We start from the raw sequence: 57,671 nt of genomic DNA, 5'->3' as shown, positions 1-57,671 counted from the left end.
ATCGGCCGGGATCCAGGCGCGCAGCCGCCGGGCGAGGTAGATCTTCAGCGGTCCGATCGTCGGTGTGGCGCGATCGACCAGCCACGGCGGCTGCCGGGTCCCGTCCGGGTCGGTGTCCAGCATGCGCACGATCGCCTCATTGCACCAGCCCGCCCGATACAGCGGAGCGAACAGCGCGGTCAGCTCGGTCGCCTGGTCCCGAGGCCATCGAGCGTTCCCGATCAGCGTCAAGACCGCCGCGGTGATCTGCCGGTCGTTGCCCGGGACGACCTTGCCCGGCCACGAACGGAGCCGACCCGACCATCCCCCGGCGCTGCCACGCGCGGCGACCTGCAACTCGGCGGCGATGATGCCCGGCACCGGGCTGTGTTCGACGACTGGCTGACTCATCGGGCTGGCATGTGTCTTCCTGTGAGCGGACCGCAGCGTCCCTGATCGTGCCATCGCCGTCTGCCGGGATCCGGTAATACCAGCGACGTGTCGCCCGCAGCTCCACCTGCCGCCGCGGCGGCAGGCGCGATGTCCGGCCGCCGCACACACAGCCCGGCCCCGAGGGGCTGGTCATGCCGGTGCGGCCGACCTGAGATTCCACAACCCCACGCGGCGCAGTCGCTTCTCCATGCCTGGGCTGCGCAGATCACCGGCGCGGACTACTCCGACGCGGTGTCCCTTTGCCTTGTTTCCACAAGATCGTCATCCCTCTACCAACTGGTCACCCCTCAACCAGGACAACAACGTCCCCCCGGGTCGTCCAACGCCCTCGACGGGACATTGCCGTCCCAGCCCACGACACCCGATATTCCCCGGCTGCCCCCGAACTTCGACGCGAGCCTGGCGCGCCAACCCGGTGCCGGCAGAGGCCTGTGCGGCTGGACGACGCGTCACAACGCCTTCTCCCTGCGGACACTCTGGCTTCCCGCCCTCGGCCGACGTGAATAAGCACACGGGAGCTACACGTCGCTGCTGGCCACCGGGCAATCTGCGGCAGGCTGGCGTCCCGGTCGATCTCACCGCCTTGTCCCGCGAACCAGGGAATCGTCGGGGTATCCCCGCCCACCGACCCGTTCAGCTTCTTCGACCTCGGCGGGGATTCCCTGCCGGCCTTGGCACTTCCTTGCGCCATCCTGCGCAGCCTCGACATCCCGCCCCTGTACCCCCTAGCCGTGTCCAGAACCTCCTCCGAGACGGCCACGTCGCTCTACCTGGTCCACCCAATCGGAGGTGGCACACTCGTATGTCGCGACCTGGCGACCCAACTCGAGCCTTACTGGACCGTCTTCGCATTCGCCGCCCGACGCTTACGGGGAGGACAAAACGAGCCCCGCGACGACCTCATGGACATCGCACGGCTCACACCGAGGAACTACTACACCACCTGCACCAAGAGACCTACCGACTCGGCGCCGAACGGATGGAAGAGGGGGTTCTCCGCACCCAGGCCCCGCAAGGGCGAGACGCGTCCGAGTGGCGCGAGTCCGGCTGCCTGTCGATGTCCGTTCACCGCCCGGCGCGCCCAATGCCATGCAACAACAACCAGGGCAACAGGATCGTCGTCGCGGCGATCGCTTTGCCCCCTTCCCATCGTCCCAGTCACCGATGTCCATCGTCATGTAGTCACGGCCGGCGGAGCATCCCGCGGTCAGGTCGACGCAACCGAGGATGTCGCAGAATGCGGACAGCACCTGCCCTGGCGCCGGCGCGCGCGATCAGGCGGTCACCGCGCGTTCGACGTGCAGGGCCAGGAACGCGTACACCCGCCGGACCAGCTCCGGCTCCCCGCCCATCAGGTCGTAGCCGTGGTCGACGCCGAGGATGTCGTAGTGCTCCACCAGCGCACCGGCTTCCGCGAGCTTGCCGGCGTAAGTGACGGCTTCGGCGCGCAGGCGGTCGTGCTCGCAGGTGAGCACCAGCGCGGGCGCGATCCCCGCCAGGCCGTCGCCGTTGCCGCCCCACGCCGGAGACGCCAGCGGGTCGCCGCGGCGGGCGATGTCGGGGATGTAGGCGGTGTCGAAGACCTCCCCCATCCACGGCCGGATCACCACCCGCCTGCCCGGGGGCGCCGGCTTGGCCGTGGCCGGGGTGACCAGGTCGAGCGGCGGATAGTGCAGCACCTGCAGCACGATCTCAGGCCCGCCCTCGCGCAACGCGAGCCGGGACGCCGCGGCCGCGAGCGCACCACCGGCGCTCTGCCCACCGACGCACAGCCGTGCGCCCGCCCACTCGCGCCCGGGCGCGGCCACCCACTTCAGCGCGTCGTACACCTGCTCGCAGGGCACCGGGAACCGCCGGGCCGGCGCGAGCGCGTAGTCGACGTTGACCACGAACACCCTGGCGTGCTCGGCGAGGAACCGGCACAGCGGGTCGTCCCCGATCGCGCCCCCCATCACGAACCCGCCGCCGTGCGCGTTGACGTAGACACCTTTTGCCGGAGTGCCTTCCGGCGGCCGGTAGAGCGTGGCGGGCATCGGCCCGTGCCGGGTCGGGACCGTGATGTCGCTGCTACAGCCCGGAATCTCGGGAAACAGCGGACGCGGTTTGATCACTCGACCGGCGGCAGCGGCCATCAAGCGAGCCACGCCATCGGCGACGAACGGCTGGGACAGGATCGACACGAGCGACCTCACTTCACGCGGATGTGGTGGAACTCGAGTGAGACACCGGGCGGCCGGGCGCATCGATGCGAGGGGACATGACGGTGCCGCCGGTGATCGGGACGATCCGGCGGCGCCCGGCCGGGGTCACCCCGGTGTCGATCGGCTCGGCGATGAGCACTTCCAGCCGTGCCACCAATTCCATCACGAGTTCGGGGTGTGACATCGGTCCTCTTCCAGGAGTCCGCCGAGGGTGCGGAGGAGCCGGACCAGGCGGTCGGTCAGTTCCTCGGGATCGAGTGACTCTTCGTCGCCGAGCAGCCAGGCGTTGATCAGCGCACCGGCGCCACCGGTGAGGAACACCGCGAGGTCGTCGACCGTCCCGGTTCCCGCCCGGTCGCCGAAGAGCCCGAGCACCACCTGGCGGTTGGCCGGCGCCAGCAGGTCGGTGAGGGCAGTGGTCAACGTGAACGCGCACGGGCCGGTGAGCAGCGCGCGGTAGAACTCGCGATGGGCGGCGAAGTGCCGGACGGTGGCGAGGATCGCGGCGCGGCCGGACTGCGCGCCGAGCGCCAGTTCACGCTGTGCGAGATCGATCGCGGCGGCGACCAGCAGCGCGTCCCGGTCACCGAAGTGCAGGTAGACGAGCTGGCGGCTGACCCCGGCGGCCCCGGCGAGGTCCGTGACCGGAATGTTCGCGCTGCCGCGCCCGGACACCAGCTCCACGGCGGCCGCGAACAACGCCGCCCGGGAACGCACGGCCCGGAGCTCGCGTCCGTCGGTGGTGTCGATGCTCACCCGGACTTTATAGACAGCTGTCAAAGAACTGGCAATAGCCGCCGGCATTGCCTCGGTAAAGCCCCGGCTCGTTTCTCCATCGTGACGGATTGAATCGCGGATAGCGGGATACTCGGCCGCCTATTTGGCCGCGGCCCAGGAGATCAGCTTGCCCATGTTGGCCACATAGGTGCCGGTGCTGATCACCGGCGGCCGCTCCGTCGGCCGGTACGGCGGCTCCTCGGGCGGGGTGAGCGGATCGTAGGGCGAGGTGTCGTACAGGTCACCAACATGCTTGCTCATGTACGCCTTGCCTGCGTAAGGCGTGGTCGGCGAAGGACCGCGATACTGGTTGGTGATCGCGTCCGCCGGGGTCAGCCAGTAATCGTTGCCACCGAGCCCGCCGGCCAGCGCCGTCGCCTCCGCGTCGGACACGACCGGCAGCTGTGACGGCGCGCCCAGGAAGAGGTCGGTGAGCTGAGGCTCGCGCGGGGTGAAGTAGCGAGGGAGCGGGACCGGGACGCCGCTGAGCGGCGAGCGCGCCTTCAGGTCGGCGACCTGCGCCGGGGTGAGTGCGCGCAGTTGCTCGTAAGTGGCGCGCAGGGCTGCGGTGTCGATCACGCGGCCGCCGGAATAATGGCTCAGCGTCGCGCGGTGGTCGTTGTCGGAGTAGTAAGCGCCGTTGCGGACGTTCGAGCCGAAGCGGTGGACGAACCGCGCCCGGTTGGTCTCCAGATCCACGAAGGTGGGATGGGTTCGCCCGGCCAGCGACGGGTTCTCGGCGTGCTGCCGCGCGGTGAGCGGGCAGCTGTCCAGCCACGCGATGGCTTCGGGAACACGGTCGAGGAATCCGCGATCGCCGGTGAGCCTGAAATAGTGGAACAGCTGCTGCACATTGGTCTGTGTGGTGTGCGTGGCCAGGGCGCGGGGTTCGTAGGATCGCGCGCCCGCCGGAGCACCCGCGGGCCTGCCGCCCGAGGCACTGGTCAAGTGCTGCAACGCCCAGCCCGCCTGCGGGCCTGGCTGCTGCAGGCGGCGCAGGCAGCCCATCGCGCGCCGGATCGGCCCGGCCAGCCCTGGCCTGTCCAAAGTGGACATGCACATCAGCAGGAACTTGATGTTCTCGCCGAGGACGTCGTCGTTGAAGGTGACATGGCCGGTGTAGTCACCGTCCTCCATGCCGTGCCGGATGTCGGCGGGTAGCCACGGCGGCAGCACCTCGGGCCACGGCGTGTCTTTCACCGCCCCCGCGAACCGGGGGAAACGCTGCGGCCAGCCGCCGTCGGCGATCCCTCCGCGGATCTGCGCCTTCACCACGAAGCGCAGGGCGCGATCGAGGGCCGTGCCGAACCGGTGATCACCGCGTTCCAGGTAGAGGCGCAGGATGAGCTGGGCGGCGGAGGACGTGCCCGCGTCGTCGAAGGTCGCGTTGCCGTAATAGTGCTGGAACTCCTCCAGCCGCCAGCCGTTCGCGCCGACGGTGTCGTACCACTTGCGCAGCGACTTCGTACCCGCGAAGTCGTGCACGTAGTTCCAGCCGCCGACCGGCAACTGTGCCTCCGCCAAGGCGAGGCCGGTGCGCGAGGCGGCGCGGTAGAAGGATTCCTCGCCGGTGGCGTGGTAAGCGTCGAGCAGGCTGTGCCCGACCGACGGCGTTCCCGGCGGCTGCACCCAGCACATGGTGCGGTTGGCCGCCATCTCACCCCAGGTCTGGGACAGGTCGGGCAGGTAGCTCCAGACGTAGGCGCCGCGATGGGAGAGCTGTTGGTCGAAGAACGCCGCGGCCCGGCGCATGGCCGCCGGAATTCCCGGCACGGCGGCCTGAACGGTCTGGTGTCCACCCGCGAGGACGGCCACCGGCACAGCGGTGGCGAGGAGTCCGAAGCTGCGGCGCGTGAGGTTCATGATCGCATCTCGATTCACATATCTGAACGACGTCCACACTTGTAAACGCATCGTGATAGCTGGGAGCGCTCCCGTCAAGCCCGGATCGTCCACCTGGAGCAATATCGGTGAATCGCGGCGGGGCTGACCACACGATTCATCAGCGTGAACCGGGAATCGGCGATCGAGGGTTGACGTGAAGCCGGTTCGTTGGTCTCCTGTTCTCGGCACTTCGCCATCGGATCCGAATCAATCCTTTGAGGACATTTCTGTTTTCTTCATCGACCGCAAGGAGGCGGCGTGATGAATTTGCGTCCTTTTCGATTTCTTTCGATTCTGACTTTGACCGTGATCACCTCGTCCACCGTGGTGACCACCGGCGTCAATGCGGAAATCTCCGCGCAGGCGGCACCGATCGGCTGGGCGAGCCAGAACGGTGGCACCCACGGCGGCGGCGCCGCGCCGCCGATCACGGTGACCTCGGCGTCCGCGTTGAGCTCGGCGATCAGCGGAACCACGGCGGCGGTGGTGCGGGTCTCCGGCACCATTTCCTGCTCCGGCATGCTCAAGGTGGGCTCCAACAAATCCATTCTGGGCAATGCCGGCGCCACGATCGACGGCTGCGGCCTGACCTTGAGCGGATCCAAGAACGTGGTGATCCAGAACCTGTCCTTCCGGGACTGGGACGACGACGCGATCAACATCGAAAAGGCCTCGACCAACGTGGTCGTCGACCACAACACGTTCACCAACGGCTACGACGGCGCCGTCGACATCAAGCGCGCTTCGGATTACATCACGGTGTCCTGGAACCGCGTGCACGGGCACAACAAATCGATGCTGCTCGGGCACAGTGACGACAACGGGAGCCAGGATATCGGCAAATTGCGGGTGACCTATCATCACAATTACTTCGACGGCTCGGGGACACGGCATCCGCGTGTGCGGTTCGCCAATCCGGTGCACGTGTTCAACAACTACTATCGAGACAACGAATACGGTGTCGCGTCCACCTGCAAGGGTGGCGTCCTCGTCGAGAACAACCATTTCGACAACGTCGACGAACCCACGCTGGTCGGCTACGCGGGTTCACCGGCCGGCACCCTGGTGCAGCGCGGGAACCTCTTCACCGGATCCGGTTCACCTCAGGCGAGCGGAACGGTGGCCGGAATTCCGTACTCCTACAGCCTCGAGTCCGCGAGCGCGGTGAAAGGCAGTGTGACCGCCGGAGCGGGAGCGGGCAAGATCCTGCCCTGACCGGCCGCCGCCCCGGAGTCCGCAGGCGCCGGGGCGGCGCTCCGGCAGGTCCAGGACCGGGCGGCCTGTCATCGGTCAGCGTTCGAGAATGCCTCCGTCCGACCACTCGAGTGCGTGCTCCTGGGCGAATTCGGCGAAGGTGCGGGGCGGCCGGCCGGTCAGGTCCAGCACCGCGGTGCTGACCCGGTCTTCCCGGCCGGCTCTGATGCCGTCTTCCACCGCGGCGATGGCTGCGGCGAACTCGGCGGGTACGCCTGCCGCCCGGTAGTTGGCTGCCTGCTCATCGACGCCTGTCGACACCACGCGGACCGGCCGTCCGGTGCGTGCGGTGATGATCGCCGCCGCGTCGCGGTAGCTCAACGCCTTCGGCCCGGTGAGCAGGTAGTCGCGCTGGTCGCTGGGCCCGACGTCGGGTTCGGTCAGGAGGGCGGAGGCTGCGGCCGCGATGTCCCGCGCGTCGATCCAGCCCACTCGGCCGTCGGCGGCGGCGGTGCGGATCTCGCCGTGCCGCCGGATCCGCTCGCCGATCGGGTGCGGGCTCAGGAAGTTCTGCATGAACCCGGACGCGCGCAGCACGACCCACCCGGGCCGGGCTCGCACCTGCGCGGCCAGCTCCAGCGCGCTGGGAGCGTTCGGCAGCTCGATAGCGGAGCCGAGGAGTACTACCCGGCGCACGCCGAGGCGTTGCGCCTCGGCCAGGAACGGCCGGACCGGCGGCATCGGGTCCACGGTGTTCGTCGGGGGCACCAGGAAGACCCGGCCCACCCCGCGTAGCGCGGTCGGATGGGTGGCCGGGTCGTCCCAGTCGAACCGGACCGCGTCCGGGTCACCGGCGGACGGGTTGCGGCTGGCCACCCGGACCGGCACACCGTTGCCGCGCAGCAGTTCCACCAGCGCGGTCCCGGTCTTCCCGGTGCCGCCGGTCACCAGCACACCGGTCATCGGACAGTCCCCGAGCGCAGTGAGTCGAGCAGCTCGGGCAGCGTCCCGGCCGCCGCAGCGTTGGCCAGCGGGTTCCAGTAGTCCCGGAAGTGGGTGATCGAACCGTCCTGGACGGTGATCACCACGATGTAATCCATCCGATAGGGCTCTCCGGTGCGCACCGACTGTCCGTTCGCGTGGTACTCCACGACAACGGTGTCCGGCCGTTGCGTGTGGTGCACGGTGATCGGAGGGACCGCTCGCAGGTCATACACCTCTGGGAAACCTGCCAAGTAGTCGCGGATCTCTTTCCGTCCGGTCAGCCGGCGCGGCGAAGTCCCGACGGCGAACGGGAATTCGGCGGTGCCGTCTTCCGCCCACAAGTCGGCGACGGCGCCGGTGTCCTTGGCCAGCATCAGAACCAGCAGTAGGCGCATCGTTTCCTCGGGAGTGCGTGGCATGGTGTCCTCCACAGTGCATCGGGGTGTGTCCAGTTCAGACTGGACGCGGGCCCGCCGACGAGGAACAGACCGCTGAGCCCCGGACCGCCAGTCCGTGGCCAAGCCGCGCACCCCGTGCCACCATGGGTGGGGTGAGCAGAGCCGAACTGGCCGATTTCCTGCGCCGCCGGCGGGAAGCACTACGCCCGGACCAGGTGCCGGCCACGGCGACCCGCCCGTCGGGCCGACGCGCCCGGCGCACTCCCGGGCTGCGCCGCGAAGAGGTGGCCGCGCTGGCCGGGATGTCGGTCAGCTACTACGAACGGCTGGAGCAGGCGCGCGCACCGCGCCCGTCCCCGGAGGTGCTGGCAGTTCTGGGGACCGCGCTGCAGCTCACCGCCGCGGAGCGCGAGCACCTGGCGCGGCTGGCGGGGCAGGTCCCGCCCGGCACGGACGCCGATCGGAGGCCGGTGCCCGCCGAGGCCCACCAGTTGCTGGACCGGCTCGGGCCGATACCCGCCTACCTGGTCGACGAGCGGCAGGACATCGTGGCCTGGAACAGCACGGCAGCCGCGTTGATCACCGATTTCGGGCTATTGCCCGCTGAGGAGCGCAACACCGTGCGACTGGCCATCCGGCTGGGCGGCACCTTGTGCTGGGCGCCGGCAGGCGCGGAGGGCGAGTTCGCCCGGCAGCTCGCCGCCCAGCTGCGCGCGGCCAGCGTCCGCTACCCGGCCGATCGCGTCCTCGGCGAGCTGGTCAACGAGCTCGCCGCGCACAGCCCGGAATTCGCCGCCGGCTGGCGCGACCACGACGTACGGCCCATTCCGACGCTACGCAAGCACTTGCGCCACCCTGAGCTGGGCGACCTGGAGGTGATCTGCCAAACCCTGTTGCTGCCCGGCACCGACCTGCAGCTGGTGATGTACACCGCGGAGCCGGGCAGCCAGAGCGCCGACGCGCTCGCCCAGTTGGTGTGAGGACTGGTCGCAGTTTTCGAGCGGTATCACGTGGACCGAAGCGGCTACCTCGCCTTCTTCGGGCCGTTCGCCCCGTGGCTCGTCAGGTATTCGCTCAGGTGGATCGACCGGCATCCCAGCGAACCGGTCGCGCGATCAAACTCCGCCGCCCGACAGCGGGGACACGTTGAAGCTGAAGTAGTTCTTGTGGGACTCCGACCGGCTCCCGGAATTGTCCGGCGGGAAGATGGCGTCGATGAACAGGCCGCCGCCGCAATCGGGTTCGGAGAACAGGTTGAGCACCGACGACTTGGTCCGGTTCGCCAGGTAGTTGGCCTTCTCCCCGAGCAGGCCATGGACGTTGTAACAAACACGCGGTTTCAGATCGTGGATGGTGACCGGAATCGGCACCGTCGGCGCCGACCAGATCGCGCGGTCGCCGGCCGGATGCGCGGTCGCGCTCCCGGCCGTGGCGGCCAGCAATACGGCGGACACGCCCAGCGCACCCACACCGGACAGAACATGGCGGACGACCATCACGGAACCTCCCAGACCGGCTTGACCCTGCCCGGAATGCTGCCAGACACCCCCGCCTGCCGAAAGGCCACCTCCACGCGCGCCGCGGTGCCACGTAGCGCGCCCATGGATGTGATATCGCCGATGCTCCATCTGGCCCAACAGCAGCGCACCGGTTGAGTAGTTCTACCCGTGGCAGGGTCGCAGGAATACCGGCAATATCGGTCAGGACCCGCTCCGCCGAGAGCGGCTGCCACTGGGGGTTTCATGAAGTTTGCTCGTGCCATCACCACGCTCGCCATCGCCGCCGGTCTGGCCACCGCGTTAGCGCCTGCCGCGGCCGCCGAAACCGTCGCGAGCCTCGACTTCACTGCCGAACAGGGCGCCCACCCCGTCGATGGCAGAAGCGGTCACTGGACTGCCTCACCGGAGAACGAGGTCCGATTCTGGGAGAGCAGCGGAACCCTGCGGGTGGACGCCGAGACCGACCACGGATTCGACTACATCGCGCTCGACTTCACCGCGCCGTCCGGAACCCTGCAAGCTGGAACCTACAGCCACGCGGAGGGAGCGCATATCCTGGCCATCTCCAACGGACTGGGCTGCGTCGACGACTATTCGACGTTCACGATCGCCCACATCGAACGCGGCGCCGAGGGGCTCGTCGCGCTCGACGCGACGTTCGAGCAGCGCTGCGGCAGCCCCACGTCACCTGCCCTGCGGGGCGAGGTCCACTACCGGCGCTGAGCCGGATTCGCCGAAGGCTCTGCCAGGGCAACTGAAAGTCAGGCAAGGTGGCTGCCGTCCCAGCAGAGGGCGAGCTCATGGGCGAGACTTGCGGCTTCGCGGACAGCGTCGGCATAAGCCGGATACCGCGAGTTCTCGGCGGCGAGCGACAAGGCGGACTCGAGCTCGATGGCGAGTGCGAGCAGTCTCCTCCGTACGGCACCGGCGGTGGTCAAGTCGGGCGTGGTCCGGGACGAGTCGTCGTCCCGGTGATGCCGACCGTCGAAACGGAACGCTTCCGGTGCCAGCATGGTGATCTCGCCGGTGACGGCCTCCGCCCTGCCCAGTCTCCGGACGATCGTCTTGTGCACACGCCGGGCCGCGCGCGCCAGGGCGGCGCTGCCCGGATCAGCTTCGGCCAGTAGCTCTCCGACGGTTTCCATGACCGCGAACACGTGCTGCGCCGTCGGAAGAATGTCAGCCTGGTTGGCGAAATCCAGCCGTCGGACGCCGCCGTCGATCAGATCCAGCGCGGAGACCTTTGTGGACGGTGCCTCGGCAACACGAGGAGCGATTCCCATGAGCCTTGACGATACGTTCGCGGAGCGTGGCGCGAACGGACGACCGTACACTTTGGACACATCTACCCAGCCGCCGCCTGCGCCGCCTCTCCTGCCGATCCGGTAGCCCGACCGGGGAACCCGAAAGGGTTACGGCTCCACAACAAGTCACCGGCCCCATCGGATAGCCGACCCGAGCGGGTGGGCCATCCGATGGGCGAATCCCGAACGGCTCGAACCGTGGCTGGGCGCTGTCATCCACCGATGGTGACGCCGAACTCCGCTTCGATGATCTTGAACATCGGGTCCCAGGCCTTCCACTCGGTGTTGGTGTGGACGGCGATGGTGTGCCGTCCGTCGGGGGTGCCGACCGCGAAGAACCAGGTTCCCCAGAAGCTGCCGCCGACGCCGCGCAGCGTCCGGCCGCCCGTCGCCTGCTCGTCGAACTCGAACAGGCCCAGGCCGTAGCGCGTGTGCGGCATCCAGTAGCTGCCTTCGGTGGAGACCGTCGTCCACATCTGCCGGTGCTGGGCGGGCGGCAGCAGGCTGCCGGTGATCATCGCCTTGAGGAACCGGATCATGTCGGACGTGGTGGAGACGACGTTGCCCGCCGCGTAACCCAGGGAGGAGTTGAGCTCGGTGACGTCCAGTGGCGGCAGGCCGGGCTCCTCCATCAGCGACTGCCAGTTCTCCGGCGTGAGCGTGGCAGGGTCGGCGCCGTCCTTGAGGAACTGGTGGGAATAGCCTCGCGGGTGCGGATCGGGATACCCGCTGTCGGCGGTGGGACGCACGCGGGTGCGGGTCAGGCCGAGAGGCCGGGCGACCCTGCGTTCCACCTCCTCGGCGTAGCCGTTGCCGGTCACCTTCTCGATGATCGCGCCGGCGATGTAGAACCCGCCGTTGGCGTACTCGAAGCGTTCGCCTGGCGCGCCGACCGGCGGCTGGGACACCGCCACCCGAAGTAGTTCTTCGGTGGTGAAGGTGTCGAAGCGATGCTCGTCGAACCCGGAGCGGGTGGCATAGCGGTAGCTGATCTCCGGTGCCAGGCCGGTGGCGAACAACCCGCTCGTGTTGCTGAGCAGGTGCCTGATGGTGATCTTGTCGCCGTCGTAGCCGTTGACGTCCAGCACCCCGGGCAGGTGGGCGTTCACCGGGTCGTCGAGGTTCAGCCTGCCCTCGGCCTCCAGGGACAGCAGAACGGCGGCGGTGAAGGCCTTGCCGCTGCTGCCGGCGTGGAAGTACTCCCCTGCCTGGCGGGGCGCCCCGGTCCGGAGGTCGGCCACGCCCGCGGTGCCGAACCAGGTCCGGTCGCCGTCTTCGACCTCGGCCACGATGCCGGGGATACCGTACTCGGCCACAACCGACTCGAGCGCCTGCTGGACCTTGTCGTTCGTTGTCATCGCACTGCCTTTCGGACGTCATCGCTGATGTCCACAACGATGTCCGGCGGCTCTGACAGACCGCTTATAACGCCCTTACAGCCCGCGCCGGCTTGCTGTAAGCCGTCCTCAGGACATGCCCGATAGCCTGCCCACCATGCGGATCGAGGTGCTGGGACCCGTTCGGGCGTTCGCCGATGACGGTGCGCCGATCGAGCTCGGCGGCATCAGGGTTCGCGCCCTGCTGGCCAGGCTGGCGCTGGCCGGAGGCGAGGTGGTGTCGGTCGACGCGCTGCTCGATGGCCTGTGGGGCGAGCACCAGTCCGGGGACACCGTCAACGCGTTGCACGCGCTGGTCCATCGGCTGCGCCGGGCACTGGGACAGGCCGGTGCCGTGGAGACGGTGGCCGGTGGGTACCGGCTCCACGTGGATCCCGGGCACGTCAACGCGATCCGCTTCGAGGAGCTGGCGAAGCGCGGCGGCCGTGAACTGGCCGCGGGCGCCGCACGACAAGCGGCCTCGCTGCTGGACGAGGCACTCACGCTGTGGCGAGGGGAAGCGCTGGCCGACGTGCGCGACCTCCCTTTCGCCGGTGCGGCCGGCGCGCGCCTGGACGAACTGCGCGCCGGGGCCGCCGAAGACCGTTTCGAGGCGGAGCTGCTGCTCGGCCACCACGGCGAGATCCTGGCCGACGTTGAAGCGGCGGCCGCGGCCCATCCGCTGCGCGAACGGCTGGCCGGGTTGCGAATGCGGGCGCTGCACGCGATGGGCCGTCAGTCCGATGCGCTGGCCGTGTTCGAAGAGGTCCGCGAGACGCTCGCCGAGGAGCTCGGCGTCGACCCTTCCGAGACCCTGAGGAAAACGCACCTCGCCGTGCTCCGGGGTGAGCTGGAAATCCCTGAGCCGCACCAGGCCCGGCCTGAGGCGGCGCGAGGACGGCTGCCCGCCCAGCTGACCAGTTTCGTCGGCAGGGACGAGAAGCTGCGCTTGCTGGCCGGGTTGCTGGAAACCTCCAGGCTGGTCACCGTCGTGGGACCCGGCGGCGTGGGAAAGACCCGGCTGGCCGTGGAGGCGGCGAGCCGGCATCGGTCCCATCAACGCGGCCGGGTCTGGCTCGTTTCCCTGGCAGCGGCGGATACGGCCGACGACCTGGTGGAGGCGGTGCTGGGCACGCTCAGCGTCGCCGAAGCCCAGCCGACCGGCCCGCCACTGGAACGAGTGGTCAATCTGCTCGCCGGCGGTGAAGGCGTGCTGGTGCTGGACAACTGCGAACAGATCTCCGGAGCCGTCGCGGAGTTCGCCGGGCGACTGCTGGAGCGCCAGCCGTACCTGACCGTTCTCGCCACGAGCCGGGAGCCGCTGGAGGTGATGGGTGAGGCGCTGTGCCGCCTGGGTCCGCTGGATCTCCCTCTGGCGCACGCCGACGCCGCCCGCGCCCGCGAATCGACCGCGGTGCGGCTGTTCCTCGACCGGGCGGCGGCCGTACAGCCCGGTTTCGTCCTGGACGCGACCAGCACGGCCCCGGTCGTGGACATCGTGCGCCGCCTGGACGGACTGCCGCTGGCGCTGGAACTGGCCGCGGCGCGGCTGCGGACCATGACCGCCGACCGGATCGCCCGGCGGCTGGACGACCGATTCCGGTTGCTCAGCACCGGCAACCGGACCGCTCAGCCCCGGCAGCAGACCCTCCACGCGGTCATCGAATGGAGCTGGGACCTGCTCAGCGACCACGAACGCGCACTGGCCGGCCGGATCTCGATCTTTCCCGCACGATCCGGTATCGCCGCGATCGAGGCGGTCTGCGCGGACGAGACGCTTCCGCCGGGCGAGATCGTCTATCTCCTGGAATCCCTGGTCGACAAGTCCCTTGTGGAGCGCTCCGGCGACGCGTACGGGATGCTGGAAACCATCCGAGCCCACGCGAGGGAAAAGCTGCGACTCTCGGGTGAGGTCGAAGTCCGCCTTCACGCGCTCACGCGGCACTTCGCCGACCTGGCCGAGCACCACGAGCCACTGCTCCGTTCCGGCAAGCAGGCGGAGGCACTGCGGGTGTTCCAGGCCGAGTACGACAACTTCGTGTACGCGTTGCAAACGGCCATCGACGACAGCGACGCCGAGACAGCGGCCCGGATTCTCGGGCCGCTGTACTGGTACTGGGTCATGCTCCGCTACGACGCCCGGGCCGATGCCTACGTCGCCAAGGTCGCCGAGTTCGGCGACGCGCTGCCCGCGGATGCCCGGGCCGCGTTCACCGCCCTTCACCTGGTGGGTACCGAGGGCGGGCCGGTGACCGATCGCGAACGGCTGCGCGCGCTCATCGACGACTGTGCCCGCACGGGCGCGCTGCGGCGCTATCCGATGCTGTTGACGGTCGTGGTGGTGATGGCGGTGATGTTCGGGCTGGACGACGTGCTCGACCGGGAGATCGCCCGGGTCCGTGGCGGGGAGGACCGCTGGGCGATCGCCTGCACCTTCATGATCGAAGCCATCCGTTGTCGCGGACGGGGCGACCGCGACGGCACCGCGAAGGCGATGACCGCGGCGTTGCACGCGTTCGAGGAGACGGGAGATCGGTGGTGGACGGCGAAGACGCTGTACGGCCTGGCGCAGATCCACGCCGTCACCGGGGAGCACGACCAGGCGATCACCGCCTACGAGCAGAGCATCGCGATCGCCTCCGGCCTCGGGTCGCAGGACGAGGTCACCACCCGGCTCGCGCTGGCCGCGGAACGCCTGCGCGCCGGCGATCTGACCGGTGCCCGTCGCGACATCGAAACGGCCGAACGAGCGGCCTGGCGGCGTGGCCAGCCGGTGCTGGAGATCGACGTCCTCGGCTGCCTTGCCGAGTTCTACCGCCGCTCCGGAGAGGTCGGCCGCGCCGATCGAGAACTCGACCGGCTGGAAACGCTCGTCCGCGAGCTTCCGCAGTCGGCCCAGACCGCCGACGGTCGGCTCCTCCCCGCCAGGGTGGCCAACCTGATCACCACCGGGGACGCCGTACGCGCCCGCGGACTGCTGCCCCGCGCCGTCCGTGCCGCGCAGGCGCTCATGGACGCCCCCGCGGCCGCTCAGCTCCTGGCCAGGCTGTTGTTCCTGGAGGGCGATCCGGCAGGCGCCGCCACCGCACTCGGCCTGGCGGAGGCCATCCGCGGCACGTTCGACCACGGCGACACCGAACTGCGTTCCCTCACCGAAGCAGTCACGGAAGCGCTCGGCCACAGAAACTACGACACCGCCTATCAGCGGGGCGCCGGCATGACCCCGCACGAGGCGAACGACAGGCTGACCGAGCTGGCCCGCTGACACAAAGGCGGGCGGCCGCCGGAAGAATCAAACCGTCGTCGTGGAGGCGATGTCGGATTCCCGGTCGGCGCTGGGATTCGAGCCGAACCAGTCGAGGCAGACGACCATGGCGTCGTCGGCGGCCAGCCCGCCGTCGCGGCGTTCGTGCAGTTCGGCGAGGACCGCGCTCGGAACGTGAGCCGCGGGCAGATCCGCGGTCGCGAGGACGGCCTGGGTCAGTTCGCGGTCGCCGTAGAGTTCTCCGTGCGGTCCGGCCGCGTTGTACACGCCGTCGCTGACGAAGACGAACCGGTCGCCCGGCAACGCTTGCAGGGTTTCGGCGGTGTACTGGGTGTCTTCGAACGTGCCGAGGGGAAGCTGTTCGTCGAAGTGGACACGTTCGACTTTGCCGTCGCGGAGCCGCCACAAGCGGGGTGAGCCCGCGTCGACCGCGGCGATCTCGCCGGTGGCGAGGTCGAATTCCAGCAGGAGCGTGGCGACGTGTTCTTGGCCGCGATGCTGCGCGTAGATGGCTTGGTCGGCGAGTTCAGCCTGTGCGTCCAGGGGAATACCGGCGCGGCGGGCGTTGCGCAGCGCGTTGACGGCGAGGTTGGTCAGCAGGGCGGCGCTGCTGCCTTCGCCCATGCCGTTGACCAGCGTGACCGTCAAGGTGCGGGCGGAGGCCGACCAGTCGAAGCAGTCGCCGTAGATGGCGTAGGCGGGTTCCAACTGGCCGCCGAGCGCGAATTCGGGACGGCTGCACGCACGGCCGGGGAGCAACTGCCACTGCATCTCCGCGGCGAGCGTCAGCCGCGAGGAGCGGCGGGCCTGCACGTACAGGTCGGTGTCGCGGTCTGCGACGAAGACCTCGTGCCCGAGTGCCTCGGCGAACCGGCCGAGTTCGGCCCACACCGGCGGTTCCGGCTCTTCGGGCAGCGTGACGGCCAGGACGCCGAGCCGGTCGCCGCGCACGGTGACCGGGAGGTGTGCGCGGATGCCGTCGTCGGCGGGTTCGAACGTCGCCCGCTGGGTGGTGAAGGCCTCGCCCGCCGCGGTGCCTGCCACCGGCATCGGCTCGGTCGTGTACGGCAGGACGGTCACTCGGCGTAGTTCGGTGAGGCTGTAGTCGGCCATCAGCAGTTCGACGGCGCCGGCACCGAAATGCTCGCTCAACGCCGCGCGCAGCCCGTCGAGCAGCGCATGAGGCTGGACACCGCGCAGGACCCGTTCGACTGCCAAGGATCTGTCCACCGCGTTCGCCTCCTGCCCACCGGACCCGGCGCCTCGAATCGGGCACCCGGGAATGAGTCCGCACCGCTCCGTCGGACCGGTCGCAGGACGTGCCGCGGTGAGCTGAGCTGACAGTTCAGCATAAGGATGCGAGAGTGGGTCTGTGAATCGGTCCTCCGAGCCGCCCGGCACCGAGACGGTGGCGGCGGCCGTGACCGAGACGGCCGAGCTGCTCGAGATCATGTTCGAGCGGGCTCGCGAGGCGTCACCGCGTCCGCTGTCGACGTCCCAAGTACGCGCCGTCGTGGCACTCGACCACCACGACGGACTGAACCTGCGCGCCCTCGCCGAGGTGCTCGGCTCCACCCCGCCGCTGGTGAGCCGCCTGTGCGACCGGCTGGAAGCGGTCGGCTTCCTCGAACGGCTGCCCAGTTCCGCCAGCCGCCGTGAGATCACGTTGCGGCTCAGCGACAGCGGCCGCGCGTACTTGCGGGACCTCCGGGCCCGTCGGCGCGAAAGCCTGCGCGCGGTGCTGGAAAAACTCACCCCCGAAACCCGGGAGACGCTCGCCGCAGGCCTCCGGGAATTCCGTGAGGCGGCGTCCGGCTAGATCCGGATGTGACCTACCAGACTCTCTCCAGTAGGCTAACTATTGTCATATGACAACGGTTGCTGCTCCCGGATATCCAGAGGGCGGCCTGGAGCTCCTGGGAGGCCTCGGTGCAGAGGACGGACGACTCCGCCGTCCGGGACTTGCTGTCGCGGATCTTCGGCGAAGACCAAGACCAGTTGGTCGACGACTGGATCCGCTGGCAGCTGACCGGCTCTTCGGCTCAGCTCGACGAGTCCGCGCTGCGACGCGAGGCGACCGAATTGCTCGGGGCCCTGCGTGACGCGCTGGAGACAGGGGTGCCGCCGGCCCGGATCATCGAGCGCGATCAGGCGGTCCGTTCGGCCCTGCGCGGGCTTTCCGAGCGGCGTGCTCGCGCGGGTACCGCACCTGCCGTCACGGCCACGGCGATCCTGGCGCTGAAGCGCACGACCCTGAGCGCGCTCGAACGCCGCAGCGAGGACCCGGCGGTGCGCTATCAGGCGTCACTGCTGGTCAACCAGCTCCTGGACGCCGCGGGCCTGCTCACCTTCTCGGTCTACGTCGAAGGGCGCGAAGAGATCATCCGGCGCCAGCACCAGCAGATGCTGGAGCTGTCCACGCCCGTGGTGCGGCTGTGGCGCCAGGTACTGGCAGTACCCCTGATCGGCACCCTCGACAGCGCCCGCGCCCAGGTCGTGATGAACAACCTCCTGGAGGCCATCCAGACCCACGAGGCCCGCGTGGCGATCATCGACATCACCGGCGTGTCCACAGTGGACACAGCGGTGGCGCATCATCTGCTGCAAACGGTCAGCGCGGTCCGGCTCATGGGCGCCGAATGCCTGATCAGCGGTGTCCGTCCGTCGATCGCGCAGACCGTCACCCAGCTCGGCATCGACCTCTCCCACATCGTGACCCGAGGCTCGCTGGCCGACGCCCTCGCCGCCGCACTGGACCTGCTCGGCGACCGCACCCGCGCGGTGACCGGGTGAGCACACGCGCCGGCCTGCCGATCCTTCGGCTCGGAGACATCCTGATCAGCGGCTTGCTGGCCGACCTTGACGACACCACCGCGCTGCGGTTCACCGACGAACTCACCACCCGGATCTCCGACGAGGAGATCCGCGGGGTCATCCTCGACATCTCGCGGCTGGAGATCATCGACTCCTTCGTCGCCAGGGTGCTGATGGAACTCGCCGCCACCGGACGACTTCTCGGCGCCCGCATGATCGTCGCCGGAATGCGCCCCGCCGTCGCGATCACCCTGTCCGAACTGGGGTTGCGGCTCACCGGCGTGCAGACCGCGCTCAACGCCGAACAGGCCATGGAACTGCTGGGGTGGCGCCGTCCCGCCGAGGACGCCGAAGAGGCGCCTCATGCTTCCTGACGAACTCACCGACCAGGGTCCGCGCGAACACTCCGTCCGCGCCGAAAAAGATCTGCTCAGCGCCCGCCACGCGGTGCGGGCCAGTGCGGTCGCCGTGGGCTTCACCATCGTCGACCAGACCAAGATCGTCACCGCCGCCAGCGAACTGGTCCGCAACGCCTACATCCACGGTGGCGGCGGCACGATGACGATCACCGTCCTGCGAAACGGTCGTGTGGGCCTGGAATTGACGGTGCGCGACAAGGGCCCCGGCATCGCCGACGTCGATCAGGCGATGACCGACGGCTTCTCCACCGGCGCCGGGCTCGGGCACGGCCTCGGCGGAACCCGGCGGCTCGTCGACGAGTTCACCATCGACACCGCTCCCGGCCGCGGCACCACGGTCACGATCGTGCGCTGGAAACCATGACGGTCACCGTCGCGGAAACCACCCGCCAGATCCGTATCGACCACGTCAGCGCGGTCTACACGGCGGCGCGCGCCGCCCGCGAAGTCGCCGCGGAAACGGGGCTGCCCGAGGTACTGTCCGAACGGGCGGCCGTCATCGCCTCCGAACTGGCGGGCAACATCGACAAACACGCCACCGACGGCACGGTCTTCATTCAACGCTCCCTCGCCGGAGCCGGCGTGGACATCTACGCCGCGGATTCCGGGCCGGGCATGGCCGATCTGGACTACTGGCGTATCGACGGCCACACCACGACCGCGACGCTGGGCACGGGCCTCGGCGCCGTCGGCAGGCTGGCCGCCGAGTTCCGGATCCGGTCGGCGGCCGGCTCGGGCACCACCGCGGCGGCACGAACACTGGTCACCGGAACGAACGCCTCAGCCGTCGCTCACGTCCGCCTGGCGCGCGAAGGTGAAGACCGGTGTGGTGACGGCCTGGCGCTCGCCACCCTGCCCGGCGCCCGGACCATCGCCGTCGTGGACGGCCTCGGCCACGGCCCCGCGGCAGGCGACGCGGCGGTGGCCGCGATCGACGTCTTCCGCCGTAACCCGGGCCGCCCGCTCCGCGACCATCTCACCGCCATGCACCGATCGCTGCGGCAGACCCGCGGCGCCGCGGTCGCGCTGGCCCGGATTTCCGGCGGCCTGCTCGAATTCTGCGGTGTGGGGAACATCGGCGGCCTGGTGCTGACGTCAGGGCAGAGCCGGCCGCTGCTCAGCATGCCCGGCATCGTCGGCTTCACCCTGCCGGACACCCACGTCCGGACCGTGGACCTGCCGGAGCACCACGTCGTCGTCCTGCACACCGACGGAATCGGCACCGGCTGGCGCGGCGCCGCACCCCTCGGCCCGCTCCCGATCCCGGCACTGCTCGCCGCCGACCTCGCCCACCGGCACCGCGACCCGCACGACGACGCCACCCTGATCGTGGTCGGATCCGGAACGGGAACGCCATGACGCACTCCCCCATCGCCCCGCTACGCCACCGACTTCGCGAGGCCTGCGCCGCCGCGGGAGTCACCGCCGACGACCGCGCCAAGCTGGTCCTCGCGGCAACCCTGCTCGCCGTGCACGCGGGTAAGCCACCTGAGCTGTCGACCACCGCGGGTGACGGCAGGCTCGCCGTCACCCTCCGGTTTCCCGGACCGGTCGGGCAAGACCACCGCAACACTTTGCCACTGCTGCCCGACGCAGGTGACAGCGCGACCCTGACCTGGCACCTTCCCGCCGTCCACGACACGGCGACCGTTCCCGAAGACGACGAACTGGCCACCCGCGAGGAAATGCTCGCCCTCATCGCCCGCGCCGACGCCGTCACCCAGGAGCAGCGCGAGCTCAAACACGAACTCGCCGAAACCAACAGCGGCGTGCTCGCCATGTACGTCGAACTCGAGGAACGGGACGAACAACTCCGGCAAGCCCACGCGGTGATCTTCCGCGAACTCGAAGACGCGCTGCGCCCTCCGCCACCACACGTGGACGCCTTCGACCTGGCCGTGCACTACGCGCCCAGCGAGCCGGACTCCCCGACCGGCGGCGATCTCTACGACTGGTTCGTGCTGCCCGACGGGAACCTGCACATCACCCTCGTCGACGCCGTCGGCCACGGCGTCACCTCGACCCGGCACGCGCTGACCGTCACCCACGCCATCCGCACCCTGGCACTGGAAGGCCATCCCCTCCACGACCTGATCGCCCGCGCCGCCGGCGCACTGGCGACCATCGAACCCGGCTTGATGGCGACCGTGCTGATCGCCCGGCTCGACCCGGCGACCGGCGACGTCACCATCGCCAACGGCAGCCATCCCCGTCCGGTCCTCGTCACCTCCGACGGCGGCACCGAACTCCTGGTGCCCTCCCGCGTCGGAAGAGGCGTCGGCTTCCCAGACCCCGGCAACGGCAGCCTGGTCCGCCGCACCCTCGCCTCGGGCGATCTGCTCCTGCTGTACACCGACGGCTTGACCGAAAGCCGCAAGAACCATCAGGAAGGCGAAGCCCGGCTACTGGCCATAGCACCGCGCCACGCCGGAGAACCCACAGCGACAGTCCCCAGTGCACTCGCCGCCGAAATGCACGACGTGGTCTTGCACGCCGACGACACCGTCGTGATCGCGATCCGGCGCAGACCGGCATCACCGTAGTTTGCTTTTGTTCACCACGGGGTACTGAACTCAGTGCGCGATGTTTCCAAGCAAGCGTCCAAATAACGAGGCGGGTGGGACGAATGTCAACACAGCCAGGGACAACTGAGCGCAGCGAGCCCGATCCGAGCACCGTGGCCTACGACCTGGACACGACCTCCACCCGGGCCGTCCGCCATGGTGTCCGCCAGGCACTGGGCGGCTATCGGGGGCTCGCGGTGGACGACGCGGTCCTGGTGGCCGACGAACTGGTCAGCAACGCCCACCAGCACGGTGACGCGCCGCGCGCCTGCCGCCTCGAACTCACGCATCGAGGGAGCCTGCGGATCGAGGTCGACGACGCTTCGCCGCGCCAACCGCGGCGAAGGACGCCGGACGGTACCGGCGGGCGTGGCTTGTTGCTGATCGACCGGCTCGCCTCCGCCTGGGGCGTCCGGAACCACGCCGATCACAAGACCGTGTGGGTCGAACTCGCGTTGAACCGCGAGGGAAATCACGCACCGCATCTGGCCGCGGCCCGGACCTGGCACAACGAGGACTAGCCATGCTCCGCACCGAAAAAAGCGGAACCTGGACCGCCGTGAGCGAACCGTCCCAGGCCGAGCCGCCACCACCCGAGCTGGACATCGTCAGCCGCGTCGTGAGCGGCAGCACCGTGGTCACGGTGACCGGCGAAGTCGACACCGAGGCGGCGCCGGCACTGCACGCGGCGCTCACCACCGCTCTCGACGACACCGCCGGTACCTGCGTGCTGGATCTGACCACAGTGGATTTTCTCGACTCCGCGGGCTTGGCCACGCTGGTCACCGCCGACACTTACGCGGCGGAACACGGGAAATCGCTGCGCATCGCCGTGGACTCCAACAGCCCCGTGATCCGGCCGATCGAAATCACCGGCCTCGACATCGTTCTGAGGCTTTACCACACCGTGGACGAAGCGCTTGAAGCCTCGAACCGACCTCGGCTGTCCGAGCACTGACAGCGAGTTCGGACCATGATCGAACAGACGCTGCTCGGCCGAAACCCACGGCTACGCTGGGCGCGTCCGGCCAACGATTCCGCCCCCTCTCGCTGTCCATAATGGACACTCGGTTCGTTCCCGACGGCGGCACGCTGGTCACCTGAGAGAAAGGCCCTAGGCAGCGCCATGCCGTCGCCTCCTGCCACGATCGGGCTAAGCCGAGCGACCGTGCCGCTCGCGATCGCATGACAGAGCGGCTCGGCCGTTTACAGTTCCGGCCATGTCGGAGGACGAACGCGCGCGGGCGCGACGTGTGCTGGCTTTCGCTCTCGACGTGGCGATGCAGATGTTCCGTCAGGGCATCGAGACCGCGGTCGTCGTCCGCACGGTTCGCCGGCTGGCGAACGCGGGCGGCATCGACGATCTGCGGATCTCGGTCGGGGTACGGGCGGTACATCTGCAGCACTGCCCGAGCGGTGGCGGCGAGCCGGTGGTGCTGCTGGGCAGCATCGAAGCGAACGACACCCGCGACATCGGCCGGATGGGCGACCTGGAAGCACTCGCGGTCCGCGCCGGCACCGGTGCGATCTCCCCCGACGAAGCCGAACGCGCGATCGGCAAACTCGCCACGGCGGGCCCGACTTGGCCCTGGTACGTCAGTCTCCTCGGCGGATGCCTCCTCGCGGCGATGATCTGCCTGCAGGCCAACGGCACCGTCCTCGCCGCGGTGGTCGCGGCCGCGCTGTTCGTGCTCGCCAACCGCGTCGGCTGGGCGCTCGGCCTGATCGGCATCGCCGAGTTCTTCCAAGTCGCCGCCAAAGCGAGCACCGTGCTCGTCGCCGCGATCGCGCTACTGTCCCTCGGATTGCTCGACGGGCACGAGGCCGCGAGCCTCTCCGCGGCCAATCTCGTGCTGCTCCTGCCGATCCTGTCGCTGGTGTCCCTGGTCGAAGACGCCATCGGCGACTACCACCTGATGGCCGCCGCGCGCATGGTCACGGTCCTGCTGCTCACCGGCGCGATCCTCACCGGGGTCATGGTCGTGGTCTCGGTGGCCAACGACCTCGACATCCTCGGGGAAGCAGGCCGGGTCCACCTCGCCACGCTGCCGCTCGCCCTGGTGCCGGCCACGGCGGTGGTCGGTTCGCTGGGCAACGCGATCCTCATGGGCACACCCGCCCGATGGTGGCTGCTCGCCTGCGCCGCCGGGATCATCACCTCCCTGGTGAACTGGGCAGGACACTCGATACTCGGCCTGGCCACTCCCCTGTCGATCTTTCTCGCGACCACGGTGCTCGGCGCCCTGGCCGGCGCGGCCGCCCGGACCTTGCGAGTACCGACCGCCGTCGTCACCATCCCCGGGCTGACCGGCGCCGTACTGCCCGGACCCGCGCTGTATCTGAGCCTGTCGCAGGTCTTCGCCCAAGTCGACGGTTCCTGGACCGCCGTGGCCGAAGCCGTCGTCTCCACCGCCGCGATCGGCGTCGGCGTCGTACTCGGCCTCCAACTAGCCGCGCTGCACCGCACCGAAAGCCGTGGTCCCGACCTGAACTGAACGCTGGTCTCAGCCGGGCGTGGGGTAGCTGGGGAGGTCGATGGCATCTGCGGGCGGGGTGGTGAATCGGCTTGTGAGGCGGCTGATCGTGGGGTTGGTGGCGAGGCCGGCGAGGGTGGTGAGGAGCCGGATGCCGGTGCGGGTTTTCGGGGAGGCCAGCCGCGGCGCGAACCAGGAGACATTCTGGGCTTGGGTGACGTAAGGCCGCATGATGGTTTCGTAGGCACGGAAGGCGTCGCGGTGGTCGGGGTGGCGGCTGAGTTCGCCGGCCAGGACGTAGGCGCCGACGAGGGCGAGGCTGGTGCCCATGCCGCTGAGCGGGGAGGCGCAGTAGGCGGCATCGCCGACGGCGGCGATCCGGCCGCGTGACCAGTGCTCGAGACGCATTTGCCCGACGGATTCGAAGTAGAAGTCCGGTGAGTCGCCCATCGCGTCGAGGACGCGTGGGGTTTCCCAGCCGGCGTCGGCGTAGTGACGGCGCAGGAAGTCTTGCTGTGCCGGGAATCGCAGCCGGTCGAGCCCGGGTCGCGGGTACAGGAAGGACAGTGTGGCGCGGGTGGTGCCCCGGTTGTCGGGCCGCAGGATGACCACGCGGCGGCCGGTGGCGTTGTACCAGCGGGCCCAGCGTTCGTCCGATTCGCTGCGGGGAATGGTGAAGTAGGCGGTGTACAGGCCGAACGAGCGGGTGCGGGCGATGTCGGCGAAGACGAGGTCCCGGGTGCGGGACCGGAAACCGTCGGCGAGGACGACGAGTGCGAAACGCCGGTCCGCGCCGTTCCGGAAGGTGACGTCCACGCCGTCGCCGGTCTCGGTCAGCCCGGTGATCTCGTCGCCGAAGACGTAGTCGATGTCGTCGCGGGTGTGCTCGTGGAGCAGTTCGGCGAGTTCACCGCGCAGGATTTCCAGCTCGGTGACAAAACCATCGCCGTCGGCGCCGAACGACGCGCGGATCCGGTTGCGGCCCTCGACGAAACGCAGTCCCTCTTCCTGCGTGAGGCGGTCGCGGGCGGCCTGTTCGAGACCCATCCGTTCGATGACGGTCCGGCCGGCGCCGCGCAGGTCCACGGTCTGCCCGCCGAGACGTGGTTCCGGCGCGCGTTCGATCACGGTCGCGGTCATGCCGTGCCGGTGAAGCCAGTAGGCCAGTGCGGGTCCGGCGATGCCGGCGCCGGAGATCAGAATGGTGCGGGACAAGGCTTCCCCTTCATGAAGTGGTGTGGGCGCTCGCCAGGGTCGCGATGTCGGCGTCCGTGTCGTCGGGGCGGGCGCGACGAGGGAACAACGGCGAGATGAGCAGGAACAGCGCGATGACGATCGCCTGGACCACGAGGGCGTCACGGAAGCTCTCGGTGACCTGGCCGGTGAGAGCGCCGGCGAAGAACACGGTGCTGAACACCGCGACACCGACCGAACCGCCGATCGACTGGACCGCGGACAGGACACCGGAGGCGGAACCGACCTCGTCGTCGTCGACGGCGCCGAGCACCGTGTTGAACACCGCGGCGATCACGATGCCCGCGCCGATTCCGGCGACGGCGCTGCCGGGCACGATCTGCCAGATCGTGAAACCGGTGGTGTCGGCCAGGGCAAGCCACAGCCAGGCGACACCGGCGAACTGGACGACGGCCCCCGCTTGCAGCACCCTGCGACCGAGTTTGGCGGCGAGCAGTCCCCCGCTGATCCCGCCGCCGACGGCGGTGCCCAGCGCGACCGGCAGATTGCCGAGTCCGGCCTGCCCCGCGGTGAAACCCTGACCGATCTGCAGGAAGAACGTCAGCACCAGCTGGGTGCCGATCAGGCCGCCGAAGAACAACGCGACCGCGACGAGCCCGATGGTGAACGCGGGTTTGCCGAACAGGGCCGGGGTGACCAGCGGATCGCGGTCCAGGCGCACGACACGGCGCTGCCACAGCGCGAATCCGGCGTAGCCGAGCGCGGCGGCGGTCAGGGAAAGCCAGGTCCACAACGGCCATCCCGCGGCCTGCCCCTCGTTGAGCGGAAGGACCAGCAGCGCGGACGCGGCGGCGACGAGCACGGCTCCGACGACGTCCACGCGCAGCGTCCTGGTTCCGCTGCCGCGGGGCACCAGCCGCCAAGCCAACACGAGCGCGGCGAGGCCGACCGGGACGTTGACCAGGAACACCAGCCGCCAGCCGAGGCCGAACAGGTCCCAGTCGACCAGCGCACCGCCCAGCACCGGGCCCAGGACACCGCCGAGTCCCAGCACCGGTCCGAAGATCGCGAGGGCCTTGGTGAGATCACGGGGAGCCAGGTTGTCGCGCAGGATGCCGAGGCCCTGCGGCAGCATCATGGCCCCCGCCACGCCCTGGACCAGGCGGAAGGCGATCAGCAGACCGATGCTCGGCGCGATCGCGCACAGCAGCGACGCGAGGGTGAAGGCCACGAGCCCGAACAGGAACATCGGACGGCGGCCGAAGCGGTCACCGAGCCGTCCGCCGAGCACGAGGCCCGCGCCGAGCGTCAGGGCGTAGCCGCCGATGACCCACTGCAGCCCGACCGCGCTCGCTCCCAGTGACCGCTCCAGCGAAGGTCCCGCCACGTTGACGATCGTCGAATCGAGCAGATCCATCAACTCGACGACGAGCACGGTGGCCAGCAGCCACCACACCGCCCGCGGCGATGTCTTCTTCTCGGGTGCGGACATGATTTCTCTCCGGATTCTGGTGGTAGCGCCCTTTTTCGGGCGCGTTCGTACGCCGGAGGACATTCGCGCAAAAGCGAATACGCCCCCGGTGGGTATGAGCGGCTTGCCTGCCGCGGTGAAAAGTCAGCTCTGAGGGAAGGAATCCGCCGTATCCGTGTAGACCTGCACGACGCCGGACAGGAAGGCCTCCACCACATCGCGGTCGCCAGGGCTCAGCGCTTCGACGAGGCTCTCCACCCCGTGCAGCAGCGGACGCAGGTGCCCGAAGAGCCGGTCCGTCGACTCCGCGACCGGTTCGACCATCACCTTGCGGCGATCGGTGGCGTGCGGACGGCGGACGATGTGCCCGGCCTTCTCGAGCCGGTCCACGATGTGCGTGCTCGCCGCGGTCGAGACCCGCAGCCTGTCCGCGAGTTCCTTGGCGGTCAGCGGACCGTCGGTGACGAGGTGCTCCATCGCCGCCAAGTCCGTGGCGTTGATCCCCAAGGCACCGCTCAGCCGCTGCTCGATCACCCGCGTCAGCGCCCCTACCTCTTGCAGGCGCTCCATCACCGCGTCGCCCACGCCCGGGGACTCGACCTGCCACCGGCCGGTCGAGTCCTCTCCGGCACTGGCTGACGGGTCGGCGCGACGAGAACCCTGCGATGAGGAAGCCATGCAAATAGTCTACTAGATAAGTCACTAACTAAGTTAGCGAAATAGTGTGACAGGGAGCACCAGGTCGAAGCACTGGCCGGCAAGCGGCAGTTTTGGCGCGCAGGGGTCACAACCGCACCGCATTCTGTGACACTTTGACGGGCTATGTCCCGCTGTGACAGCGCGAGAAGGGAATCTGCTGTGTCCGGAATGCTCAACAGACGCAAGGCGCTCGCTCTCGGAGGTGGTGCCGCGCTCGGCGTCATGGCCGCCGGTACCGGCACGGCTTCCGCCGCGACGGGATGGTTCCGGCTGCCGATCGTCACCGCCAACGTCGGCCGCGACAACCTCGGGGCGCGCGAGGCCGCGATCGACGCCGTCCGCAACTGTGACCCCCTGGTGCGGCCTCTGGTCGGCTGGCAGGAGATCAACGAGGGCGACACCGGTGAGCCCGCGATGATCGACCACTACTTCGGGCCCTTGTACAACAACGCGTTCCTGCGGCACAGCTCGTCGTTCCGGGTCCCGATCTCGATCCCGCAGCCGTGGGAGGTGGCGAGCTCGAAGACCACGTACGTGCACGGCGGCATCACCGGGGTGACCCCGCCGCGCTGGATCAACGAGGTCGTGGTGCGTCACCAGAGCCACCCGACGCTCCAGTTCGCGCTGATCAATTCGCACTACATCGCGAACGCGTACAACGGCGACCAGCGCGCCGACCTGCGCGACGAGTGGAACGAGCACAAGAGACTCCACGCCAGCCGCGTGCTCGCGCACCACAACGTCGGGCGCCTGGTCTTCTGGACCGCGGATACCAACAACCCGAACTACTACAAGGCCACCGGCCTGGACGCGGAGCGGCGGTGCTTCGGCACCGGGATCGACCGCATCAACTGGCTGGCGGGCAACGGCGTCGTCCAGGAACAGTTCATCGACACCAAGACCGTGGACATGCGCGTGGACGGGCATGACGCCCGGGTCGCCGTCTTCCAGGTCCGCCTGGCCTGACGGGACGCACGGGCCGGGCACCGCCCCGCCCGGCCCGTGCCGTGGCCCGGCAACCGGTTCAGCTGATGAAGCCCGCCGACTTCAGCCAGTCGCGGGCGACCGTGGCGGGCTTCTGGCCGTCGACGCTGACCTTCTTGTTCAGGTCCGTGAGCGTCGCGGTGTCGAGTTTCGCGGCGATCGGCGTGAAGACCTGCTCCAGCTGCGGGTATTTCTGGGCGAGCGGAGCAGCGATCGTGATCGCGGGGTTGTACGTCGGGAAGAAGTGCTTGTCGTCCTCGAGCACGGTGAGGTGCTGCGCGGCCACGCGCCCGTCGGTGGAGGCGACCGAGCCGAAGCCGCAGGGATCCCCCTTGCCGATGCTCGGGTAGACGACGGCGTCGTTGAGCAGGTGCACCTGCGGGTCGGGCAGGGTGAACCCGTAGGTCTTCGCCAGGCCGGGGAAGCCGTCGTCCCGGCTCTTGAATTCCGGGCCCATACAGGTCGATGCCGAGACCGGGTCCCGCTTCACCAGCGCCGCGTAGTCGGACAGCGTCTTGACGCCGGTCCGGGCCAAGGTCGCCGGGTTGCCGGCGAGGGCGTAGGTGTCGTTGGCCGGCGAGCGTGCCCACCAGGTGACGCCGTTGGCGGCGTCGGCTTTCTTGACCGCTTCGTACTGCTCCTGCGGATCACTGATCGGCTTGGTCTGGTTGAGGTAGCTGATCCAGGCGGTGCCGGTGTATTCCCAGTACAGGTCGACCGCGCCGCTGGTGAGCGCCTGGCGGACGTTGCTCGAGCCGGTGATGTTGGTCTTGTCCTGCGGGCTCGCCCCGGCCGCCTGCAGTGCGACGAGGGCGATCTGGCCGAGCAGCAGCTGCTCGTCGAACTCCTTGGAGCTGACGCGGATCTGGGCGCCGTTCAGCGCGTCGATCTTCGCGATGGATCCCGCGCCGACCTGGGCGCCGGACTCGTCCTTGCCGATCGTGCAGCCGGCCGCGAGTGCGGCCGACACGACGAACGCGAGTGCGGCGGCTGTCGTGCGCTGGAGCATCCGCATGGGTTGGTCCTCCTTGACGTCGATCGAAACTACATGCCCCGTGGGTGCAGGACCTCTTCCGCGACCAGTCCGAGCCAGTCGACGAAGAGCGCCAGTGCGGCGACGATGATGCCGAAGGTCAGGCTCAAGATCGGGCGGTTCAGCCCGATCCCGGCGACAAGCCCTCCGCCGAGACCGCCGCCGTCGATGAAGGTCGCCAGCGTCGCGCTCGCGATGGTGAGCACCAGCGCGGTCCGGATCCCGGCGAGAATCACCGGGACGGCCAGCGGTAGTTCGATCCGCCAGAGGATGGCCGTCTTGCTCATGCCCATTCCGCGCGCGGCGTCGACGACGGTCGGGTCGACGCCGTCGAGCCCGACGATCGTGTTGCGCAGCACCGGCAAGGTCGCGTAGACGACGAGTGCCGCCACCGCCGTCGCGGTGCCCGTGCCGATCCAGAGCGCGAGCAGCACGACAAGCCCGATCGACGGGATCGCCTGGCCGAGGTTGCCCAGCCCCAGGCCGATGGGCCGGGCCCAGCGGGCGCCGGCGCGAGTGAGCAGGATGCCGAGCGGGAGGGCGATGGCGATGGTGCACACCGTCGAAATCAGGGTCAGCCGCAGGTGCGCGCCCAGTTCGGTGAAGATCTCGCCGGCGTTGAGAAAGCGCTGTTCGATTGAGTCGAGCGGGTGCGCGCGCACGATCAGGAAGAGCGCCAGCAAGGCGAGTGTCAGCAGGACCGGGCGCACCAGCAGCCCGAGCCGGCGCCGATGAGGCCGCACGGACACCGTCGTGTCCGGACCCGGTGGCGCAGGTGCTTCCTCCGCGTCCGAGATCGCGGGCGCGGGTGCTCCGTCGGTGGTCTGGAGCGCCGCGACGAGGCTGGGCACGTCGCACACCCCCAGCGGCTGTGCGGTGCTTTCCCCGGTGACCATGACCGCGGTGCTGCCGGTCCGCACCATCACGTCCAGCACATCCCGCAAGGTGTCGCCGGGCCGGACCGGAGGCAGGCCGTCCGGGTCGGCCGCCGACCGGAGGTCAAGGTCACCCACCCGGATGAGCGCGAGCCGCTTCAGGTTCCGCTTCGAGCCGACGAAACTCGCGACGTAGTCGTCCGCCGGCGCGGCGAGGATCGCCTGGGGCGTGTCGTACTGAGCGATCACCGACCGCGGCCGCAGCACGGCGATCCGGTCGCCGACCTTCAGCGCCTCGTCGAAGTCGTGCGTGACGAACACGATCGTCTTCCGCACTTCCCGTTGCAGGCGAAGGAATTCGTCCTGCAGCCGGGCGCGCGTGATCGGGTCGGTGGAGCCGAACGGCTCGTCCATCAGCATGACCGGCGGGTCCGCGGCCATCGCCCGCGCCACACCGACGCGCTGCTGCTGACCGCCGGAAAGCTCACGCGGATACCGGATTCCGTGCTCGCGGGACAAGCCGACGACGTCGAGCAATTCGCGTACACGGTCGGCGATGCGTCGTCGAGTCCAGCGCAGCATCCGCGGCACCACGCCGATGTTGGCGTCCACTCGCAGGTGCGGGAAAAGCCCGACCTGCTGGATGACGTAGCCGGTGTTGCGCCGGTGTTCGTCGAGGTCGAGCGCCGACACGTCGGTGCCGCCGACCGTGACGACGCCCGCGGTGGGCTCGACGAGCCGGTTGATCATCCGCATGGTCGTCGTCTTGCCGCACCCCGACGGTCCGGTCAGCACGACGATCTCACCCGCGGGGATGCCCATCGTCAGGCTTTCGACCGCCGGTGTCGCTCGCCCGGGGTAGAGCTTGCTGACGTCCCGCAACTCGATCGTCTCGCCGCCCATTCCGGCCGCTCCCCCCGACGTCGCCGAAACCGCCGCTCGGCGGACACGGGGACGCCGTCGGGTGGTCAGCTTGCCGACCACCACGAAGGCCAGGTCGAACAGCAGCGCCAGCACCATGATCCCGAGCGTTCCGGTGAGTACCTGGTTCAGCGAGTTGACCGAGCCGAACCGGCCGAGCCCGTCGAAGATCTCGTTGCCGAGGCCGGGCCCCTTGACATACGCGCCGATGGCCGCGATACCGATCGTGATCTGCGTCGAAACCCGGATGCCGGAAAGGATCACCGGCCAGGCGAGCGGCAGGCGGACGCGGAACAGCAGCCGCGCGCGACCGAATCCCATACCGCGCGCCGCGTCCACCACGGCCGGATCGACGCCACGCAGCCCGACGATCGTGTTGCGCGTGATCGGCAGAAGCGCGTAGAGCACCAGTGCGCACAGGACATTCGTCATCCCCAGCCCGAACGGGCCGATCAGGATGCCCAGCAGCGCGATCGACGGCACGGTCAGGAACGCCGCGGTCGTCGTGGTCGCCATCGCGCCGAGCCACCGGCGCCGGTAGGTGAGCAGGCCGATCGTCATTCCGATCAGCACGGCCAGTGCCATCGCCGCCAGGGTGAGATCCACATGCAGGATCGCGTCGTTCACGACGTCGATCCAGTTCTCTCGGAGGTAGTCCGACAGGCTCAGGGCGCCGCTCCTCGACATCGCAGGGCAGAAAATGGCCGACCACGCAGGTTCGGCCGGGTCTCAGCCCAACATGTCCGCGGGCCTCCTGTCCACAGCCCGACGTAAAGATTCGGCACGGCAGCGGCTCTTCCCCGCTGCTTACCAGACCTCGATCACCTTGACGTTGGTGATGGCAGCCTGGCAGGAAGAGCTGGTGTTCCCCTTGAATTTGAGGAAAAGGGTGTCGGTGTGCGCCTGGAAGGGCCGGAGCACGACCTTCCGCCAGTGCGCCTTCCCGTCCGCCGCGTGTGGTTTGATCTCGTCCGACAGCACGGTCGCCCCGTCGTCGTCGGTGAATTCGACGGTGAATTCGACGTTCTGGCCGACGCAATTACCCCACGCGTCGGGGCTGTTCTGGAAGCTGAGCCGGTACCAGGCGCCCGGGTCGGCAGTGAGGCGCTGCTGGATCCCCCCGCCGGTGAATTCGGGGCCGAGATCCACGGCCTGGTAGCCGTTGGGATGCTGGGCGAAATCCGCGCTGAGCAGGTCGTACCCAGCTCCGATGCGCTGCCACGGGGCGACAGGCCCGTTGTTGCGCCAGGTGACGCCGGCCAGCGCGGGATCGGTCTCGAAGGTTCCGTTCCGCACCAGGTTGGTTTCCGGTGCGGCGGAAGCGGGGATTGTCTGCGCGGTCAGCGGCAGAGTCAGGAACATGGCCATAACGGCGCCGATGGCGCGCCTACGGAATTTCCAGTGTTCGTTCATAGCTGAGGTGTAGGTTCACAAACCATCGACCAAACGGGTTTCGGCTGGGCTTCCCCTCTGCGTGTGAACGAGTTCGCCCATAAGGGGATCAGGGATTCGAACACACCGATCCTAACTCTTCCTGGGCGTGTCGTTCGCCTCGTCCAGCCGGCGCGCGATGCCTCCAAGGTTTTCAGTCCGGGGAGCGGCGCAGCAGCCCGCGCGCCTCCATTCTCGTCGCGTGCGGGGAGAGGCGGCTGCGTGACCAGCCCATCTTGTCCGCCTGCTCCCCCAGGCTTCTGGTGTTCCCCGGACGCTCCGAGAGCGTGCTGAGTACCTCGTAGTCGGCCTCGGAAAGACCCCGTTCAGCCAGGTCGCGGGCTGAGCCAGCGCACTGGGCCCGACAGTCACGCGGTGGTGGCTCGACACGGTCGCCGAGCGGATCACGGAGTCGGGAGTCGAACTGGTGCCGGTGGCACGCGGCGACCTCGGCCTGCCCTTTCTCGACGAGGAGGAGCACCCGTCCTCCGGGATCTACCTGCAGAAGCACACCAGGCGGTGGAGCGCGCTCGTCGATTCGGTGGACGCGATCGTCGCGGTCATGCCGGAATACAACCACGGCATGCCGGCGACGCTGAAGAACGCACTGGACTATCTGGGCGCCGAATGGGCGTGGAAGCCGATCGGGTTCGTCAGCTACGGCAACACCTCGGCGGGTACGCGGGCCGTGCAGCACGCCAAGCAGATCGTGACCACGCTGCGGCTGGTCCCCCTCGGGGCCACCGTCTCGATCCGCATCAGTGAGGCGGTGACGGCCGGGCGTCTGCGGGCGGACGCATCCCGGGACGAGGCGGGCGTCGCCCTGCTCGACGAACTCGTCCGTGTCGCCAACGCGCTGCGACCGCTGCGCGACACGACGTCCGCAGGCCCGCTCGCGGGATCCTACGCGCGACGGCTGAACTCGGACGACGCCGAAGAGGTGGCCGTTCTGCAGCAATGCTGCTGGGTGGACGAGGCCCTGCTCAACGACACTCTCGACATCCCGGCACTGCATGAGTCCCTCGACGAGGTGCGAGAGTGGCTCGCCGACTGGCATGTCACAGGCGTGTGGCTCGACGCGCGGCTGCTGGGGATGGTGCGGGCGCGCGCCGTCGACGGTGACTGGCATTTCGGCAGACTCGCCCTGGTGCCCGATCTGCGCGGCCGGGGGCTCGGCCGCTGGTTGCTGCGCGGCGCCGAGTCCGTCGCGGACGCGGACACGCGGCGGTTCCTGATGTTCACCGGCGCCAAAAGCACGCGCAACATCGATTTCCACGAAAGCGAGGACTACCGCCGGATTCCGGCGGCCGAAAAGCGACTCCGCAGGAGCGTGGGAGGGGATCACGGCGATAGGCCGGATATTCGACTGGGTATCGGTCAGCGGTGCCGAGCCGTGATTCGTGGTGAACTCAGGCCCAGGGTCGCGATCGTGCCGAGGACGGCGGCGCCGAGTGCCACGAAGATGCCCGCCGGCAGATCCGGTGTGCCGTGGCCGAGAGCGACGGTGCTGATCACCGCCGTGCCGAGCGCGGAGCCGAGTTGGGGCGCGGTGTTGAGCAGGCCGGACGCGATGCCGCGGTCCGTCTCCCCCACCACTGCCGTCCCGGCGTTCGTCGCCGCCACCGACGCCGCGCCGAGGCCGCTTCCCGAGATCGCGAGCGACACCGCGAATCCGGCCGACGAGCCGGTGCGCAGCGCGATCAGCCCGATCACCAGTGCCCCCACGACAACGCCGAACGCACCGAAGGCGACCGCCCGGCCGTTGAGCCGGTCCAGCAGCCGGGTGCCCAGCCAACTCCCGCAGACGACACCGAAACTGAAGGGGGCGAACAGGAATCCGGTCGTCCCGGCCGACAAGCCTTGCTGCTGTTGAAAGAACACGGTGCCGAGCACACTGGCGGGCGTGGTGGCGAAGGTCAGCGCGAACGCCACCGCGAGCGCGGCGTCGAACCGCAGCGTGCCGACCAGACGCGCCGGGACCAGTGGATCCGTGGTCCGCCGCTCGACCACCACGAAGCCTGCCAGCAAAGCCACGGAAGCCACCAGGGCGATCACACGGACTGCTCCGGTCGCCGCGCTGACTCCGTAGATCCCGGCGAGCAGGCCGCCGGTCACCAGCAGAGCACCGGGCAGGTCGAGCGAACCGCGCCCGGCGCGTTCGGTGTGCGCGGGTAGCAGCGAGCGCGCGAACAGCAGCACGACCAGGCAGATCGGCACGTTGAGGAGGAAGATCGAGCGCCAGCCCGCATAGTGGACCAGCAGCCCGCCGAACAGGAACCCGGCCGCGCCCCCGGCCGCCGCGGTGGCCGTCCACCAGCCGACCGCGACCACCCGCTCGCGGCCCTCTTCGGTCAACGCCAGCACCAAGGCGAACGCCGCCGGAACGACGAACGCGGCGGCCAAGCCCTGGACCGCACGGGCGGTGATCAGCACCTCGATTCCCGGTGCCAAGCCGCCCACCAGACTCGCGACCAAGAACGCTGCCATTCCCCAGACGAACGTCCGCCGGTGGCCATAGCGGTCGGCCACCCGTCCCGCCGAGACCAGGAACCCCCCGAACAGCAACGCGTAGCCGCTGACGACCCATTGCGTGGAGGTTTCCGCGCCAGGGAACCGGCGGCTGATCTCGGGCAGCCCGATCACCGCGATCGTCACCCCGAGCACGTCCACGAACTGAGCCGCACACAGCAGCAGAACCGCCGCCCGCCCACGCATCACATCACCCCATCACGCTGTCCATCCTGCGATCCCGCACCAGATCCCGCCACTCGCGCCGGACGTAGGGCAGGCCGTTGAGGTGCACCACCGGCACGCTGCCGTCACCGAGAACCGTCGCCCCCAACGCGATCCGCCGGGTACCGGCGTGCGGGCCCCACGGGGGCGCACCGGGGTCGAACCGGGCGGGGCTCCGCCAGACGCCGCCGAGATGCGGCGTGAGTCGCGCGCGTTCCTCCTGCGACCGGAGTTCGAGAGCGTCCTCGCCACCGCAGGACACGCTCAATGTCGGTGCCCCCGCGCGGACGTACTCGCCGGGCAGGTCGCGCGCGGCGACAGCGCCCTCTCGCGGATCGGTGCCGGACTCCTCGATGCGCCCCAGGCCGCCGAACAGCGATGCCATCACCTCGTACCGCCGTTCCCGCAGCTCCTCCCCACGGTTGTCCATCCACACCACGCCCCTGCCGCGTGCGGGGTCGACGATCAGCTTGGCCCACATCCCCCCGAGGAATCCTTCGTGGCCGATCTGCCGGCTGCCGCCGATTTCGGGGGTGAGGTAACAACCGAGGCCATACCGCAGGTCGATGTCCAGCCGCGGATCGGAATGTGGTGCGTGCATGGTTTCCAGCCCGCCGCGCAGGTGCAGCGCGCCGAAGCGGGCCATGTCCACCACGGTCGAATAGCACAACGAGGACGGCTCGTGTTTCGTCCCCGCCCTGGCGTCGTGTTCGACCCGCAGCCGTGCGTCTGAACGGATGTGGTGCTGAGCAAGGGAATGCGTCATCGCCACCATCGGGTCGTGCGTGCTGCGCGTCATTTCCACCGGTGCGAACAACCGCTGTCGCATCAACTCCGCGAACGGCGTACCGGTGACCTCCTGCGCGGCGAGTCCGGCCAGGCTGACGCCGAGGTTGCTGTAGCCGTAGAACTGCCCAGGTCTGGTCAGCACCGGCGTCCGCGCGTAGTCTCGATGGACTGCCTCGGCGAGACCCACCGGATCTCGGCTGAGGCCGTCGTGCGTCACGGCGTCAGGCAGGAGTCCGGAACGATGGCTCAGCAGATGCCGCAGGGTCGCGCCGCCGGTGCCCTCGCCGGTGCGGCGGCGTAGGCCGGGTACGTAGTCGTCCACCGGCCGATCGAGGTCCAGCACGCCTTCGTCGGCCAGGGTGACCAGCACGGTCGCGGTGAGCATCTTCGTGATCGAATAGATCCGGAAGACGGTGTCCGGCGTCATCGCGTGGCCGGTCTCGACGCTGGTGACCCCGTCCGCCACCGCGACATCGGGTCCGGCCGCGGTGAAGGAACAGACGGCGACGCCGGGAACGTCATGCTCGAGGCGGAAGTGACGCAGGCGGTCTCGAAGGTCCACGGTCATCACGCCACCGCCTCCACCCGCTGCCGCGACAGCGCCCGTTCGACCGCGCCGACGACGTAGTCCGCGTCGTCGAGGCCGAGTTGCGGTGAGAGCGGCAGGTTGACCAGACGGCGGAACCAGACGTCTTCCGCGACCGGCACCGAGCCGAACACGGCTTCGCGACGACGCCATTCCGGCAGAAGGTGCACCGGGAAGTACCTCAGCACCACCTCGATCCCCTCCCGCTCCAGGTCCCGTACGAGTTCGTCCCGGTCGACTCCCCTGTCTCGCAGGAGAAACGCGTACAGGTGGTGGGCGTGGGTATGGCCTTTCGGCGTCTCCAGTACTTCGACGCCGAGGTCACGCAGGCCTGTGTCGAGCCGTTCGGCCACGGCGCGGCGCCTCGCGATCAGACCGTCCAGCCGCCGCAGCTGCGACCTGCCCATGGCCGCGGCCGGATCGGCGAGTTGCGCGTTCACCCCGCCGGACCGGATCCGGGCGCAATCGTGGGTGTACGCGTTCTTCTCATGGGTGACTGGCCTGGGCACCGTTCCCGTTCCGTATCCGCCGAACTCGGCGGGCTTGGCCCGGGGGACGAACTCGGCGTCCGGGTTGATCATGCGCAGTGCCCGCAGCCGGTCGGCCACCTCGGCGTCGCGGACGGTGAGCATCCCGCCTTGGCCGAGCGTCGAGATGTTCTTCAGTGAGTGGAAGCTCCAGCAGCCGATGTCGCCCCAGGTCCCCGCGCTCCGGCCGGCCACGGACGCGCCGATGGCGTGCGCACAGTCTTCGACGAGTGCGACGCCGGCCCGCTCGGTCAGCGCTCGCAGCTTTTCGACGCCGCCGCACAGTCCGCCGTAGTGGGTGGTGAACACCGCACGGGTGCGTGGGGTGAGCGCGTCGGCCACGGACGCGGGATCCAGGCACAGCGTGGTTTCGTCGATGTCCGCGAACCGGACGATGACCTCCCTGCCCAGCAGAGGTGCCGCGGTCGCCTGGAAGGTGAGCGGTGTCGTGATGATCTCGTCGCCCGGTTCGAGTTCGAGCACGCGCGTGGCGAGTTCCAGCGCCATCGTGCAACTGGACACCGCGACGGCATGGGCCGCTCCGGTGCGCCGCGCGAACTCGTCTTCGAACCGGGCCACCTCGGTGCCGTCGGAGAGATGGCCGCCGGAGGTCAGCACCGCCGTTACGGCCGCGAGGTCTTCCTCGGTCACGCCGCTGCCCTGGCCATGCTGCGGAATTCTGTACGTCGTCATGGTTCCCCTCAGCTCGCGATCGGCCCGGCCGGTTTGAAGTACGTCGGCACGGCGGGCAGTTCCGGAGACGGCCCCAGTTCCGCGGCGAGCCGGGCGACCCCCTCTTCGAGCGGGATCTGCGGCTGGAAACCCAAGGCGCGCAAGCGATCGATATCGGGAACGTGCCGATAGGTGTCTTCGGTGACCGACATGTCCGCGACGAGGTCGACCTCGCGGCCGGTGGCCGCCGAAATGATCTCCGCGAGCCGGCGCAGGCTGCATTCGACGCCGGAGCCGAGATTGTAGGTGGCGCCCCGTTCTCCGCGCCGGGCCACCAGCTCCAGTGCGCGGACCACATCGGAGATGTGGGCGAAGTCGCGAGTCTTCCGGTCGATGTCGCCCGCCGCCTGGACGGGGAGATCGTTGAGATGCCAGCGAAGGTATTGCGAGACCTCTCCCCCGGCGGTACGGGGATCTTCACCCGGCCCGTACAGGGTGAACGCGCGGGCGATCACCGTGTCGAGACCGAATGTCTCGCCGAACGCGCGCACCACGTGCTCACCGGCCAATTTGGACGCCCCGTAGGGCAAAAACGGTTCGGTGGCGTGGGTTTCCGGCATCGGCACCACTCGCGGCCTGCCGTAGACCATCGCCGACGAGAGGTAGACCAGCCGGGAGACCCCGGCCGAGACCGCGCCCGCGCACAGATTCGCCGTGCCGAGGGCATTGATCCGGAAGTCGAGCAGCGGGTTCTCGACCGACCTCGTGCCGCTCGGGTTGCCCGCGAGGTGGAACACCTTCCGCGCCCCGGCCACGGCTGCCGCGGCCTGTTCGGGATCACGCAGATCCGCGCGCCGGTAGCCGATTCCCGGCGGCAGGACCACCGACGCCGGATCGACGATGTCGGCGACGACCACCCGGGCCCCGGCGCCGTGCAGATGCCGCACCAGATGCCCGCCGACGAAGCCGAGCCCGCCGGTGACGACGATGATTCCGTTTTCTTCGGTCGACATGTTCGTTCCCCTATCGAACGCGATGAAAGCTTTTTCGGCAGCACGGAACACGGCTGCCATGCGAAAGTCGATTCAGCTGCTGATCACCAGCGCGCCGCCGAGGCCGACGAGCGCCGTCCCGGTGACCCGGTCGAGCACCTTGCGTGGGCCGCTGCGGCGCATCAGACCCGACAACCGGGCGGTGAGCAGCACGAACAGTCCCCACCAGAGGACCCCCAGTGCGATGTCCAGCCCGCCCAGCAACAGCACCTGGGGCGCCACCGCGGCGTCCCGGTCGATGAACTGGGGCAGCACGCTCACGAAGAAGAGAGCGGCCTTCGGGTTGAGCACGTTGGAAAGGAACGCCTGACGGAAGATCCGCAGCGGGCGTCCGGCCACCGGTTCGTCCGCTTCTTCGGCGGGCTTCCCGCTCGACGGCTCACTCTTCCAGGACTTCCAGAGTGCCTGTGCCCCCAGGTAGACCAAGTACGCGGCGCCGACGAGCTTGAGCACGGTGAACGCGACCGAGCTGTGGAGGAGAGCGGTCGAAACGCCGAGGGCCGCGGCCGTCATGTGCACGGCAAGGCCGCACTGCACACCGATCGCCGCGACGAAGCCGCTGGAGCGCCGCCGCGCCGAATAGCGCAGGATCACCATCCAGTCCGGGCCGGGAACGACGTAGGCGACCATGACCACGCCGATGAACACCGCCAGCGTTCCTGCGCTCATCGTCCTCCCTTTCCCGGAACTCTCCGTACGTCTCGCCCTCCCGTGTTCCCGATCATGGGCCGGTCCAATCCCCAGGTCGGCGACCCCCGGATCGGCGTCACTCGAAAGCAGGAATCCGGCATCGGCTCACTCCTGCCGCGCGTTTTCGATGGAGAACCGGTACAGCATTTCCACTTCGTGTCCGGCGCCGAGTTCCCCGGTGCCGAACAGTTCGCTGATTTCCAGTTCCCCGTCGTATTCGGCGACGAGTTTCCGCAGCAGCATGATGATGGCTCTGTTGCCGGGGTTGACCGTCGTTTCGAAGATCCGCGCGCCTTGGGCGCGGACACGACGGGTGATCTCGTCCATCATCGCGAAGGCGAGCCCCGGTATCGGGCGGTCCTGGTCGACAGCCGACTGCCAAGCGAAGTAGACGGCCGGATCCCGCGGCGGCCGGTACCCGGTGACGAAGCCGAGGATCGCGCCGTCGTGCTCGGCCACCAGCGACGTCGACGCGAAGTCACGGCACCAGATCAGGTACGCGTATCGCGTGTTGACGTCGAGCCGTCCGGACCGGCGGACGAGATCGTGCACGGCGGCGGCGTCCGCGACCGTCGGAGACCGCAGTGTCACCTGCCGCGCGGTCGGTTCGGCGACTACGGGAGTCATCGTGCTACCTCGATTCGTTCGGTCATGGCGCGTTCCAGACAGGACGGGGCGTACTCGCTGTTCCACGTCGCGACCCGGTCCAGCCCGGCGATCAGCGCCGATTCGTGCGGCTGGTCGAGCACTCGTTTGACCTCGGCGAGCACGGACGGCGGTTTGGTCCGGACGAGGTCCGCGAACCGGCGGGCCGTGTCGCGCGCGGCGGTCATCGAGGCCGCCACGTCGTTGACCAGCCCGGCCCGCAGTGCGCGGCGCGCTTCGTATCGGCCGCCGCCGAGGGCCAGTTCGCGGACGACGCCTTCGCCTGCCAGCCGGGGCAACCGCTGCAGGCCTCCGAGATCGGCGACCACGCCCAGGTCCGCCTCGGGCATGGAGAACCAGGCGCGCTCGGTCGCGAACCGGAGGTCGCACGCGCTGACCAGTTCGAACGCCGCGCCGGCGCATTCCCCGTCGATGATCGCGACGACCGGGCGGGGACAGGAGGCCAGATCGGTGATCGCCTGCTGTAGCCGCCGGATGTCGGATGACAGCATCTCGGTGGTGTCGCCGCGCCTCGTGGCCCGCCGGAGCCGGGTGAGGTACCACCGCAGGTCCAGCCCGCGCGAGAAAAGGTCCCCAGCTCCCCGCAGGAACACGCATCCGCGTTCGTCGGCGAGCGAGGCGGTGAGGGCGGTGAGTTCGGTCCAGAAGGCGCCACCGAGCACGTTGCCCTCGCCGGTCCCTCGCACGACGACGTCGAGATCGCCCGCCTCGGTTCGCTCGACCGCCAGCGTTTCCCACTGCCGCACGGTCATCCCGCACCACCGCGGTCGACGATGGTCGCGAGGTCACCGACCCGGTGGATGTTCCCGAGGTCTTCGTCGTCGATCGTGCAGCCGAAGTGGTCTTCCACCCGGGAAAGCAGGTCGATCACCTGGGCGGAGTTCATCCGGAGATCGTTCTCCAGTAAGGAGGCCTCGGTGATCTCGCCGGGGGCCTCGTCGAGCTGTTCGCGGACGAGCGCGGCGATCGCGGGTACGGAATCGGACATGGCCGGCAGATCCTTTCTCGTCAGTCGCCGGGGCCGTCGAGCACGGCGAGCGCCCCGGCGGCGGTGCGGCTGGTCTCGTGTTCGAGGTCGGCCAGTTCGGTGAACGCGCCACGCACCAGGGACGGGCGGGCCCGGCCGCGGTGGACGGAGGCGACCGCGAACCGCAGGGTGCGCGGAAGCTTCGACCAGCGGTCGGCAGCCGCGGTGAGTGCCTTCCGCTGCCGTGCGTCGGTGGTGCGGTAGCCCATGTGCCGGGTCAGGCGCCGGTAGCGGAAGAGATGGTGCCGGGACGCGGCCCAGCAGTCGTCGACGACGTCGGGATCGCCGAGGAGCGCGTCACCGTCGGACAGGCGTTCCCCCAGGCGTTCCAGCGCGGTGGCGCTATCGGTGATCCAGCGGCCGGGCAGCACGGAGGGACGGATCCGCTGAAGCCTCCGCTGAAGCAGCAGATAGCGACGATCGCCGGGCACAGGCACTGCGAACCCGAACGCGAAAGTGTTGCGCAGCCGGTGTTTCGCGGGTTCGTCGTGATCGCGGCGCATGAGCGAGCCGAGCCCGGCGTCGTCGATCCAGCCGTCGAACGGCTCCTGCTCGGTGCCACTGCTCATCAACCCGGTGAACCGGTCGTGGACGTGCCAGCGGCCGGTCTCGTGACCGTCGACGAGCACGAAATGCGGTGCCGCCGTCCCGCCGGGGGCTGCTGACCACGGCAACTGCGAGCTGTAGCCGACGACCAGCGCGCGGCCGTACCGGTCGAGCTCGTGCCGGACCGCCGCCCGGACCGCTTCGATGTCGTCGAAGCCTTGGTAGATCAGCCTCGAGCCGTCACCGAGGCGGTTGAGGGGACGGTCGTGGTGCGACATCGCGATCAGGCCGTCAGGCCGGTCGAGGTCGACGGCGAGCCGCACGGACGCGGCGAGGAAGTCGGTGCTGCCGACCGTCTCGCCGCCTTCGAGGTAGGCCGCGAGGTTAGCGGTGTAGCAGCTGAGCCCAGGCGCCTGCTCCGTCATCGGTTCGTCCTTTCCGTGAACGCGCAGCAGACCGCGGCGGTGCTGTCGGGGTCGCGCAAATGCCGCCACCGCAAGGTGCGCCAAGTGCCCGCGTGGTCGCCGGGATGGACGGGGATGCTCCAGGGGCGTCCGGCGATCCCGTCTCCGGTCGCCTTGACACAGGCTTCCTGCGCGGCCCAGATCCGGGCGAAGTGCCGGGCGCGTTCCGATGGTGTGGCCGCGGCGAGATCCGAGGCGACGCCGGGCTCACAGCAGCGCCGCACCATGCTGGGGCTGGGCAGCCAGGCTTCCTGGACGTCGACTCCGACTTCCCGGCCCGGAGCGACCGCGACGGCCACCGTGTCGGCCGAATGGGAGAGGCTGATCCCGACGTCATGGCGACCTGGCAGCAGAGGCTTGCCGTGTGCGGTCTTCTCGACGCGTGTGCCGTCCATGTCCCAAGCGGACAACGCGTGGGCGAGCAAAGCCCGTGCCGCCGAGTACTCCTTCGCCCGCCAAGCAGGCAAGGCGCGGGCCTCCTCGACGGCCTGGCCGGGAACCGGCAGGCGGTCGAGCACGTCCGCGATCGGGCCGACGGTGACGTGCACGCCGTCCGCCGCTTCGGTCCGCGCGATCACAATACGGCCTTCAGTTCACGGCGATGCACCAGCAACGGGCTCAGCTCGTCCCGGATCTCGCTCCAGCGCGGCGCCCCGACGACCAGGACGTGGTCGGCGTACGGGATTTCGTCCGCGACGTCGCAGGTGAGCGCCGCGACGCCGCCGTCGGGGACCGGAAGCCCGTCGACCTCGCGGATCTCGGTGCGGTGAAACCGCTGTGCGGCGGGCAACGCGGAGAAGTCCGAGCACAGACCGCCCTGACCGGAGCTGAGTACGGTGATCGCGAACTTCCCCGCTCGCCGGAGGTGCCCCAGCGTCGCACTCCCGGCGCACAGGGCGAGCACGATCAGCGGCGGTGAGTCCGACAGCGACATGAGCGCGTTGACGGTGCAGCCGGCCGGGCCATCCGGTCCGGTGGTCGTGACGACCGTGACCCCGGTGGGCCACTGGGCCATCATCGACCGGAAACCCGCCTGGTCTTCGGTGAGAGAGAGGGTCATCGCCGTCTCACCAGCCCAGCGTGACGTCGCGGTCGAACAAGGCCAGCGCGCCGTTCGCGTCGAGCAGGCGGTCGTTGGCGTAGTTCAGGCTGGAGGCCCGCAGATCGCGGAAGACCCGTTCCAGCGGGATCGCCGATCCTCGCATGTACCCGTGCCGCAGGCCGGTGAGCTCGATCAGCCCGTCGACCACCGCGAGCGCGCGCTCGGCGGCGAAGACCTTCAGGCCGTTGAGCCGCAGTTGCACCGGAACGGCTTCCGGGTCGGGGGCGTTCTCGGCGTCCCGGATCGTCTGCCCCAGCAGGGCCGCCATGGCGTCCAGGTCGAGCCGCGCGGTGGCCAGCCGTCGGCGGAGCAGTTCCGACGCCGGGTCGAGCTGGCCGCGGGTGCGGGGCGCGCGGATCATCTCCAGCACCGCGCCGAGCGCGCCGCGGGCGCCGCCGAGCCAGCAGGCGGCCCACCCGATGTGCCCGGCGGGCACGAACGTCCGGATCGCGACGTCGCGGAACTCCCCCGGCTTCCCCACTACCTCGGCCGGGTCGACCTCTCCGGCCAAGGTGAGCGGAACACTGTGTGTGCCGCGCATTCCCATCGGGTTCCAGCTGCCGCGCCCGACGGTCACCTCCAGATCGGCGCGGTCGGCGTAGACCAGGGTGACGTCGTCGTATCCCGCGTCAGGCCCTTGCCGCATCGTGATGAGGAAGCCGTCGGCGACCGCGCCGCCGGTGACGATCGGGGCGTCACGGTGGATCGCGAGCCGGGAGCCGGACGGCGTGAGCGGCGCCTCCGCGGTCAGCAGGTGCCCGCCCTTGCCGCGTTCGCTGGTCACCGACGCGAGGTAGACCTCGCCCTGTGCGATGCGCGGCAGCAGGTCCTCGCGCAGCTCCCGGCCACCGTGCGCGACGACGGCGGCGACCTGCTGGCAGTGCATCGCCCAGATCATCGCGGTGGACACGCACACCCCGCCGAGTTCCACGGCCGTCGTGGCCAGGTCGGTGAGGTCTCCGCCGAGGCCACCGAATTCGCGCGGAACGAGCAGGCCCATCAGCCCGGACCGGCGCAGTGCCGCCAGTTGTTCCACCGGGAACTCGGCCGATTCGTCGATCGTGCGGGCGTACTCCCGCAACACCGGGACGACCTCCGCGGTCCGTTCGGCCAGGGTGGCCGGTTCTGTCGCGGTCGCGGTCATCAGCTGGTCACCCCCGCGTCGTGGGCCTGGCGAACCCTGTCGTACAACGCGCCCTGGGTGGCGAAGGTGCTGTCGGTCATCGCGTCGTCCGGAAGCTGCACGCCGAATTCGTCTTCGAGGTCGAAGAGCAGGTCGATGGCGCGCATCGAGTTCAGGCCGAGGTCCTTGAGCTTCGCGTCGGCCGTCAGCTCCTGGCCGGGCTCGAGGTTCGTGAGGTGCTTGCGCAGGACGAGGTTGAAGCGTTCGGTGTCCATGATTCCTCCAGTCAGAGCGGGTCCCGGCCGACGGTCAGGCGGGACGCGGATTCGAAACGGTCGCCGTCGACGACGACCTCGGCGGGCGCGGCGTGGCCGAGGAAGGCCAGCAGGCTGGCCGTCGGGCCGTAGGCACCGGTGTTGGGGATGGTGACCAGGTCGCCGACGGCCAGAGGCGGGAGCCGCGTACCGCGGGCGAGGACGTCGAGCGGGGTGCACAGCGGACCGGCCACGGTGGTGGGTTCGCCGTCGACCTCCGTCTCGCCGCCGACGCCGACCACTGACGCCGAGATGGCCGGGATCCGCCGCAGCCCGGACATCCCGCCGAGATGGTGCACCCCGGTGTCGAGCATCGCGTACCGGGTTCCCTTGGAGGACTTGACGTCCACCACGCGGCTGACCAGCGTGCCGCAGTCGCCGACGAGGTACCGCCCGGACTCGAACGAGATCGACGGCCGCCCCTCGCGCCAGCCGGACAACCGGTCGTCCAGCATCGCTTCGAGTCCGGCGGCCAGCCCGCCGAACACCGGACGTTCTCCGGTGCGGGCGAACGGCAGGCCGAAACCGCCGCCGAGGTCGACCTCGGTGAGTCCGGGGAACACTGTCGCCAGTTTCGCGGCGATGCCGATGCCGACCTCGAACTGGGCGAGGAGATCCTTCTCCTCGGTGAGGTTCGTGCCCATGTAGAGATGCAGGCCCGAGACGGCGGCGTGCGGCCTGCCACCGAACCGCGGCGTTTCCGCGAGCACCCACGAGAGGTCGGCTCCGAACTGCGACGAGGTACCGGTCATGCTCAGCCCGGCGCCCGGTACGGCGAGGTCGGCGTTGACCCGCAACGCGCACTCGGTGTGGACGCCCCGTGCGGCGGCCAGCCTGTCGACCCGCGCCAGATCCTCCGGGGAGTCCACGGAGAAGTGCCGGACACCGCGGCGCAGGGCGTGGTCGACGGTCCCTTCGGTCTTGGCCGGACCGGTCAGCAGGACGGCTTCGGGGGCGGCGCCCGCCCCGAGCGCCGCGTCGATTTCGCCGGTCGAGCTGACTTCAGCACGGCAGCCGAGCGTGTGCAGCAGCCCTATCACCCGCGGATGGGGGTTGGCCTTGACCGAGTAGTACAAAGTGGACGGACAAGGGAGCGCGGCGACAAGGTCCGCGTAGGCGCGTTCGATCGCTTCGAGGTCGTAGACGAAAGCCGGAGTGCCGAAGCGGTCGGCGACGTCGGATGGCGATGTCGGGGTCACAGCGCGCCCTCCAGCTCCCGCTTATCGATCTTCCCATTGACCCCGTGCGGGATTTCGGTGAGCACGAGCAGCCGGTCGGGCACCTTGTGCGGTTCCAGGCGCCGGTTCAGTTCGGCCCGCAGCTTCGCTTCGTCCAGCGATCCGGTGACGGCCAGCACCGCGGGGCGGCCTTCACGTGGTGGCAGTAGCGCGGCCTCGGTCACGCCGTCGACGTCGGCGGCGGCGCCTTCGACCTCGATCGCGCTGACCCGGAAGCCGTTCTGTTTGTAGATGTCGTCGTCGCGGCCATCGAAGTAGATGTGGCCTTCGTCGTCGACCCGGCACCGGTCGCCGGTGAGCAGCGTGGCGCGGCCGAATTCGTCGCGCGGGAACCTCGCGGCGGTCAGTTCCGGTGCCCGCCAGTACCCGGCCATCACGTTCGGGCCGCGCACGGCGAGCTGGCCGACTTCTCCGGCGGGCAGTTCCGCACCGTCTTCGCCGAGGATGACGACTTCGGTACCTGGCAACGGTTTCCCCACCGAACCGGGGCGGATGAGGTCGGCGTTCGGGCTCTCGATGGAGACCCGTTTGCATTCGGTCAGCCCGTACATCGGGATCACCAGCAGTCCGGGCGCGTACTCGCGGAGTTTCGCCGACGTCGATGGGGAGAGCGCCGCGCCGGTGTTGGTCGCCAACCGGAGCGTCGCGGGCAGGTGACCCGACCGTCCGGCGAGCCGCAGGAGTGTCGCGGCCAGTCCGGGTACCAGCGGAAGCACGGAGATCCGATGCGCTTCCAGGGTTCGCAGCAGTGCGGGGCCGGCGTCGCCGTCGTCACCGAGGACCAGGCAGGCGCCCGCCGCCGCGGCCAGGAAGGCCTGGTAGAGCCCGTAATCGAAGGACAGCGGTAGACAGCAGAACACCCGATCGTCCGGGCGGTAGCCGAGTCTCTCGATGATCGCGTCGACGGCGAAAAGCACCTGATGGTGTGTGGACACCACGGCCTTCGGTTTCGCGGTACTGCCCGAGGTGTAGATCAGGCTGAGGATGTCTGTGCCCGCCGGCGTGACGGCTGCGGGCTCGCCGTCGTACTCGTCGGGGAGTTCGTCCAGTTTCCGGACACGGGAGGCGAGTCCCGCCAACGCCTCCTGGGCTTCGGCCGAAGCCAGCACCAGTTTCGGTTCGCTGTCGCGCACGATGTGTTCCAGGTGGAACGGCCGGGTCTGATCGCTCACCACGACGTAGGCGGCGCCGATCCGCGACGTCGCATAGAGCAGCGCGACGGTGTCCGCGGCGTGCGGTGCGGCGATGAGGACGCGATTCCCGCGCTCGACCCCCTGCGCGGTCAGCCACGCCGCGAGCGTCCGCGTCCGCCGCGCGAGTTGGCGGTAGGTCCAGGTCAGGTCACCTCGGACGACGGCAGGTGCGTCCGGCGTGTCGGCCGCGCGGAGGTCGATCAGTTCGTGCAGCAGTCGCGCGGTCATGCCCGCCCTCCTTCCGCGCCGACAGCGCTCAGCAGGACGGCCAGGGAATCCACGGTTTCGAAGGACTCCGGGACGATGCGGTCCGCGGGGACCTCGACACGCCAGTGGTCCTCCAGGCGTTCCAGCACGCTGACGATGGCGACCGAGTCGAAACCCGGCAGGTCGAACAGGGTGCGTTCGGCGAGCACGTCGTCCTGGGTGATGCCGAGCAGGCCGGCGACGGTGTGGGTGATCGAGTCGGTCAGCGCCGCGGTGGTCGGTGAGGTGGCCGGGGTCATCGGGTCTCCGCTCCTCGGTCGAGGTCGAGCGCGCCGATCAGCGCGCGTTTGGACGTCTTGCCGGTGCCGGTGGTCGGCAGCCCGTCGAGCACGTGGACGCGCGCGGGCACCATGTAGTGCGGCAGGCGGACCCGGCAGTGCCGCACCAGGGCGGGAACCAGTGCTTCGGGGCTGACCGAGCCGCGCGGCACCACGGCCGCGTGCAGTTCGTTGGTCTGGGCCGGATCCGGCACGGCGACCACGGCGACGGAGTCGACGTCCGGATGGGCGGCGAGCTGTGCCTCGATGTCGCCGAGTTCGACGCGGTATCCACGGGTCTTGACGAGCCCGTCGTTGCGGCCGAGCAGGCGCAGTGTCCCGTCTGCGTCGCGACGGGCGAGGTCACCGGTGCGATAGAACCAGCTTTGTCCACTGTGGACTATCGCTGCCTCGGTCAGCTCGGGACGGCCGAGGTACCCCGGCGTGACGCAGGATCCCGCGACGACGAGTTCGCCTTCCGCGGCACCTTCCAGGCTGATTCGCCCATCTTCGGTACGCAGTCCGATCGTGGCGCCGTCGACCGGCGAACCGATCGGGATCCTGGTATCGGGCTCCGGTGGGGACTCGACCACGTGGCTGGTGACGACGTTGGTCTCGATCGGGCCGTAGAGATTCACCATCCGGGTGTGCGGCAACGCGCGCATGAGCTCGGCGAGCGGCGCGGCGCGGAACTCCTCGCCCGCGAACAGCACGCGGCGCAGGTCCGGCAACCCTTCTTCGCGCAGTTTCGTGCGGCGGACCAAGGCACTGAGTGCGGTCGGCACCGCGTAGAGATGAGTGATCCGGCGTTCGCGGAGGAACTGCCCGAACGCCTGAGGGAACAGCGCAGCGCGTTCGGGGACGAGGTGGAGCCCCGCTCCCGCGCCGAGGCCGACGTACAGATCGTAGACGGGCAGATCGAAATGCAACGGTGCGTGCACGGCGATTTGGTCGGACGGGCGAAGCGGGAAGGCACGCTCCGCCCAGGTCACGAACGCGGCGGCGTTCCCGTGCGTGATCACCACGCCCTTGGGAGCTCCGGTGGAGCCGGACGTGTACAGCACGTACGCCTCGTCGCCGGGCGCGGGCTCGATCCACTCCGAGGGTTCGCAGGGCGTGCCGAGCAGGATGTCGAGGTCGACGTCGTCGAGCACCAGGGTGCACGAGGCGTCCTCGACGATGAAGCGTTTGCGTTCTTCCGGGAGCGCGGCATCCACAGGGACGTAAGGGATTCCCGCGCCGAGGCAGGCTAGGAAGGCGACGACGGTACCGGCTCGCTTGCGGCTCACTACCGCGATGCGGCCACGGGTGCCGCCGATCTCGGCGGCGAGCACGCGCGCCGCGTGGGCGAGTTCTCCGTAGGTCAGGTCCCGGCCGTCGCCGTCGGTCAGCGCCGGTCGATCCGGCACTTCGGCGGCACGAACGAAGAATCGATGGTGGATGGCCGTCACTGCGTCACTCTCCGGATCCGGTCGGTGCTCAGATGGGCTCGCGCCGTCCGTGCTTCGGCGTCGAGCGCCGCCGCCAAGGCGTCGGTCACCGTGGCAGGCACCGACCGACCCGCTTCTGCGCGCCGAACGGCGACATAGGTCAGTTCTCGCAGCTTGCGCCACTTCGGGACGACGTCCTCGGCCATCGCACCGGCGAAGTCCTCCACGCCCGGCCCTTGTTCCGCGAGCCACAGCGCGTGCAGTTCCCGGTCCCGGGTGAGTAACCAGGTCTCCAGCGTCAGTTCGCGCAGTGCTTCGGCGGTCATCTCCTGATGGGCGCTGAGAAAAGCGGACACAGTGCCCTCCTGATGGGCGCCGTCGATCGCCTCGCAATTCGCCAGGACCTCGCGAACGGGGTCGATCGGCTCCGGCGCGCCGGACGACCGCAGCGCCGCCCACGAGCCCTGGTCGAGCGCGGGCCCGAGGTCCCCGAGCGAGATCTTGGTCGCGAGCGGTTCGGCCCGGCCCCACCGCGTCACGTTTTCGTAAGGATCGACCACATGTATTCGCGGTTCACGGCCACCTTCGACCCCTTCGACAACGAATCCATGAGTCATGTGTTCTTTTTCGTGATACGGAAGCCAAGGCATCCAGAACGCGTCACCGGTGACCGCGACAGCGCGACCGGAACGCAATTCTTCACGCCATTCGTCGATCGCCTCGGCGACACTTCCGATACGCCGCCACTCAGGCCAGAAGCCGGTGAAGCGCTCGACCGATTTTTCTCGGGCTCGCGGCGGCAGGTCGACCATCACACCGGTATCTACGTCCTCGATGGTGCGAAAACACCAGCTGTGCGCGAAAGGAGTGCGGACGTCGATGACACCCGCCTGCGCCAGCAACAGCGCGACAGTGTCCCAGACGCAGTCGAGGTACGATGAATCGACGTGATCGAGCAAGTGGGCACAAGGAGCAAAAGATCGCATTTCCTGCATTGATTCCCCCACGCCCGGCAAGGGCGATACAGATATCTTATTTCGGAAACTTTGCGGTGATTTATTTGTACCGCAACCGCAATACGCCTGCAACGTGACCCGTTCGGGGGAAACCGCGGAAATCAGCATCCGCTAACCGTGAGCCGGAGAAGCAAACGCGACAACGCGGCGCAATATCGATGGCGTCCAGAGCATTCGCCTTGCTCCGTTCGGCGCAGCCACTCTCTTGGTTTCGCCCGATCGGCCGCCAAGGCCCTGTCTCAACCGGCGGTACGGCCCCGCCGAGGCCGGCCAATCCGCGTGCCGGGAGCTCGACCCTGGCCAGGGCGGGTCGATGGATCAGGCGTCATCGCCAACTTCAGTCGAGGTGGAGTTGGGTGAAGCGCAGCATGTTCCCGGAAGGGTCGAGGAAGGCGCAGTCGCGGACGCCAGAGGGCTGGTCGATGGGTTCTTGTATCACCTCGGCACCCATGGCCTCGATGTGTTCGAAAGTGGCACTGGGACGGAGGGCTGACACCCACCAGTTCACCGTCCTCGTGTGCCTTGAAGCCGAGCAGGTCGCGGTAGAAGCAGAGGGCCTCGTCAAGGTCATGGACGGCGAGCGTGCAGGACATCAGCTTGAGATCCATGTCGGTCACGCTCCTTTCCCGGGACCGTCCGGCTGACCGAGCAAGACGATGTCGAGGTCACCAAGCCGGTCCGGATCGGCCTCCGGGGTGACGCCACGGCGTCAGCGCCGCGGGCCTCGGCGGTCGCACCCATCCGCACGGCCGCAGGGTCGGACACGAGCACGGCATCCGAATCGAGCAGCGAGAGCAGACCGGCGAAGTCCCCGTCCCTGGAGGCGGCCAGGAACGCGGCGACGACCTCGCGCTTCCGGGATCTGTTGCCGCACGATGGGCCGTTCGGCCGCACGGCGGTTCTGCGGGCAGATGTTTCATCTGAATTTAATCGACCCTCGATAGCTTGTGGCCGAGAGATCGATGCCTCGCCCTCGCGGATGAATGGGCTGGGCACAGAAGGAATGTACGCCCGGATGCACTAATCCGGTGACGACCAGTTGATCGATCACCTTTCCTTGCCCGCATCACCGCTCGACCCCGTGCGCTTTGCCGGGGCCTGCCAGCAGCATTCATTGATCCAGAGGGGGTCGGGGGCATGTCTGCCTTCGCATGGGCTCGTCCGGTTCGTCATCACCACAAGGCAGTGGTGGTGGCACTGATCTTGGCGTTGGTGGCGATGGTGGTCCCGGGCGCGGCTCCGCCCGCCTCGGTGCGTGGGGCAGGGCAGGCATCAGGTGCGGATGGGGCGGTGGCCCCTCCGGAACATCCGGAGGGGACGGCGTTCGATCCGAATCAGATCAAGGACATCAAAGCGGCCGATCCGGGGGCCGGGGTGAACCTGATCGCGCCACCGTCGGCGAACAGTTCCGGCGATGCGCGGATGTCCTACCCGCTCGAGGTGCCCAAGGGGCGGGCGGGTCTCGAGCCGAAGCCGGCGGTGGCGTACAGCTCCGGAGGCGCGAACGGCTGGCTGGGTGTCGGCTGGGACGTCACCATGCCGACGGTCACGGTCGACACCCGCTGGGGAGTACCGCGGTATGACGCGGCTCTGGAGACCGAGACCTATCTCCTGAACGGTGAACAGCTCACCCCGGTCGCCCATCGGGGCGAGTTGCAGAAGCGGACGGCGGAGAAGGTGTTCCACGCCCGCGTGGAGAGCCGGTTCGACCGCATCGTGCGGCACGGTGACAAACCGGTGAACTATTGGTGGGAGGTCACCGACAAGCGGGGCACGCGGACAGTGTTCGGTGGCGCGGAGAACACCACGCTGGCCGACTCGTCCGGCAACGTCGCGACCTGGGCGGTACGCGATGTCCGTGACACCAACGACAACGTCATGCGCTACCACTACGCCCGGGTGGAAGACGGCGGCACCGAGAAGTCGACGGTGCCGGGTAGCAACCTGTATCCGCGCCGGATCACCTACACCGGACACGGCGACGCCGAGGGCCGGTATTCGGTGACGTTCCTGCGCGACCGGGACCGGGGTGAGCCGCGCCGCGGCGACGTGCAGATCGACGCTCGTGGCGGGTTCAAGAAGGTGACCGCCGACCTGCTGCGGCGGGTCGAGGTCAAGCTGGACGACCAGCTGATCCGGGCCTACGAACTGAACTACCGGACCGGCGCGTTCGCGAAGACGTTGCTGGCGTCGGTGTCTCAGTTCGGTGAGGACGACAAGCTGTTCAACACCCACTCGTTCGACTATTTCGACGAGGTGCGTGACCAGGCGGGCAACTACACCGGGTTCGCCGACGCCGCCGGGTGGTCGGTCCCGGACGACGACCTGGGCGTGAACATCCGTGAAGGTGAGGCGAGTGCGATCTCGGCGAACACCTCCGTCGGGTTCGGTGCGCACCTGTTCGCCGGCTACAACGTGCAGGGGTGGCCGGTCAAGCAGGGTGGCGTCGGGCTGAAGGTCGGGTTCAACGCCGGTCAGTCCGATGGCCTGTCGGCGCTGGTGGACGTGAACGGCGACAATCTGCCGGACAAGGTGTTCCGCAAGAACAACGACGTGTATTACCGCCCGAATCTGAGCACCCCGGGGGGTGAGCCGAAGTTCGGTGACCCGCCGGTCAGGTTGCGCGACCTCCCGGGGATCTCGACCGAGCGGACGTTGTCGGGCACGATCGGTGTCGAGGCGTTCGTCCTCGCCATCGCCGCGCAGCTGGACTTCGTGGGGACCACGACCACGTCGGATCGGTTCTTCAGCGACGTCAACGGTGACGGCATCACCGACCTGGTCGACAACGGCGGCGTGTTGTTCGGCTACCTGGACGCCAACGGGCAGCCCGCCTACAGCCCGGATTCCACCCGCACCCCGGCACCGGTCGGCGGTGGCGCGGTGACCGGCGAGATCGTCGGCGACCAGACCGCGCAGTTCGACCAGCAGGTCGACAACTCGCCGCTGCTGGACTCGGTGCGCCGGTGGGTCGCGCCGTTCGACGGCACCGTCCGCGTCGACGGCCGGGTGCAACTGACCGTGGACCCCTCGCCCGCGCGCGCCGCGTACACCAAGGCCGACGGTGTGCGGGTCACCATCCAGGCCAAGGACACCGAACTCTGGGCGCAACGAATCGGCCCGGACGACCACACCGAGTTCACCCCGGCCAATGTGTCGGCGATCGCGGTGAAGAAGGGCGACGCGCTCTACTTCCGCACACAGTCCATTCTGGACGGAAAGTACGACACGGTGGCGTGGGATCCGGCGATCACCTACACCGACCAGGCGGCCGGCACGGACGTGAACGGGCTGGCGAACACCGTGTTCCGTGCGTCGGCGGACTTCACGCTCGGCGGCCGCTCGTCGCAGGTGATGGTGCCGGTGACCGGCAAACTTCAGCTGACCGGCGACGTGGTCAAGAGCAAGGCGACCTCGGACGACGTGACCGTGGTGATCACGAAGGGCAACGGGGTGCACGCTCCGGCGGAGGTGTTACGCAAGGTTCTGCCTGCTGCGTCGACGGGGACCACCAAGATCGATCTGAGCCTCCCGGTCAACCAGTTCGAGAAGATGTCATGGCACATCAAGAGCGACTCCCCGATCGACGTTTCCGCGGTGTCCTGGGTACCGAAGGCGCACTACACGGAGGCGCCCGGGGTGGAGTCGCTGGTCGACGACAAGGGGCAGCCGACCCTGGTGATCAGCCCGCCGTTCGACGTGGACATGTATCCCGCCGACACCCTCACGGCGCCGCAGCAGACCTACAAGGTGACCAAGACCGGCAAACTACGGGTCCGGCCGGGCGTGAAGCTCGACTTCGGCCTGACCGGGGCGACCAAGATCGCGTTCACCGTAAAGAAACGCGGCGGGCAGCTGCTGGGCAAGCGGGTCGTCGACATCGTCAACGGGCAGTACGGCTCACCGGGCCAGAACCTGGACGTGATCGTCCCGGTCACCGAAGGCGACGAGCTGTATTTCGACCACTCCACAACGGATCCCAACCTGTTCGGCTTGGTCGCCGAACAGTCCGCGAAGGTCACCTACGACCTCTCGTCGCCCTGGCCGGCGTTCAGCCCGGCGCCGAGCGCGGCACACGGCTCCGCTCAGCAGGGTGCGTTCCCGCAGCCCTACCGCGGCTGGGGTGTGATCGGCTACCAGGCCAACCGCGACCGCGCCACCCAGCCCATCAAACAGGCCGAACTCGCGATCGACCAGAGCTTCAAGAACGCCCTCCCCCGGGAACCCAAGGAAGCCGACATCGCGGCGTTCGCCACGAATCCCAGGATCCCCATGCCCCGGCTGGCGATCTTCGCTCCGAACCCCGCCAAAGGCGGCTGGGCCGCGCAGGACGAGTCGTCCTGGTTCACCTCCACGATGGCGACCAGTTCCCGGCTCGGCGCGGACACCATCGACGTGGTCACCGACGCCGATGTCGCCGGTGATCGCACGGCGATGCGTCGCGGGGTGACCGGTCAGGTGTCCGGCACGCTGTCGGCCGGTCCGTTCGGGGGCACGGTCGTCGGCGGGATCACCGCCGGTTCCGTGGACTACGTCGACCTCAACGGTGACCGCTTTCCCGATGTCGTCGGCGCCAAGGAGATCCAGTTCACCGATGGCAACGGCGGGCTCGGCGCTCGACGCGGCACGCTCGGCGGCAACGTCCGCGAGTCCGACACGTTGTCCGGCAACGTGTCCTACTCCGCCGGCAGTGAGTCGGCCACCCTCGCCAGCGCACAGGGCCTGGCCGCTCCGGAGGCAGCAAGCAGCAACAACACCGCCACCTCCGGCCCGGTCCAACCGGCACTGGGGATCGGTGGCAGCCTCGGCGGCGGCGAGTCCGACACCCGCGTCGACCTCATCGACATCAACGGCGACGGCCTCCCGGACAAGGTCTTCGCCAACGGCGACGCCCAGCTCAACCTCGGCTACAGCTTCGCCGCCAGGGAACCCTGGTCAGCGGGACCGATCAACGACGCCTCCACTCGCAACCTCGGCGTCAACCTCGGTTTCAACGTCGACAACTACGGCTTCGCCGGGGGTCTGTCCGCCGAACTGAGCACCTCTTTCACCAACGCGAGCATGCTCGACGTGAACGGCGACGGACTCACCGACCGCGTCTTCACCGATGGCGCCAACCCGATCAAGGTGGCCATCAACACCGGCACCGGCTTCACCGCGCCCGCTCCTTTCCGCGGCAGCTTTTCCGACATCGCCGTGGACAAGAACGCCACCCTCGGTGCGGGCGTCTACTTCACGTTCCCTGTCCCCACCCCGATCGGCACGTTCGTGTTCAACCCCGGCGTCAACGCCTCCACGAGTATCGGCCGTGCCGAGCTCGGTCTGCGTGACGTCAACGGTGACGGCCTTGCCGACCATGTCAAGTCCACCCGGGACAACGAACTGCTGGTCGCGGTCAACAAAACCGGCCGTACGAACCTGCTCCGCACGGTGACGCGGCCGTTGGGCGGGAAGGTCGATCTGGACTACACCCGTACCGGTAACACCCAGGCGATGCCCGAATCCCGCTGGGTCCTGTCCCGTACCACCGTGTCCGACGGTCATCCGGGCGACGGCGCCGACACCCAGCTCACCACCTATCGTTACGAGCAGGGCAAATACGACCGGCTCGAACGCGAGTTCCACGGCTTCGGCAAGGTGGTCACCGAACAGCGCGACCCCGGTGCGGCCGATGCCCTCTCTCGCTCGACCACCGACGAGTACCGCACCGACGGCCCGTATACCCGCGGGTTGCTGGCCCGCACCCTCTCCGCTGACGGTGCGGGACGGCCCTTCACCGAAACCGTCAACACCTATCAGACCCGCGACACCGCGCCGGGCAGCGTGTTCGTGGGTCTGTCCCGAGTGGACAAACGCTTCCACGAAGGCGCCGAGGAACCCGGCAAGTCCACGTACACCGAAATGTCGTATGACGATTTCGGCAACCTGATCCGCTCGTTCGACGCCGCGGACGAAGGCGTCGCCGACGACGTGGAGACCACCTACGGTTACACCGCGTCCGACCCGGCCTGCCGGGCGCGCAATCTCGTCGGAACGGCCAACCTGCTCGACCAGCGCGGCAGCACCGTGTCGAGACACAGTGAATCCACAGTGGACTGCGTGACCGGTGCGGTGCGGCAGGTCCGCCAATACCTCACCGACACCACCTCGGCCGACACCGACCTGGAATACCACCCGGACGGGAACCTGAAGGCAGTCACCAAGCCCGCCAACCAGAACGGCCAGCGGTATCGGCTGGAGTACGGCTACGACACCGTCGTCGGCGTCCACATCGAGTCCATTGTGGACAGCTTCGGGCTGCGGTCGGGCGCGACGCACAACCTGAAGTACGGGCAACCGGACCGGACCACCGACCAGAACGGCCGGCAGGTACTGCGCGGCTACGACAGCGTGGGGCGGTTGGACACCGTGACCGGGCCGTACGAGATCGGCTCGGGCAGGGCCACGATCGACTTCGACCATCACCCCGAAGCCACCGTTCCCTACGCCACCACCCGGCACCTCGACCGTGACGCCACCGGTGTCCGTGAGGACACCATCGACACCGTGACCTTCACCGACGGTCTCAAACGCGTCCTGCAAACGAAGAAGGACGCCACGGTCGCCGACGATCCCGATGACACGCCCGACCAGGTCATGACCGTGTCCGGCCGGATGAAGTTCGATTTCGCCGGCCGCGTGGTCGAGCGGTATCACCCCGTGACCGAGCCCAAGGGTGACGGCAACACGAGGTTCAACGCCGCCTTCGACACCGTGGCGCCGACTCGGACCTCGTTCGACGTGCTGGATCGGCCGGTCAAGACGGTGACCCCGGACGACGTCACGACCGCCATGGCCTACGGATTCGGACCCGACCGCGCCGGTGTCACCCGGTTCGAGACGACCGCCACCGATGGCAACGGCAAACAGAAGCGCAGCTACACCGACCTGCGGGAGAAGACCACCGCGGTCAAGGAGTTCAACCCGGCAGGCGGGCAGCCGGTGATCTGGACCAGCTATGGCTACGACCCGCTCGGGCAGATCACCACCGTGGTGGACGACAAGAACAACACCACCCGCTCCGAATACGACGCCCTCGGCCGCCGGACAGTGCTCGACAGCCCCGACGCGGGCCGCACCGAGACGCGCTTCGACCTGGCGGGCAACCCGACGGCGAAGATCACCGCCGGCGGCAAGCAGGTCGAATACGACTACGACCACAACCGGCTCACCGCGGTGCGCTATCCGACCTTCCCGGCCAACAACGTCACTTACGCCCATGGTGCACCCGGTGCACCGGACAACACCGCCGGACGGATCACCGAGATCCGCGACGCGGCGGGGATCCTCACCCGCGGTTATGGCCCGTTGGGTGAGACCACCCGGGAAACCCGCACGATCAAGATCGCCGGTCAGGCGGACCGCAGCTACACCACCGGGTGGCGCTTCGACGCGTTCAACCGCGTCCTGCAGATGACCTACCCGGACGGTGAGGTCCTCCGCTACGACTACGACACCGGAGGTCAGGTCACCCGCGCCACCGGGGCCAAGAACGGCAGCGACTACCTCTACCTCGGCCGCGTCGACTACGACAAGTTCGGCCAGAAAGTCCTGCAGCAGACCGGGAACGGGGTGCGCACCACCTATACCTACGACCAGGCCGACCGCAGGCTCGCCACCCTGAAGTCGAAGACACCGGGTGGCACCGAGTTCCAGAACCTGGGCTACACCTACGACGACGTCGGCAACATCACGAAGCTGACCAACACCACGGCACAGAACCCGACGATCGGTGGCCCGAGCAGTC

Annotated in this window: 51 protein-coding genes and 1 pseudogene (2 of these 52 running past the window's edge); 16 read left to right on the top strand and 36 right to left on the bottom strand. The window is 68.9% G+C overall.

Features of this window, described 5'->3' with window-relative positions; translation table 11 throughout:
- From DMH01_RS36655 to DMH01_RS36635, 5 genes are all read right to left on the bottom strand, one after another.
- Positions 1–390: the 5' portion of a hypothetical protein gene (locus DMH01_RS36655; RefSeq protein WP_125683074.1), read on the bottom strand. 564 nt of this gene lie to the left of the window's left edge; the window shows 390 of its 954 coding nt (coding positions 1–390); its start codon is at positions 388–390; its stop codon lies off the left edge, out of view.
- A gap of 1,316 nt (positions 391–1,706) precedes the next feature.
- Positions 1,707–2,612 carry an alpha/beta hydrolase fold domain-containing protein gene (locus tag DMH01_RS36650; protein WP_199745755.1) on the bottom strand — a complete coding sequence of 302 codons (906 nt, stop codon included), beginning with the start codon at positions 2,610–2,612 and terminating at the stop codon, positions 1,707–1,709.
- 13 nt (positions 2,613–2,625) lie between these two features.
- The gene (locus tag DMH01_RS36645) at positions 2,626–2,817 is read right to left on the bottom strand and encodes a DUF3237 family protein (protein ID WP_125683072.1); all 192 of its coding nucleotides are present in this window, start codon (positions 2,815–2,817) and stop codon (positions 2,626–2,628) included.
- Positions 2,796–3,389 carry a TetR/AcrR family transcriptional regulator gene (locus tag DMH01_RS36640; RefSeq protein ID WP_233621817.1) on the bottom strand — a complete coding sequence of 198 codons (594 nt, stop codon included), beginning with the start codon at positions 3,387–3,389 and terminating at the stop codon, positions 2,796–2,798. Before DMH01_RS36640 ends, DMH01_RS36645 begins: the two co-directional genes overlap by 22 nt.
- A gap of 120 nt (positions 3,390–3,509) precedes the next feature.
- Positions 3,510–5,273 (bottom strand): pectate lyase, encoded by a 1,764-nt coding sequence (locus DMH01_RS36635; protein WP_125683068.1) that lies wholly within the window; start codon positions 5,271–5,273, stop codon positions 3,510–3,512.
- A gap of 327 nt (positions 5,274–5,600) precedes the next feature.
- Between DMH01_RS36635 and DMH01_RS36630 the strand changes: the two genes are divergently transcribed.
- A complete protein-coding gene (locus DMH01_RS36630; protein WP_233621831.1) occupies positions 5,601–6,509 on the top strand; it encodes a polysaccharide lyase family 1 protein in 909 nt (302 codons plus the stop codon).
- Between the two features lie 75 nt (positions 6,510–6,584).
- Here the strand turns inward: DMH01_RS36630 and DMH01_RS36625 are convergent, their stop codons facing one another.
- Both DMH01_RS36625 and DMH01_RS36620 read right to left on the bottom strand, forming a co-directional pair.
- Entirely contained in the window at positions 6,585–7,451 is an 867-nt protein-coding gene (locus DMH01_RS36625) for an NAD(P)H-binding protein (RefSeq protein ID WP_125683064.1), read from the bottom strand.
- Positions 7,448–7,891 carry a nuclear transport factor 2 family protein gene (locus DMH01_RS36620; RefSeq protein ID WP_233621816.1) on the bottom strand — a complete coding sequence of 148 codons (444 nt, stop codon included), beginning with the start codon at positions 7,889–7,891 and terminating at the stop codon, positions 7,448–7,450. Before DMH01_RS36620 ends, DMH01_RS36625 begins: the two co-directional genes overlap by 4 nt.
- A gap of 131 nt (positions 7,892–8,022) precedes the next feature.
- On the opposite strand from DMH01_RS36620, the gene DMH01_RS36615 reads away from it, so the two are divergent.
- On the top strand, positions 8,023–8,850 hold the full coding sequence (locus DMH01_RS36615; RefSeq protein WP_125683062.1) for a helix-turn-helix transcriptional regulator: 828 nt from the start codon (positions 8,023–8,025) through the stop codon (positions 8,848–8,850).
- A 135-nt stretch (positions 8,851–8,985) separates the two neighbouring features.
- On the opposite strand, the gene DMH01_RS36610 is transcribed toward DMH01_RS36615, so the two are convergent.
- Positions 8,986–9,366, bottom strand: a complete 381-nt coding sequence (locus DMH01_RS36610; RefSeq protein WP_125683060.1) for a hypothetical protein — start codon at positions 9,364–9,366, stop codon at positions 8,986–8,988.
- 246 nt (positions 9,367–9,612) lie between these two features.
- On the opposite strand from DMH01_RS36610, the gene DMH01_RS36605 reads away from it, so the two are divergent.
- Positions 9,613–10,092 carry a hypothetical protein gene (locus tag DMH01_RS36605; protein ID WP_125683058.1) on the top strand — a complete coding sequence of 160 codons (480 nt, stop codon included), beginning with the start codon at positions 9,613–9,615 and terminating at the stop codon, positions 10,090–10,092.
- A 38-nt stretch (positions 10,093–10,130) separates the two neighbouring features.
- Here DMH01_RS36605 and DMH01_RS36600 read toward each other — a convergent pair whose 3' ends face one another.
- Positions 10,131–10,652 (bottom strand): hypothetical protein, encoded by a 522-nt coding sequence (locus tag DMH01_RS36600; RefSeq protein ID WP_125683057.1) that lies wholly within the window; start codon positions 10,650–10,652, stop codon positions 10,131–10,133.
- 233 nt (positions 10,653–10,885) lie between these two features.
- On the bottom strand, positions 10,886–12,031 hold the full coding sequence (locus DMH01_RS36595; protein WP_125683054.1) for a serine hydrolase: 1,146 nt from the start codon (positions 12,029–12,031) through the stop codon (positions 10,886–10,888).
- Positions 12,032–12,167: 136 nt separating this feature from the next.
- Between DMH01_RS36595 and DMH01_RS36590 the strand changes: the two genes are divergently transcribed.
- A complete protein-coding gene (locus DMH01_RS36590; RefSeq protein WP_125683052.1) occupies positions 12,168–15,314 on the top strand; it encodes a BTAD domain-containing putative transcriptional regulator in 3,147 nt (1,048 codons plus the stop codon).
- 27 nt (positions 15,315–15,341) lie between these two features.
- Here DMH01_RS36590 and DMH01_RS36585 read toward each other — a convergent pair whose 3' ends face one another.
- Positions 15,342–16,532 (bottom strand): PP2C family protein-serine/threonine phosphatase, encoded by a 1,191-nt coding sequence (locus DMH01_RS36585; protein ID WP_233621815.1) that lies wholly within the window; start codon positions 16,530–16,532, stop codon positions 15,342–15,344.
- Positions 16,533–16,686: 154 nt separating this feature from the next.
- On the opposite strand from DMH01_RS36585, the gene DMH01_RS36580 reads away from it, so the two are divergent.
- The 9 genes from DMH01_RS36580 to DMH01_RS36540 all read left to right on the top strand — a co-directional run bounded on the left by DMH01_RS36580 (position 16,687) and on the right by DMH01_RS36540 (position 23,606).
- On the top strand, positions 16,687–17,133 hold the full coding sequence (locus DMH01_RS36580) for a MarR family winged helix-turn-helix transcriptional regulator (RefSeq protein ID WP_233621814.1): 447 nt from the start codon (positions 16,687–16,689) through the stop codon (positions 17,131–17,133).
- A 110-nt stretch (positions 17,134–17,243) separates the two neighbouring features.
- Positions 17,244–18,107, top strand: a complete 864-nt coding sequence (locus DMH01_RS36575) for an STAS domain-containing protein (RefSeq protein ID WP_125683048.1) — start codon at positions 17,244–17,246, stop codon at positions 18,105–18,107.
- Positions 18,104–18,502, top strand: coding sequence for an STAS domain-containing protein (locus tag DMH01_RS36570; RefSeq protein WP_125683046.1), 399 nt, complete (start codon positions 18,104–18,106; stop codon positions 18,500–18,502). The genes DMH01_RS36575 and DMH01_RS36570 overlap by 4 nt, the downstream gene beginning before the upstream one ends.
- Positions 18,492–18,911 (top strand): anti-sigma regulatory factor, encoded by a 420-nt coding sequence (locus DMH01_RS36565; RefSeq protein WP_125683044.1) that lies wholly within the window; start codon positions 18,492–18,494, stop codon positions 18,909–18,911. Before DMH01_RS36570 ends, DMH01_RS36565 begins: the two co-directional genes overlap by 11 nt.
- On the top strand, positions 18,908–19,906 hold the full coding sequence (locus DMH01_RS36560; RefSeq protein ID WP_125683042.1) for an ATP-binding protein: 999 nt from the start codon (positions 18,908–18,910) through the stop codon (positions 19,904–19,906). Before DMH01_RS36565 ends, DMH01_RS36560 begins: the two co-directional genes overlap by 4 nt.
- Positions 19,903–21,090 carry a PP2C family protein-serine/threonine phosphatase gene (locus DMH01_RS36555; protein ID WP_125683040.1) on the top strand — a complete coding sequence of 396 codons (1,188 nt, stop codon included), beginning with the start codon at positions 19,903–19,905 and terminating at the stop codon, positions 21,088–21,090. The genes DMH01_RS36560 and DMH01_RS36555 overlap by 4 nt, the downstream gene beginning before the upstream one ends.
- An 83-nt stretch (positions 21,091–21,173) precedes the next feature.
- Entirely contained in the window at positions 21,174–21,632 is a 459-nt protein-coding gene (locus tag DMH01_RS36550) for an ATP-binding protein (protein ID WP_125683038.1), read from the top strand.
- Between the two features lie 2 nt (positions 21,633–21,634).
- Entirely contained in the window at positions 21,635–22,069 is a 435-nt protein-coding gene (locus tag DMH01_RS36545) for an STAS domain-containing protein (protein WP_125683036.1), read from the top strand.
- Positions 22,070–22,331: 262 nt separating this feature from the next.
- Complete coding sequence (locus DMH01_RS36540; protein WP_125683035.1) at positions 22,332–23,606, top strand: threonine/serine exporter family protein; 1,275 nt, start codon at positions 22,332–22,334, stop codon at positions 23,604–23,606.
- Positions 23,607–23,615: 9 nt separating this feature from the next.
- Here DMH01_RS36540 and DMH01_RS36535 read toward each other — a convergent pair whose 3' ends face one another.
- From DMH01_RS36535 to DMH01_RS36525, 3 genes are all read right to left on the bottom strand, one after another.
- Positions 23,616–24,800: an FAD-dependent monooxygenase gene (locus tag DMH01_RS36535; protein WP_125683033.1), complete on the bottom strand. Its 1,185-nt coding sequence runs from the start codon at positions 24,798–24,800 to the stop codon at positions 23,616–23,618.
- A gap of 10 nt (positions 24,801–24,810) precedes the next feature.
- Positions 24,811–26,271, bottom strand: a complete 1,461-nt coding sequence (locus tag DMH01_RS36530) for an MFS transporter (protein WP_125683031.1) — start codon at positions 26,269–26,271, stop codon at positions 24,811–24,813.
- A gap of 123 nt (positions 26,272–26,394) precedes the next feature.
- Entirely contained in the window at positions 26,395–26,928 is a 534-nt protein-coding gene (locus DMH01_RS36525; RefSeq protein ID WP_233621813.1) for a MarR family winged helix-turn-helix transcriptional regulator, read from the bottom strand.
- 189 nt (positions 26,929–27,117) lie between these two features.
- Between DMH01_RS36525 and DMH01_RS36520 the strand changes: the two genes are divergently transcribed.
- Complete coding sequence (locus tag DMH01_RS36520; protein WP_233621830.1) at positions 27,118–27,915, top strand: hypothetical protein; 798 nt, start codon at positions 27,118–27,120, stop codon at positions 27,913–27,915.
- A 58-nt stretch (positions 27,916–27,973) separates the two neighbouring features.
- Here DMH01_RS36520 and DMH01_RS36515 read toward each other — a convergent pair whose 3' ends face one another.
- The 3 genes from DMH01_RS36515 to DMH01_RS36505 all read right to left on the bottom strand — a co-directional run bounded on the left by DMH01_RS36515 (position 27,974) and on the right by DMH01_RS36505 (position 32,124).
- Complete coding sequence (locus DMH01_RS36515) at positions 27,974–28,948, bottom strand: glycine betaine ABC transporter substrate-binding protein (protein WP_125683027.1); 975 nt, start codon at positions 28,946–28,948, stop codon at positions 27,974–27,976.
- Between the two features lie 29 nt (positions 28,949–28,977).
- Complete coding sequence (locus tag DMH01_RS43755; RefSeq protein ID WP_125683025.1) at positions 28,978–31,449, bottom strand: ABC transporter permease subunit; 2,472 nt, start codon at positions 31,447–31,449, stop codon at positions 28,978–28,980.
- Between the two features lie 120 nt (positions 31,450–31,569).
- Positions 31,570–32,124, bottom strand: coding sequence for a DUF642 domain-containing protein (locus DMH01_RS36505; protein ID WP_158633286.1), 555 nt, complete (start codon positions 32,122–32,124; stop codon positions 31,570–31,572).
- A gap of 496 nt (positions 32,125–32,620) precedes the next feature.
- Here DMH01_RS36505 and DMH01_RS43420 point away from each other — a divergent pair.
- Positions 32,621–33,412 (top strand): annotated as a pseudogene (locus tag DMH01_RS43420) (GNAT family N-acetyltransferase); the annotation flags it as partial.
- Between the two features lie 158 nt (positions 33,413–33,570).
- On the opposite strand, the gene DMH01_RS36490 reads toward DMH01_RS43420, so the two are convergent.
- The 19 genes from DMH01_RS36490 to DMH01_RS36400 form a co-directional block, all read right to left on the bottom strand.
- On the bottom strand, positions 33,571–34,908 hold the full coding sequence (locus tag DMH01_RS36490; RefSeq protein WP_125683021.1) for an MFS transporter: 1,338 nt from the start codon (positions 34,906–34,908) through the stop codon (positions 33,571–33,573).
- 4 nt (positions 34,909–34,912) lie between these two features.
- Positions 34,913–36,283, bottom strand: coding sequence for a serine hydrolase (locus tag DMH01_RS36485; protein ID WP_125683019.1), 1,371 nt, complete (start codon positions 36,281–36,283; stop codon positions 34,913–34,915).
- Complete coding sequence (locus tag DMH01_RS36480; RefSeq protein ID WP_125683017.1) at positions 36,283–37,521, bottom strand: DegT/DnrJ/EryC1/StrS aminotransferase family protein; 1,239 nt, start codon at positions 37,519–37,521, stop codon at positions 36,283–36,285. The genes DMH01_RS36485 and DMH01_RS36480 overlap by 1 nt, the downstream gene beginning before the upstream one ends.
- 8 nt (positions 37,522–37,529) lie before the next feature.
- Positions 37,530–38,513, bottom strand: coding sequence for an NAD(P)-dependent oxidoreductase (locus DMH01_RS36475; protein WP_158633285.1), 984 nt, complete (start codon positions 38,511–38,513; stop codon positions 37,530–37,532).
- 72 nt (positions 38,514–38,585) lie between these two features.
- On the bottom strand, positions 38,586–39,221 hold the full coding sequence (locus DMH01_RS36470; protein ID WP_125683013.1) for a LysE family translocator: 636 nt from the start codon (positions 39,219–39,221) through the stop codon (positions 38,586–38,588).
- Positions 39,222–39,347: 126 nt separating this feature from the next.
- Positions 39,348–39,869, bottom strand: a complete 522-nt coding sequence (gene ectA, locus DMH01_RS36465) for a diaminobutyrate acetyltransferase (protein WP_125683011.1) — start codon at positions 39,867–39,869, stop codon at positions 39,348–39,350.
- Positions 39,866–40,660: an enoyl-CoA hydratase-related protein gene (locus DMH01_RS36460; protein ID WP_125683009.1), complete on the bottom strand. Its 795-nt coding sequence runs from the start codon at positions 40,658–40,660 to the stop codon at positions 39,866–39,868. The genes ectA and DMH01_RS36460 overlap by 4 nt, the downstream gene beginning before the upstream one ends.
- On the bottom strand, positions 40,657–40,896 hold the full coding sequence (locus tag DMH01_RS36455) for an acyl carrier protein (RefSeq protein WP_125683007.1): 240 nt from the start codon (positions 40,894–40,896) through the stop codon (positions 40,657–40,659). Before DMH01_RS36455 ends, DMH01_RS36460 begins: the two co-directional genes overlap by 4 nt.
- A 20-nt stretch (positions 40,897–40,916) precedes the next feature.
- On the bottom strand, positions 40,917–41,906 hold the full coding sequence (locus DMH01_RS36450) for a hypothetical protein (protein WP_125683005.1): 990 nt from the start codon (positions 41,904–41,906) through the stop codon (positions 40,917–40,919).
- Positions 41,903–42,523 carry a 4'-phosphopantetheinyl transferase superfamily protein gene (locus DMH01_RS36445; RefSeq protein WP_125683003.1) on the bottom strand — a complete coding sequence of 207 codons (621 nt, stop codon included), beginning with the start codon at positions 42,521–42,523 and terminating at the stop codon, positions 41,903–41,905. The genes DMH01_RS36450 and DMH01_RS36445 overlap by 4 nt, the downstream gene beginning before the upstream one ends.
- Entirely contained in the window at positions 42,520–43,005 is a 486-nt protein-coding gene (locus DMH01_RS36440; protein WP_125683001.1) for a flavin reductase family protein, read from the bottom strand. Before DMH01_RS36440 ends, DMH01_RS36445 begins: the two co-directional genes overlap by 4 nt.
- Positions 43,006–43,012: 7 nt before the next feature.
- Positions 43,013–44,191 carry an acyl-CoA dehydrogenase family protein gene (locus DMH01_RS36435; protein WP_125682999.1) on the bottom strand — a complete coding sequence of 393 codons (1,179 nt, stop codon included), beginning with the start codon at positions 44,189–44,191 and terminating at the stop codon, positions 43,013–43,015.
- Positions 44,191–44,445, bottom strand: coding sequence for an acyl carrier protein (locus DMH01_RS36430; RefSeq protein WP_125682996.1), 255 nt, complete (start codon positions 44,443–44,445; stop codon positions 44,191–44,193). The genes DMH01_RS36435 and DMH01_RS36430 overlap by 1 nt, the downstream gene beginning before the upstream one ends.
- 11 nt (positions 44,446–44,456) lie before the next feature.
- A complete protein-coding gene (locus tag DMH01_RS36425; protein ID WP_125682994.1) occupies positions 44,457–45,683 on the bottom strand; it encodes a type III PLP-dependent enzyme in 1,227 nt (408 codons plus the stop codon).
- A complete protein-coding gene (locus DMH01_RS36420; RefSeq protein WP_125682991.1) occupies positions 45,680–47,143 on the bottom strand; it encodes a class I adenylate-forming enzyme family protein in 1,464 nt (487 codons plus the stop codon). The genes DMH01_RS36425 and DMH01_RS36420 overlap by 4 nt, the downstream gene beginning before the upstream one ends.
- Positions 47,140–47,421 (bottom strand): acyl carrier protein, encoded by a 282-nt coding sequence (locus tag DMH01_RS36415; protein WP_125682989.1) that lies wholly within the window; start codon positions 47,419–47,421, stop codon positions 47,140–47,142. The genes DMH01_RS36420 and DMH01_RS36415 overlap by 4 nt, the downstream gene beginning before the upstream one ends.
- Entirely contained in the window at positions 47,418–48,890 is a 1,473-nt protein-coding gene (locus tag DMH01_RS36410; RefSeq protein WP_158633284.1) for an AMP-binding protein, read from the bottom strand. Before DMH01_RS36410 ends, DMH01_RS36415 begins: the two co-directional genes overlap by 4 nt.
- Positions 48,887–49,993 carry a BtrH N-terminal domain-containing protein gene (locus DMH01_RS36405; RefSeq protein ID WP_125682985.1) on the bottom strand — a complete coding sequence of 369 codons (1,107 nt, stop codon included), beginning with the start codon at positions 49,991–49,993 and terminating at the stop codon, positions 48,887–48,889. Before DMH01_RS36405 ends, DMH01_RS36410 begins: the two co-directional genes overlap by 4 nt.
- A gap of 131 nt (positions 49,994–50,124) precedes the next feature.
- Positions 50,125–50,478: a VOC family protein gene (locus DMH01_RS36400; protein WP_370323599.1), complete on the bottom strand. Its 354-nt coding sequence runs from the start codon at positions 50,476–50,478 to the stop codon at positions 50,125–50,127.
- Positions 50,479–51,076: 598 nt separating this feature from the next.
- Here DMH01_RS36400 and DMH01_RS36390 point away from each other — a divergent pair.
- A protein-coding gene (locus DMH01_RS36390) for a SpvB/TcaC N-terminal domain-containing protein (protein ID WP_233621812.1) crosses the window boundary here: on the top strand, positions 51,077–57,671 show its 5' portion. 1,718 nt of this gene lie beyond the right edge of the window; the window shows 6,595 of its 8,313 coding nt (coding positions 1–6,595); the start codon lies at positions 51,077–51,079; the stop codon falls past the right edge of the window.

It is taken from the genome of Amycolatopsis sp. WAC 04182 (genome assembly GCF_003947465.1).
Lineage (GTDB): Bacteria > Actinomycetota > Actinomycetes > Mycobacteriales > Pseudonocardiaceae > Amycolatopsis.
This window is presented reverse-complemented; position numbering and strand designations above follow the sequence as displayed.

Coding starts and splice junctions, on each gene's coding strand:
- DMH01_RS36490 (WP_125683021.1), bottom strand. CDS start 34,908: ATGCGTGGGCGGGCGGCGGTTCTGCTGCTGTGTGCGGCTCAGTTCGTG.
- DMH01_RS36635 (WP_125683068.1), bottom strand. CDS start 5,273: ATGAACCTCACGCGCCGCAGCTTCGGACTCCTCGCCACCGCTGTGCCG.
- DMH01_RS36565 (WP_125683044.1), top strand. CDS start 18,492: ATGCTTCCTGACGAACTCACCGACCAGGGTCCGCGCGAACACTCCGTC.
- DMH01_RS36595 (WP_125683054.1), bottom strand. CDS start 12,031: ATGACAACGAACGACAAGGTCCAGCAGGCGCTCGAGTCGGTTGTGGCC.
- DMH01_RS36435 (WP_125682999.1), bottom strand. CDS start 44,191: ATGACCGCGACCGCGACAGAACCGGCCACCCTGGCCGAACGGACCGCG.
- DMH01_RS36605 (WP_125683058.1), top strand. CDS start 9,613: ATGAAGTTTGCTCGTGCCATCACCACGCTCGCCATCGCCGCCGGTCTG.
- DMH01_RS36560 (WP_125683042.1), top strand. CDS start 18,908: ATGACGGTCACCGTCGCGGAAACCACCCGCCAGATCCGTATCGACCAC.
- DMH01_RS36610 (WP_125683060.1), bottom strand. CDS start 9,366: ATGGTCGTCCGCCATGTTCTGTCCGGTGTGGGTGCGCTGGGCGTGTCC.
- DMH01_RS36645 (WP_125683072.1), bottom strand. CDS start 2,817: ATGTCACACCCCGAACTCGTGATGGAATTGGTGGCACGGCTGGAAGTG.
- DMH01_RS36555 (WP_125683040.1), top strand. CDS start 19,903: ATGACGCACTCCCCCATCGCCCCGCTACGCCACCGACTTCGCGAGGCC.
- DMH01_RS36475 (WP_158633285.1), bottom strand. CDS start 38,513: ATGTCGACCGAAGAAAACGGAATCATCGTCGTCACCGGCGGGCTCGGC.
- DMH01_RS36430 (WP_125682996.1), bottom strand. CDS start 44,445: ATGGACACCGAACGCTTCAACCTCGTCCTGCGCAAGCACCTCACGAAC.
- DMH01_RS36600 (WP_125683057.1), bottom strand. CDS start 10,652: ATGGGAATCGCTCCTCGTGTTGCCGAGGCACCGTCCACAAAGGTCTCC.
- DMH01_RS36400 (WP_370323599.1), bottom strand. CDS start 50,478: ATGTCCTGCACGCTCGCCGTCCATGACCTTGACGAGGCCCTCTGCTTC.
- DMH01_RS36520 (WP_233621830.1), top strand. CDS start 27,118: ATGCTCAACAGACGCAAGGCGCTCGCTCTCGGAGGTGGTGCCGCGCTC.
- DMH01_RS36455 (WP_125683007.1), bottom strand. CDS start 40,896: ATGTCCGATTCCGTACCCGCGATCGCCGCGCTCGTCCGCGAACAGCTC.
- DMH01_RS36485 (WP_125683019.1), bottom strand. CDS start 36,283: ATGACCGTGGACCTTCGAGACCGCCTGCGTCACTTCCGCCTCGAGCAT.
- DMH01_RS36415 (WP_125682989.1), bottom strand. CDS start 47,421: ATGACCCCGGCCACCTCACCGACCACCGCGGCGCTGACCGACTCGATC.
- DMH01_RS36525 (WP_233621813.1), bottom strand. CDS start 26,928: ATGGCTTCCTCATCGCAGGGTTCTCGTCGCGCCGACCCGTCAGCCAGT.
- DMH01_RS36420 (WP_125682991.1), bottom strand. CDS start 47,143: ATGACCGCGCGACTGCTGCACGAACTGATCGACCTCCGCGCGGCCGAC.
- DMH01_RS36505 (WP_158633286.1), bottom strand. CDS start 32,124: ATGTTCCTGACTCTGCCGCTGACCGCGCAGACAATCCCCGCTTCCGCC.
- DMH01_RS36620 (WP_233621816.1), bottom strand. CDS start 7,891: ATGCCACGCACTCCCGAGGAAACGATGCGCCTACTGCTGGTTCTGATG.
- DMH01_RS36515 (WP_125683027.1), bottom strand. CDS start 28,948: ATGCGGATGCTCCAGCGCACGACAGCCGCCGCACTCGCGTTCGTCGTG.
- DMH01_RS36450 (WP_125683005.1), bottom strand. CDS start 41,906: ATGACGGAGCAGGCGCCTGGGCTCAGCTGCTACACCGCTAACCTCGCG.
- DMH01_RS36480 (WP_125683017.1), bottom strand. CDS start 37,521: ATGACGACGTACAGAATTCCGCAGCATGGCCAGGGCAGCGGCGTGACC.
- DMH01_RS36545 (WP_125683036.1), top strand. CDS start 21,635: ATGCTCCGCACCGAAAAAAGCGGAACCTGGACCGCCGTGAGCGAACCG.
- DMH01_RS36590 (WP_125683052.1), top strand. CDS start 12,168: ATGCGGATCGAGGTGCTGGGACCCGTTCGGGCGTTCGCCGATGACGGT.
- DMH01_RS43755 (WP_125683025.1), bottom strand. CDS start 31,449: ATGTCGAGGAGCGGCGCCCTGAGCCTGTCGGACTACCTCCGAGAGAAC.
- DMH01_RS36460 (WP_125683009.1), bottom strand. CDS start 40,660: ATGACCGTGCGGCAGTGGGAAACGCTGGCGGTCGAGCGAACCGAGGCG.
- DMH01_RS36625 (WP_125683064.1), bottom strand. CDS start 7,451: ATGACCGGTGTGCTGGTGACCGGCGGCACCGGGAAGACCGGGACCGCG.
- DMH01_RS36470 (WP_125683013.1), bottom strand. CDS start 39,221: ATGAGCGCAGGAACGCTGGCGGTGTTCATCGGCGTGGTCATGGTCGCC.
- DMH01_RS36405 (WP_125682985.1), bottom strand. CDS start 49,993: ATGCTGATTTCCGCGGTTTCCCCCGAACGGGTCACGTTGCAGGCGTAT.
- ectA (WP_125683011.1), bottom strand. CDS start 39,869: ATGACTCCCGTAGTCGCCGAACCGACCGCGCGGCAGGTGACACTGCGG.
- DMH01_RS36540 (WP_125683035.1), top strand. CDS start 22,332: ATGTCGGAGGACGAACGCGCGCGGGCGCGACGTGTGCTGGCTTTCGCT.
- DMH01_RS36530 (WP_125683031.1), bottom strand. CDS start 26,271: ATGTCCGCACCCGAGAAGAAGACATCGCCGCGGGCGGTGTGGTGGCTG.
- DMH01_RS36550 (WP_125683038.1), top strand. CDS start 21,174: ATGTCAACACAGCCAGGGACAACTGAGCGCAGCGAGCCCGATCCGAGC.
- DMH01_RS36440 (WP_125683001.1), bottom strand. CDS start 43,005: ATGACCCTCTCTCTCACCGAAGACCAGGCGGGTTTCCGGTCGATGATG.